At 54.0% G+C, this 57671-nt stretch carries 40 protein-coding genes (1 of these 40 running past the window's edge); 23 read left to right on the top strand and 17 right to left on the bottom strand.

All coding sequences use genetic code 11. The features are described from left to right. Positions 1-195 carry the beginning of a hypothetical protein gene (locus HUTA_RS15875; RefSeq protein WP_015789444.1) on the bottom strand. The gene continues 516 nt to the left of window position 1, outside the view, so 195 of the gene's 711 nt are visible here — the first part of the coding sequence; it begins with the start codon at positions 193-195; the stop codon falls past the left edge of the window. A gap of 185 nt (positions 196-380) precedes the next feature. Between HUTA_RS15875 and HUTA_RS08300 the strand changes: the two genes are divergently transcribed. Together HUTA_RS08300 and HUTA_RS08305 are read left to right on the top strand one after the other, a co-directional pair. Then, positions 381-986: a DUF6884 domain-containing protein gene (locus HUTA_RS08300; protein ID WP_015789445.1), complete on the top strand. Its 606-nt coding sequence runs from the start codon at positions 381-383 to the stop codon at positions 984-986. Positions 987-1233: 247 nt separating this feature from the next. After that, complete coding sequence (locus HUTA_RS08305; RefSeq protein WP_015789446.1) at positions 1234-2391, top strand: hypothetical protein; 1158 nt, start codon at positions 1234-1236, stop codon at positions 2389-2391. A 42-nt stretch (positions 2392-2433) separates the two neighbouring features. Here HUTA_RS08305 and HUTA_RS15075 read toward each other — a convergent pair whose 3' ends face one another. After that, the gene (locus HUTA_RS15075; protein ID WP_015789447.1) at positions 2434-3036 is read right to left on the bottom strand and encodes a hypothetical protein; all 603 of its coding nucleotides are present in this window, start codon (positions 3034-3036) and stop codon (positions 2434-2436) included. A gap of 374 nt (positions 3037-3410) precedes the next feature. On the opposite strand from HUTA_RS15075, the gene HUTA_RS08310 reads away from it, so the two are divergent. Next, positions 3411-3926, top strand: a complete 516-nt coding sequence (locus tag HUTA_RS08310) for a hypothetical protein (protein WP_015789448.1) — start codon at positions 3411-3413, stop codon at positions 3924-3926. A 306-nt stretch (positions 3927-4232) separates the two neighbouring features. Here HUTA_RS08310 and HUTA_RS08315 read toward each other — a convergent pair whose 3' ends face one another. Next, on the bottom strand, positions 4233-5498 hold the full coding sequence (locus HUTA_RS08315; RefSeq protein ID WP_015789449.1) for an McrC family protein: 1266 nt from the start codon (positions 5496-5498) through the stop codon (positions 4233-4235). Position 5499: 1 nt separating this feature from the next. Further along, positions 5500-8031: an McrB family protein gene (locus tag HUTA_RS08320; protein ID WP_049941253.1), complete on the bottom strand. Its 2532-nt coding sequence runs from the start codon at positions 8029-8031 to the stop codon at positions 5500-5502. Positions 8032-8348: 317 nt separating this feature from the next. Here HUTA_RS08320 and HUTA_RS08325 point away from each other — a divergent pair, with 317 nt between their 5' ends. The 6 genes from HUTA_RS08325 to HUTA_RS08360 all read left to right on the top strand — a co-directional run bounded on the left by HUTA_RS08325 (position 8349) and on the right by HUTA_RS08360 (position 25691). Beyond that, entirely contained in the window at positions 8349-11015 is a 2667-nt protein-coding gene (locus HUTA_RS08325; protein ID WP_245529086.1) for a helicase-related protein, read from the top strand. Then, a complete protein-coding gene (locus HUTA_RS08330; RefSeq protein ID WP_015789453.1) occupies positions 11012-15043 on the top strand; it encodes an Eco57I restriction-modification methylase domain-containing protein in 4032 nt (1343 codons plus the stop codon). Before HUTA_RS08325 ends, HUTA_RS08330 begins: the two co-directional genes overlap by 4 nt. Before the next feature lie 55 nt (positions 15044-15098). Continuing rightward, positions 15099-16106: a hypothetical protein gene (locus HUTA_RS08335; protein ID WP_143920347.1), complete on the top strand. Its 1008-nt coding sequence runs from the start codon at positions 15099-15101 to the stop codon at positions 16104-16106. Between the two features lie 116 nt (positions 16107-16222). Then, complete coding sequence (locus tag HUTA_RS15080; protein ID WP_015789455.1) at positions 16223-17977, top strand: ATP-dependent nuclease; 1755 nt, start codon at positions 16223-16225, stop codon at positions 17975-17977. Between the two features lie 40 nt (positions 17978-18017). Then, positions 18018-20303 carry a hypothetical protein gene (locus tag HUTA_RS15280; RefSeq protein WP_015789456.1) on the top strand — a complete coding sequence of 762 codons (2286 nt, stop codon included), beginning with the start codon at positions 18018-18020 and terminating at the stop codon, positions 20301-20303. Between the two features lie 93 nt (positions 20304-20396). After that, positions 20397-25691 (top strand): DEAD/DEAH box helicase, encoded by a 5295-nt coding sequence (locus HUTA_RS08360; protein WP_015789457.1) that lies wholly within the window; start codon positions 20397-20399, stop codon positions 25689-25691. 22 nt (positions 25692-25713) lie between these two features. Here the strand turns inward: HUTA_RS08360 and HUTA_RS08365 are convergent, their stop codons facing one another. The 4 genes from HUTA_RS08365 to HUTA_RS08380 form a co-directional block, all read right to left on the bottom strand. Then, the gene (locus HUTA_RS08365) at positions 25714-26844 is read right to left on the bottom strand and encodes an AlbA family DNA-binding domain-containing protein (RefSeq protein WP_079891692.1); all 1131 of its coding nucleotides are present in this window, start codon (positions 26842-26844) and stop codon (positions 25714-25716) included. Beyond that, positions 26837-28273 (bottom strand): Eco57I restriction-modification methylase domain-containing protein, encoded by a 1437-nt coding sequence (locus tag HUTA_RS15085; protein ID WP_015789459.1) that lies wholly within the window; start codon positions 28271-28273, stop codon positions 26837-26839. Before HUTA_RS15085 ends, HUTA_RS08365 begins: the two co-directional genes overlap by 8 nt. Positions 28274-28939: 666 nt before the next feature. After that, positions 28940-31786 (bottom strand): UvrD-helicase domain-containing protein, encoded by a 2847-nt coding sequence (locus HUTA_RS08375; protein WP_015789460.1) that lies wholly within the window; start codon positions 31784-31786, stop codon positions 28940-28942. Continuing rightward, entirely contained in the window at positions 31779-34361 is a 2583-nt protein-coding gene (locus tag HUTA_RS08380) for a PD-(D/E)XK nuclease family protein (RefSeq protein WP_015789461.1), read from the bottom strand. The genes HUTA_RS08375 and HUTA_RS08380 overlap by 8 nt, the downstream gene beginning before the upstream one ends. Positions 34362-34416: 55 nt before the next feature. On the opposite strand from HUTA_RS08380, the gene HUTA_RS08385 reads away from it, so the two are divergent. Continuing rightward, positions 34417-34914: a metal-dependent hydrolase gene (locus HUTA_RS08385; RefSeq protein WP_049941261.1), complete on the top strand. Its 498-nt coding sequence runs from the start codon at positions 34417-34419 to the stop codon at positions 34912-34914. Between the two features lie 57 nt (positions 34915-34971). Here the strand turns inward: HUTA_RS08385 and HUTA_RS08390 are convergent, their stop codons facing one another. Beyond that, complete coding sequence (locus HUTA_RS08390; RefSeq protein WP_049941262.1) at positions 34972-35334, bottom strand: hypothetical protein; 363 nt, start codon at positions 35332-35334, stop codon at positions 34972-34974. An 82-nt stretch (positions 35335-35416) separates the two neighbouring features. Beyond that, positions 35417-36052, bottom strand: coding sequence for a vWA domain-containing protein (locus HUTA_RS08395; RefSeq protein ID WP_015789464.1), 636 nt, complete (start codon positions 36050-36052; stop codon positions 35417-35419). Positions 36053-36188: 136 nt separating this feature from the next. Between HUTA_RS08395 and HUTA_RS08400 the strand changes: the two genes are divergently transcribed. Beyond that, on the top strand, positions 36189-36731 hold the full coding sequence (locus HUTA_RS08400; protein WP_015789465.1) for a hypothetical protein: 543 nt from the start codon (positions 36189-36191) through the stop codon (positions 36729-36731). Between the two features lie 357 nt (positions 36732-37088). Then, positions 37089-38924, top strand: a complete 1836-nt coding sequence (locus HUTA_RS15285; RefSeq protein ID WP_015789466.1) for a hypothetical protein — start codon at positions 37089-37091, stop codon at positions 38922-38924. Between the two features lie 93 nt (positions 38925-39017). Here HUTA_RS15285 and HUTA_RS08405 read toward each other — a convergent pair whose 3' ends face one another. From HUTA_RS08405 to HUTA_RS15290, 4 genes are all read right to left on the bottom strand, one after another. Then, entirely contained in the window at positions 39018-39254 is a 237-nt protein-coding gene (locus tag HUTA_RS08405) for a hypothetical protein (protein WP_015789467.1), read from the bottom strand. A gap of 83 nt (positions 39255-39337) precedes the next feature. Then, positions 39338-40570, bottom strand: coding sequence for a HEAT repeat domain-containing protein (locus tag HUTA_RS08410; RefSeq protein ID WP_015789468.1), 1233 nt, complete (start codon positions 40568-40570; stop codon positions 39338-39340). A 63-nt stretch (positions 40571-40633) separates the two neighbouring features. Further along, complete coding sequence (locus HUTA_RS15095; protein ID WP_015789469.1) at positions 40634-41857, bottom strand: HNH endonuclease; 1224 nt, start codon at positions 41855-41857, stop codon at positions 40634-40636. Positions 41858-41863: 6 nt separating this feature from the next. Then, positions 41864-42742, bottom strand: a complete 879-nt coding sequence (locus HUTA_RS15290; RefSeq protein WP_143920349.1) for a transcription initiation factor IIB family protein — start codon at positions 42740-42742, stop codon at positions 41864-41866. A gap of 543 nt (positions 42743-43285) precedes the next feature. On the opposite strand from HUTA_RS15290, the gene HUTA_RS08415 reads away from it, so the two are divergent. The 9 genes from HUTA_RS08415 to HUTA_RS08455 all read left to right on the top strand — a co-directional run bounded on the left by HUTA_RS08415 (position 43286) and on the right by HUTA_RS08455 (position 51541). Then, positions 43286-44305 (top strand): Cdc6/Cdc18 family protein, encoded by a 1020-nt coding sequence (locus HUTA_RS08415; protein WP_015789470.1) that lies wholly within the window; start codon positions 43286-43288, stop codon positions 44303-44305. A gap of 107 nt (positions 44306-44412) precedes the next feature. Then, positions 44413-45078 (top strand): hypothetical protein, encoded by a 666-nt coding sequence (locus HUTA_RS08420; RefSeq protein WP_015789471.1) that lies wholly within the window; start codon positions 44413-44415, stop codon positions 45076-45078. Further along, positions 45075-45770, top strand: a complete 696-nt coding sequence (locus HUTA_RS08425) for a nucleotidyltransferase family protein (RefSeq protein ID WP_015789472.1) — start codon at positions 45075-45077, stop codon at positions 45768-45770. Before HUTA_RS08420 ends, HUTA_RS08425 begins: the two co-directional genes overlap by 4 nt. Positions 45771-45983: 213 nt before the next feature. Further along, positions 45984-46664 (top strand): nucleotidyltransferase domain-containing protein, encoded by a 681-nt coding sequence (locus HUTA_RS08430; RefSeq protein ID WP_015789473.1) that lies wholly within the window; start codon positions 45984-45986, stop codon positions 46662-46664. 81 nt (positions 46665-46745) lie between these two features. Continuing rightward, on the top strand, positions 46746-46988 hold the full coding sequence (locus HUTA_RS08435) for a hypothetical protein (protein ID WP_015789474.1): 243 nt from the start codon (positions 46746-46748) through the stop codon (positions 46986-46988). A gap of 266 nt (positions 46989-47254) precedes the next feature. Beyond that, a complete protein-coding gene (locus HUTA_RS08440) occupies positions 47255-50005 on the top strand; it encodes a UvrD-helicase domain-containing protein (protein ID WP_015789475.1) in 2751 nt (916 codons plus the stop codon). 70 nt (positions 50006-50075) lie between these two features. Continuing rightward, positions 50076-51002, top strand: a complete 927-nt coding sequence (locus tag HUTA_RS08445; RefSeq protein ID WP_015789476.1) for an ADP-ribosylglycohydrolase family protein — start codon at positions 50076-50078, stop codon at positions 51000-51002. A 147-nt stretch (positions 51003-51149) separates the two neighbouring features. Continuing rightward, complete coding sequence (locus tag HUTA_RS08450; protein ID WP_015789477.1) at positions 51150-51350, top strand: hypothetical protein; 201 nt, start codon at positions 51150-51152, stop codon at positions 51348-51350. Further along, positions 51347-51541, top strand: coding sequence for a hypothetical protein (locus HUTA_RS08455; RefSeq protein ID WP_015789478.1), 195 nt, complete (start codon positions 51347-51349; stop codon positions 51539-51541). The genes HUTA_RS08450 and HUTA_RS08455 overlap by 4 nt, the downstream gene beginning before the upstream one ends. A gap of 196 nt (positions 51542-51737) precedes the next feature. Here the strand turns inward: HUTA_RS08455 and HUTA_RS08460 are convergent, their stop codons facing one another. The 3 genes from HUTA_RS08460 to HUTA_RS08470 form a co-directional block, all read right to left on the bottom strand. Beyond that, positions 51738-52625 carry a hypothetical protein gene (locus HUTA_RS08460; RefSeq protein ID WP_015789479.1) on the bottom strand — a complete coding sequence of 296 codons (888 nt, stop codon included), beginning with the start codon at positions 52623-52625 and terminating at the stop codon, positions 51738-51740. Between the two features lie 156 nt (positions 52626-52781). Then, positions 52782-54035, bottom strand: a complete 1254-nt coding sequence (locus tag HUTA_RS08465; protein WP_015789480.1) for a tyrosine-type recombinase/integrase — start codon at positions 54033-54035, stop codon at positions 52782-52784. Between the two features lie 289 nt (positions 54036-54324). Then, positions 54325-54702, bottom strand: a complete 378-nt coding sequence (locus tag HUTA_RS08470; RefSeq protein ID WP_049941264.1) for a hypothetical protein — start codon at positions 54700-54702, stop codon at positions 54325-54327. A 202-nt stretch (positions 54703-54904) separates the two neighbouring features. Here HUTA_RS08470 and HUTA_RS08475 point away from each other — a divergent pair, with 202 nt between their 5' ends. Next, entirely contained in the window at positions 54905-55783 is an 879-nt protein-coding gene (locus HUTA_RS08475; protein ID WP_015789482.1) for a DUF6159 family protein, read from the top strand. Positions 55784-55955: 172 nt separating this feature from the next. Further along, positions 55956-57269, top strand: coding sequence for a DUF6498-containing protein (locus HUTA_RS08480; RefSeq protein ID WP_049941265.1), 1314 nt, complete (start codon positions 55956-55958; stop codon positions 57267-57269). Positions 57270-57671: the final 402 nt, after the last annotated feature.

Consider the following 57671-nt stretch of genomic DNA (forward strand, 5'->3'; position numbering starts at 1 on the left):
ATGCGTGCCGACCCTGGTGAGTCGTCGGTGATCGGTCTCGGCGCGCCGCTCGTCGTCGGCGAAAAAGAAGTAGACGCCGCGCTCGGGCCAGTCCATGTAGCCGGTACAGTCTTGCAGGCGCTGCATTCCGTTCACGCGGTCGTCGAGGCGATCCATTAGCTCGTAGAATCGATCGAGATCATCGCGTCTGGACATTGTAGGGGAGTTCAAAATCCAGCACCAAGGTTTTCGTGGTACACGTTGAGTGGGATCGTATTCCCCCGTCGATTCTCATCCTGTCTGCGTGTTCCGGAGACAAAGCATTCGACCCGATCGTGGACTGTTCCGAAATTGACCGGTCGTCTCACGACGATCTCGTTGCAAAGTAGCCCGACAGGACGTTGCCAGCCCGAGAACTGTACACTGGCGACGAACACGAGTATGTGACCGAGGCCGTCAACCGATTTGCGAGGATCGCCGACGTCGACTGGCGGATCGTTTCCGCCGGGTTCGGTCTCGTTCGTCCCAAGACGGCGTTGCCTGCGTACGAGTGTACCTTCCGGGACATGGATTCCGTTCGGCGACGCCTCGAAGGCCGGAGGATCGATCCGGAGCAGTTCACGAACCCCGAGAAAATTCAGCACTTGGGAACGGAGTTGGGAATCCCGGATGCGATCGAACGCGCACTCGAGACAGACCCAGACATCGTCTTCGTAGTTCTCGGGGAGGATTATCTGCATGCAGCCGGATCGGCGCTCGAATCGTTCCCGGATGACACGACGGCGTTCGCGATCGCTCCAGAAAGCACTCGCGACGCGATCGGTGACTGTCAGTGGGTGCCCTCGACAGAAACCGAACGCGAGGCACTGGGGACGATCTGGACGCGGCTGAAAGGTATTCAGCTGAAGAACGTTGCTGCTGCCGTGGATTCAGCTGACGACCTCCGAGATATTGAGCAGAGTGACAGGCTCCGAGAGATGAGTCTGCCCAGTCCGAGTCGGGAGTAGGTTTTGCGTTTCCAGCGGATCGGGCCGGAATTTGCTTCTGGGAAGCCAGGTCGTCAACCTAAATCCAGCATCACTTTTGTGGGATTGGCGTTTTGAGTTGCGTCTCTACTGACGCCATAGCCGCCACCAGATCTCGCTTCGAACTCGGATCTTCCGCACGGTGGCGTTTGTTGTGCCCTCGAGAAGGGTGCAGGGCGCGCGAGATGAGCTGGCCGACGACGAGCATCCTTCGCGAGGTGACTACGAGATGAAAGACCCAGAAACCCGTACCGTGTTCGCGGGTCTCGACGGCCGATCGGATGCACAGCTTCCAAACTGGTACGCGGAACAGAAACCCGTGGACGAGCCGGTGACGTTCACCGAAGCGATTCGTGAACTGCCCCAGGCGATCGAGACGACGGTGGCCTACCAGAATCCCTACAGTGACGAGTGGGTCGAAACCGAGCGCTTCAACGCGGTCGTCGAGCCGTCGCGGCTTCGAGAGCAGGGGCGTGGTGAGGACGATGTCGAGCCCCTGTTCCACATTCCGACGGACAGTTACGCGATCATCAATCCCGTCGACGTGTACGGCCCCCTGGAGGAGGTGCTGCGCGAGGAGACCATCGACGGGCAGGCGCTCGGCGACGTGATGTTCGGCGAGATTCGTCGGTATCGGGGTGGTGGCGAGGTCCACATGGACGTCATGTTTGACGGTCTTGAAGTGACGCTCCCGGATCGCTCCGATCCGATCACGATGGGCATGACGTCGGGGTACGACTTCTTCGGCGAACATGCGGTGTACGTGGAGGGATTCGCCCAGGACGGCTACTGTTCGAACACGATGCGCTCGCTCACCGACAAGGAGGTCGTCAAGCACGTCGGCGACGTCGGAAACTTCCGGACCTGGTGGGAGGGCATTCTCGAGCAGGTCGAACTCGTCGCGAACGACCTCTTCGAGTTCATCCGGGACGCTCAAGAGATCGATCTCGATTTCTCGGATCTCCCGTTCACCACGACGGAGTTCTACACACTCCTCGGCTTCCCGGAGTATCTCGCGGAACGGGCAGCGGGCGATGCCAAAGCCAATGCTCCAAGTCCGTTCGAGATCGACATGTGGACGCTCCACTCTGGAGCGACGTACGCACTCACTCATTTCTTCAAGGGGAAAGAAGGCGGCTCTCTCGATCAGTACGTCCGCATTGCGAACGACATTCTGTTCAATCCCGAGCGGACGGTTGAGCGTGTCCACAAGGAGTACGAGGATCAGTTGGAAACCGAGAGTGGCGGAGAGTCACAGACATCACTCGACGGTGAGCGTGCACTTGCGAGTATCGAACACGTCAGCGAGGATCTGCAGGATGATGTTGAACAATTCGAAGAGCGGGAAGAAGTACTTCGGGACCGGTTCCAGGCGGCTTCGGATTGAGAGAGGGAATCGGATAGGAAAATACCGACCTTTAGGAGGAGTTCAATTGACGCGACTTGATAGAAGGCGATACACTCGACGAATAGTTGGCCATCCAATATCGTCGTTTTCGACCAGTAATGAGGTTTGGAGAGCAATATAGAAGATAACCCCGAACAACACGAGCGCAAGTGCTGGCATTACTCCTGGATTTATCGATGCTTCGAAAGCTCCGTCAGTCACCTCAAGCGAACTCACCCAATCAAGAATATAGAATACGACGAAAATACCTCCAAAGAAAATCGTAACCGTGGCTAGTCGATTGATTTTAGTCACAGTTTCCTTTCTCGAATTCGTGTTTCCTGATGGAACGCTGGCTAAATCGTCCGGAACAGGCCACCGTGACTCAGGGTGGTTCAGCCAGTAGATCTTTGTCTGTTTCCCAGCATCCGCATACAATAACACTCCTCGGTTAACGAGGGAATTGAGCCGTTTCCGAGCTGCTTCATCGCTGAGATCGGTCATATCGGCCACAGCTGATTTGCTTAGGAACGGTTTGTTCGCCTGCACGAAGCACCGAAGTATTGCTTCATCTGGTACAGTTACCGAGGAGATATCGCGGAGGACATCCCGTTCAATGAAATCCGGAAGTTCGGATTCAGTCATGATTCGTTCGATGTCTTAGTCCATGGTCCCCTTGAAGATCGCCATGAATTATCGGATGGCAACCAGCAATTGGTGGTCGCCAACTGGCCACTTGACGGGCTGTATATTATCCGAGAGCAGGAATGACGATCTGTGTTCCAAAAACTCAGCGATCGATCCAAATCAACCCCATCCGAGTCAGGAGAAGGGGTGAAATTCGGATCCCAGTTTAGAAAATACAGTGACCGTGAGGGGCTACTGAAAGCAAAACCGACAGGATTCACTTCTCAGAGGAGATCGGTCACTCCAACCAGTCACCTTCAGATGGATCCTTATGAGGCCCTGCGTATGGCCAGTCTCGGACCAAATAATCCCGTCGATACCCAGACAGACACATGGAACTAATCGATATACATCGTCGGGTTAAAGCGAGTGATTGCAAATCATGGCAGATATATTTCCTAGGGATATCTGTCCTGGCTGCTGTCAGCCTCTACTTCGACATCGGAATGATTCACTCATTCCTCTGGAATCTCGAGTCCTATCTCTCACCGTTGGACTGGTTAGCTATTTTGGGGATTCAAGGCATTCTTATCGGATTTGTCGCAGAATTCTTTTACGAGCAAGGAGACGGGTATGCCAAGGTCCTCAGCGATCTGTTCGGGTCCAAAGACCGGACACTTCTGTTCCGAGTCGGGATAATGACCGTCATATCTGGTATCATAACGATGGTCGTTCCGACCGTGCTTAGAGCGGTAACTGAATTCCTTATTATTCAGACAACAGGGGCAGTGATCGTGCTTGGGATTTTGCTAATTCACCTGGAGATCCGTAATTGGAACGCAAAGACTGAATGGCCCGCAATCGTGGCAGGAGGATTATTTGCAATCGCACCAAGTGTGTTAATTTGATTGGATTATAACTACTATGTATGAGTGATATATGCTAATGATTGTGGCGCCAGATACGGTTTCTGTGGCGAAAGTGAATTTTGGATATGATTTATATATTGGACTACCTGCAGAAGCCAATCTAATCGCTGACAGACAAAGGCCCACTCCGCACGGACGGCCCTGGTTAGCTGTTCAATCCCGAGTCAATAGTATGACGGATCAATGAAGGGTATGTGTAGCAGAATTAAGCCAGGGACACCAGAGACCAACGAAGGCTCGATAAAGAGCAGTTTCTCTCTGGATTGATGATGTCAGAATAGATTACTAATCCACCATTCCAAAAATTGCATCCGCCGTTTCGGACTCAAAAGCTGAGACGAAATCTTCGTAGGAATTCACTTGGACAGCAGTAGGTAGTTCAGATAGCCAAAGGGGGAATCCACCAGTGACAGTCGAACGTGACTCATTGAGTCCACCACAATCGGGGTAAAATAGTATTCCCGGTACGTTGTTGGCGAGCATGTATGACGTCATCTGGTAAAAGTCGGCGTTTTTCGGCCTCTCATTCTTCCATTTCGCATCAGCAACGAGTGATACCGTATTTTCCGGGTCATATATCGTAATATCGGGCTGAAGTGTCACTGTGTGTTTTCCGCCAGTGATTAAGTTCTGTGACGTATCCTGGAATTTCACTTCCCAATCTTCGCGCTCTGACAGAACTTCTTTACAGGCACGCTCAACTGCGTTCTCGAATATCGTATTCATATTTACTAACATCGCAAACGCCGCACTCGAGCCGGCTTGGAGTTCCGACACGAATGAGTTCCTAATCACCAATTTAGTAAGTCGGAGAATGTCCTCGTAGTGGTCAGCAAGACGATTGAGTTCAATACGCTCTATGTCCTGTATCGTCACAGGCGTAAGGGAAACCTGACGGCGAAGCAACTGTTGATGTTGACGAAGCGACTGGGTTATTGAACGGTCTGAGACCGCCCCTAGCAAGACAGTGGTAGCATGTAGGATGGCTCGATTCGCCAGAATATCATGAGTCAATTCGTCGTAAGTACATTCAAACGCAGTAGGAACTGGTGGTTGTCGCTGTAGCTGGCGATGGATATCGAGTCGTCCGCGAAGATGAGACTCGGTAGCGTCGGTTCTTCGGTAGTCCGTGTAGAGTCCTCGATCTACAATTCTCCGCAATTCCGCTTCGTAGAGTGCACCAAATGCATCGAGAAAAGTGTGACCTGCTTGATACGGAGCCTGTGATTCGAACGTGGTCGCAGTCGTGTCATGAGCGTATTGGAGAAGATACAGGAGGTTTGTGCCGGCCGCTTTCGGGCGGACTTCAATAGTGGGTCCATCTCTCAACGAAACGACTCCAACGTACTGGGTCGAAGTGAGTATTGCTTCCCCATCTCGGTTGTAATGCAACTTGATACGGTCGCCCTCTTTTTCCTCTCCGCTATTCACTTCGTTTTCCAGCATCGATACGGCCATCTCTGAGAGTTCAATTGGTTCGCTGGATTCGTATTCTCCCAACTGGATGTCGGCTTCAAACTCCTCCTGGTTACGATTGAAAGAGAGGGACATATTACTCCTCATCAGGAGCTGTTTCAGGTTCGAACTCCTCTACAAATACGGCTAGCGTATCGCTGAGCTCTTGAGATGAGAAGGGCTTGATCTCTTCTCGATCCCAGTCGAAGAGCAAGTCACCTTCGCCTTGGAAAAGTGATTCTCGAATGCGCTCATATTGGCCGAAGAGATACTCTTCGAGTAAGGGGAGAATCTCAAAGCGCCAAACGTCAACGATCTCTTGCTCGTCTTCAGCACCAAATAGGAACGAGTGACCAATCTGCTTACCACGGCCAAGATCCGGTTCATTCCGGATCCGTTTGTTGAGAACGCGAATTGCGATTATCGACTGGGCAATCAGCTGGGAATCGGAGGTGTCGGTGGTGGCGTGGTGCTTCACACTCTCCCAGTCACCCAGGTCAAAGTGCGCTCGAAGCAGCTCGAGTTGGGGAGGGAATGAGAGAAATCGGAAGCGTCGTCGAAGCGCAGCATCGACCAACGCGATCGACCGGTCGGCAGTGTTCATGGTCCCGATTACATAGAGGTTTGGCGGGATCGTGAATGACTCTCCAGAATGCGCCAGGGATAATTTTGTCTCATTCTCACCACCGAGACGCTTGTCTTTCTCGAGGCCAGTGATGGTCTCGCCGAAAATCTGGGCTAAGTTTCCTCGGTTGATCTCATCGATGATGAGGACGTATCGTCTTGGCTCCTCATCATCGGCCGCTGAATGGAAATCCTGCTGGGCACGAGTTGCAACTTCGAGGAACACGCCGGACTCCTCATCATACTTTACGCTGCCGTCATCAGTAGTCTCGGCGCTCAATCCTTCAATGAAGTCCTCATACGTGAACGACGGGTGGAATGTGACTGTTTCTAACTGTCCGGTGTGGGGGTCAACCGAATCCTGTTGGTGGAGCCACCACCGGGCGAACCGCTGGGCTGTATAGGTCTTCCCCGTCCCAGGCGGCCCATAGAAAACCATTTGCCCGGTTGCCGTGAGCTGACGTGCGATATCGTCCGCTTGATCCGGCTTTTCAGCTTTTTCGAGTGGCCCTCGTCCTTCCTCGGGCGGTCTCTGAATATCAGCGACTTCGATTTCATAGTTCTCGTTGAGAATCGTCCGGGCCTTTACCTGGCTCATATTAGTCGAGAAACCGAAATCTGCCTGTAATTCCCGAAATAGGACGAAAAAGAGCGTCTCTGCTTCACTCGCTTGGTTCGTCTGACCCACTCCTAACTCCTCAGCCGCGTTCTCGAACTTCTGTTCCTGATCAGTATACAGTCGCCTGATCAGCTCGCAATGGGTTGCCTCGGTTTCGGTGAGTTCCGCATTAGGTTGGACGCTCGAAAGCGACTCGGTAAATGCTTCCAAAATTGTTCGCGTCAAAATGTTCCGGAACCACTCTCTACCCGTATCACTAAACGGAAGCCGCGTCCGGACATCCACTACTGCTTCGCTGACCGAATCATAGCTATCAGACGCTGACGGTATGGGGACGGACCAGTGCGCCTGGCTAGCCACGCTCATAATAGCGGGCTCTTCCGCGATGAACAAGTAGAGGAGATCAAGCGGGCATTCGGTAAAATAGGCTCCGTGGGCCAGCTCGAAATTTTGGTCGTAGAACAAACCACTGTGTGTTTCCAGAATGTCGGTTAATCGCTCTCGGTAATCGTCATTCTGAAGGAGGTCGTTATCTATGTCGGCCGGGTCGGCAAATTCTCGGTAGTCTCCGAGTGGGAGATAGTATCCGTCTCCTCGGGCTCCATCATCCCACGAGTCGTCTGGCGGCCCCTCGAAATCTGTTTGAAGGGTCGAGGTAACGGTCGAAATTCCTCGAATTTGGCGTTTGTCTTTCAGAACATGAAATACGAGATCGCCTACTTCGGGCTCCCGGAGGGTTCCATAGATATCCCTCCCATCTCTCGATTCGCTCCTCGAGAAGACAGCAGTGCCGAGCGAATATTCACCATCCTGCTGCTTGTAAGGTTTGTCCTCGACAGATGTGACTTCGATGTAGAGCGCAGGATCCTCACGGGCCGACCGGATCATCTGATCGACTCCGCCATATTCGTCAACTACGTTCGCGACACTGGAATCGTCGGGAATGATCGTCCGCGTCAATGCATCTTGATCGATATTGAGGTGGTCGTGAAGCCGATAGCTCTCGATTTCGATCGGAACCGGAATGTGCAATAGGAGAATATCGTCACTGAACTCCTCTCGGGGCTGGATATCTCCAGTCTCTCGATCAGTTACGTACGAGGCAAACCGTTCGGCCATCTTCGGGTCGGAAATGATGTCCCGAACTTCTGCTGCCCAAGAATATCGGTTGCTCCCGCGGTAGAAGAGTACGTGATCCCCCGGACGAATATCTGATACGTCAACGTGGTCGGCTTCGGGGACAGGCCACGCATGGACAGTTTGATCGAATTCTCCAGGAAAGTGTGGGTCGAGATGAGTGTCTTCGATCCCACGGTGGACGAGATCGTCGAATACTGCCTGCTCGGTTGGGCTAGTCGCCGAAGCGAGAACGATTCCTGGTTTCATTTAGCATAAAAGGCATAGGCCAGTCACATAAACCCACTCGTCGTCTCGTCCTGCGTAAATGAACAGAAGGTGCCGTGGGGAAGGTATAAGGGGCATTCTTGTCTTTACTGAGTAACTCTAGATCAATGAGTGCCGAGCCCAGCCAATTACTGCCAGGCACCGTCATTCGTAACAGAAATCGACTCTGGCGGGTCGACGCAGTCGACGGGAAGAAAATCACTGCGACCGCGCTCGACGGGCCGACGACGACTCATCGTTTCTACGCACCAATCGAGAACATTACGGAGGGGAGTCTGCCGGAACCGGACGCGGAGAACATGGGCAACCCACAGTTTCAGGACCTCCTGATTCAGGCAAACCGGTTGTCGATGCTCCACGGAACGGCGCCGCTCATGAGCCTCCAACGGTCGCGCGTGATCCCCACTGAGTACCAACTAACTCCAGTGGTCATGGGTCTCGATATGCCCGCTGTCCGATTACTCCTCGCTGATGACGTCGGGCTCGGGAAAACTATAGAGGCAGGGCTAATCACGAGCGAACTTCTGGCCAGAAATAGGGCGGAGCGTATTCTGATCGTTACACCCGCCAACTTGCGTGATCAGTGGCGAGAGGCGTTCGAACACTTCTTCCACATCGACGCTCAGATCACTGATCGGCGAAATCGAAGGGCAATGGAGAAAGAGGTGCCGCCGGGAACCAGCGTGTGGGAATACTACTCCAAACATATCGTCTCGATTGACTACGCGAAGCAGGCGCACATTCATAACCAAATACGAAGCCAAGATTGGGATATGGTCATTATCGATGAAGCCCACCAGGCCGCTCGGCCGCACACTGCGTCGGCTGGGCAAGCTCCTTCGAAGCTGCGATGGGAGTTTGCGAAAGCGATTACTGAGGACGCCACGCACGCGCTTCTTCTCACTGCGACGCCGCATAACGGATACACGGATAGTTTCGCCAGCCTGCTTCGGATGGTCAATTCCGATATCGTTGCTGGTGACGCCCATAATCCATCCATCAACCAAGAGCTCGCTAAACGACACGTCGTACAACGTCGTCGGAAAGACGTCGAAGAATGGTTCGGTGACGACAATGAGAACCCGTTCCCAGAGCGTGACCAGGCAACAGTAGACGTAACGCCGACTGAATACGAGAAAACAGCATATGATGCAGTCAGAGACTATGGCGACACCCTCGTCGAGGCTGCAAAAGAGGCTGAGAACAGGAACGTAGCCCAGTGGACTGTCGTCCATTTCCTCAAGCGTGCGCTTTCCAGTCCTGAGGCCCTACGACGTTCGCTCGAGAACAGGCAGGACAAACTCGATGAACGCCTGGAGGAACTCGACGACGACGGTGTCAGTGAGGGTGAGAACGCCGGCGTTTCGGAAGAACTAGCGAAGGCCAATGCCCTGGACAGTGACCCAGGGGAAGACTATTCGGAAGCGGAACTCGGGGAACGCGTCGAGCGAGTCGTCTCTGGAGATCGGGCCGCGATCGAAATGGAGCTCGACGCACTCGAGGAGACGTTGGCGGCCGCAGACAAGGTCACACCAACAAGGGACAGCAAACTCCAGAAACTGCTCGATCAAACGCTGCCTGCCAGGTTCAACAGCGGTGGGACGATCATCTTCACCAAATACATCGATACGCTGGAATACCTCGAAGAGGGGATCGAGGAGTTCCTAGAGGAGAACCATCCGGATGTCGAACTCTACACCCTGCATGGCAAGCTGAACACGGCCGAACGGGACGAGCGATTTGAGCAGTTTGCGGACGCCGACCGAGGCGTCCTGGTCTCAACAGACGTGATCAGCGAGGGGATGAACCTCCAGTATGCCGCGAACCAGGTAATCCACTACGAACTTCCGTGGAACCCCAATCGGCTCGAGCAGCGGAACGGACGGGTCGACCGGTATGGCCAGAAACGAGACAAGGTCTTCATCCGGACGATGGTCGTCGACGATCCGATGGATCGGACTGTTCTCACCAAACTCATCAAAAAGGCCCAGGAGATTCGGTCTCAGTATGGCTTTTCACCGCCGTATCTCGGCGATGACGAAGGAATCATGCAACTCCTCGATGCCGATGATCTCCAGACGGTGATGCCCCAACAGACGCTTGGCGATTTCAGTGACGGAAAATCCACTGATGAGCAAGAGAGTGCTTTCGATCAAGAGGTCCTCGAACGAATCGAGGACGAGTCATTCTACGACCACAGCGAAGTAGATCTCAAGGAGGTCCAAGAGCGCCAGAAGGAAACCCAAGAGCTCCTCGGCGGCCCGGACGCTCTGGAGAACTTCGTCAAGAGTGGGCTCGATCTGTTCGGTTGTGTCTTTGAACCGAAGGTCGACGGGACCTACGAAATCCGCGTCACTTCAGATGAGCTCCGAGGCCAGGATATCCAGGAGGCATACGAGCGGGTGACATTCAACCCCAAACGCGCCGCCGAAGACGCGGACATCGAGATGCTGGACATTGCGCACCCGCTCGTCCAGCGGTTGATCGAGTCTGTCAAGGAGGTCGCCTTGACGAGCGATGATCGGTATGGTCGGACGGCGATGCGTGGTACCGAGGTCGTCGACGAGACCGTCGCGCTGTATACCTGGAAGGTACGGTACTTCGCTCACACCGGTGACAATCCAACGGTCATGGAGGAACTGCTACAAACCGCGCTTCCACTCTATGGTGACGGCGCCTTGTCTGCGGACGAGCTCAATCGACTGCGGGAGGCGGAGGCAACGGCAGCGAATCGAACTGAACAGGAGTGGAAGCGCGACCTCGAGAACGCCATCGATCACGAGGACAAAGAGCACGTGATAACGCGTCGGGCAGATGATAGACGCGAACAGATAGAGGAGGAACGCAGTCGGATGCGAGAGAAACTGGAGGACGCCGGATACGGCAAATCGATGGGTGGCATCGATAACCTCTCCGTCGCGAGCAAAGATCTGCTGACTGTCGGCCTATACTACCCATACCAATGAGTTCGGATACGTCGGATTCGATTCAGCGTCGCCTGGAAGAGACCACGTTCATCGAGCCCAACGGTGGGCTCCTCACCGAGCAGTTGATCCAGAAACTTCGTAACGAGAAGTGCTCGGAGGATGCTGTTCAGCCCAAGACGTTCCAGTATCCCGGCGATCCACCATCGACGACGTCTGCACTCGAGGGTCACATTTCGGAGGCCTGGGACGACCTCGAAGAGCGCTGGGACGAGGTCACGCGAGATAACGAGCTGTATGGGATGGACGTTTCCGATGCACGGCGTCGATGGATTCTGAAACTGTTCGAGGAGCTCGGCTTCGACCCGGAGTACCAGCAGGCAAATCTCTCAGCGGGTGAACTCGAAGCGAATCTCTCCCACTTTGGGTGGCCTCGGAGGGATTCCGTGACTGCAAATTCCGAAACTCCCGACACCATTCCGCCTGTCCTGCATACGATCAAACCCGACAAGGATCGCCCGCTCGATGATGGAGATCACCAAGGGGCTGTCGGTCGGCAGCAGAGTCCCCACGACGAGCTTCAGCGATATCTCAACGCGACTGAGGATGTCCAATGGAGTATCGTCACGGATGGCCTGAAGCTACGCGTGCTGCGTGATTACTATCACACCTACACCCGAGGGTACGTCGAGTTTGACCTCGAGAACATCTTCACCAATCGGAACTACGACGACTTCCGAGCTCTCTATCGGATCTGTCACGCCTCAAGATTCATTCCAAGAGGAAGCGGGAACGAAGCAGAAACTCCCATCGAATCGCTGTATCAGGTTGCGCTCGCTACTGGCGTCAAAGTCGGCGAGGATTTGCAGTCGAACGTCGTGGAGGCTCTGGAAACGCTTGGGAACGGTTTTCTGAATCAGGAAATTCGCGAGGCCCTCGAGGAAGGTGGTCAGGAGGCGGCGCAAGCGTATTATCAGGACCTCCTGCGAATCGTCTACCGGCTTCTGTTCCTCTTGTTTGCGGAGCAACGGGGAATGATGGCGGATCGGGGAGATCTATATACGAAGGAATACAGCATTAGTGCGCTTCGTGAGCGGGCAGAGCGGAAACAGTCCCAAGATCACCAAACTGACCTTTGGGAAGGGTTGAAAGTCACCTTCCACTTGGTTGGTCAAGGGGTTACAGAAGAAGACCTGAACGTGTCTGGGTATAATGGGGGACTCTTCGATGACGAGAAACTGGAATTCGTACAGGACGCGACGTGCGATAACGATGCAATCCTCAGCGCGATTCACAACCTCACCCACGTAGAGCAACAGGGCTACCAGCAACGCATTTCGTATGCGGATTTGGGTGTTGACGAGATCGGTGCGGTATACGAAAGTCTGCTGGAATTCACACCGCAACTAGCTGAAACCGCTCTGGAGCTTGATGATCGCTCGATTTCTCGGGGTCAATTCTATCTCGACGATCGAGGGATGGAGCGAAAGGAGACGGGGAGTTACTATACCAAACCAGAGCTGGTCGATGAGCTGATTGAAAGTGCTCTGAAGCCGGTCGTCAATGACCGGCTGGAAGACGCTGATACAAAGGAAGAGAAAGAAGAGGCGTTGCTGGATATCGATGTCTGCGATCCGGCTGTAGGGAGCGGCGCGTTCCTCATTGCCGCCAATAATTTCCTCGGGAAGCGCTTGGCAGAGATTCGGAGCGACTCTGCATATCCCGATGAAGAAACTGTCCGACAGGCACGGAGATCGGTCGTGCAGCACTGTCTATATGGAGTGGATCTGAACCCGATGGCAGTTGAGCTTGCTAAGGTCAGTCTATGGATCAACTCTGCTGTTGAGGATCAACCGTTGAGCTTCTTAGACCACCGAATCAAACAGGGAAATTCTCTCCTCGGAACCACTCCTGAACTGATCGCCGAGGGGCTCCCGGTCGATGCTTACGAAACTTCTGGAGGTCGTGAGTGGCACGAAGGGAACGAAGTTCGCAAAATGGTTCGGAGTGAAAATCGGGACCTGTCTAAAGATTCTCAGCTTCAAACGGGTTTGAATTGGAGCTGGGACGATCACGACGAACACGTTGAACTAGCCAACGAAATCGAGGGAATAGACGAAGAAGACATCACGGACATTGAAGAGAAAGCGGAATTGTTTGACGAGCTGGAGTCGTCGGAGAGCCTTCGACGAGATCGATTAGCCCATGACGTCTGGACTGCGGCATTTTATTGGCCCTTGGATGGGTCTGCCGACGAGTATCCTTCCCCCAGGAGTATTGAACGGGTTCGTCGGAATCCGCCGGAGAATCTCGAGAGGTCGTTTGACGAGCTGGATGGCTTCGAGTCGATGTGCAAGCGGGCTGTGGAAATAGCTGAGCGCCAATCGTTTTTCCATTGGAAATTGGAATTCCCTGCTGTCTATTCGTCAAATGGTGGATTCGACTGTATAATAGGGAATCCGCCCTGGGAAAAAATGGACTTCGAGGAACAGGAATTCTTCGCTGTCCGCAAACCCGAAATTGCCAATGCACCGACTTCGGCGAAACGGAGTGAGATGATTGAGAATCTTCAGGATACAGATCCTGAATTATATGAAGAATATCAGCAAGCTGCCGAAGCGGCAGAGGATACGATGAACTTCATGCGGGAAAGTGGTCGGTATCCACTCACTGGGCGCGGTATTATGAATACTTACGCTCTATTTGCTGAACTGGCTCTAAGTAACATACAACCCGATAGTCTCACGGGAATGGTAGTACCCACGGGCATCGCTACTGATGCGAACACTCAATATTTCTTCAGAGAAATTGTTGAAGAACGACGACTGAAGTCCCTCTTTGATTTCGAAAACAAAAAGGGTCTCTTTCCAGGTGTTGACAGCAGGTACAAATTCTCTTTATTAACACTATCTGGCTCGGATCGAAAGCAATCGTCTTTTGAACTGGCATTTTATCTAATAGAACCTGATCAGCTTCAGGATTCAGAGAGGAGGTTTAAGTTGAGTCGGGAAGACATAGAACTCATCAATCCCAATACGAAAAACTGCCCCACATTCGAAAGTAAGGCTGATGCGGAACTCACTTTAGAACTCTATAACTCTGTCGGCGTCTTTAAGAACACTGCTGAGGAACGTAACCCCTGGTCTATAGAGATTAGCCGAATGTTCAATACGTCTGATGATTCTAACCTCTTCAAAACGGAAACCGAGCTGGAGCAGAACAGTTGGAATCTTACTGGAAATAAGTTCGAAAAGGGCTCAGACCTATATATTCCGCTGTATGAGGCAAAACTAGTCAATCAGTTTAATCACCGGTATTCTACTTTTGAGGGGGTTCCTCAGGCAGAAGCGGATAAGGGGAATGCAGTCCGGCTGGGTGCAGAAGAACTTGATAAACCAAATCGATTGGCACTACCCCGGTATTGGCTCTCAGAATCTGAATATCAGGACAAGAATGGGGATGACTGGCACCTAGCAGTTCGAGACATTACGAACGCAACGAATGAACGCACAGTGATCGCCTCGATTATCCCTGGCGTTGCGACCGGCGAAACTTTGAAACAAATATCTGGACAATCTGCGGAGGAGAGTCTACTGTTGCTAGCGTGTCTGAATTCATTCACGCTTGATTTTGCGGCTCGACAGAAGGTCGGAGGAACTCACCTGAGTCACTTCATCCTACGACAGCTCCCAATCCCCTCACCAAACAGGTTTGAGCGCGTGAAACTAGATGGAGAGCCTATTCGAGATGCTATCCTAGAACGGTCAATTCGGTTGATGTACACTGCTCATGATCTGGATCCATTTGCGGAAGAAGTAGGGGAGGGCAGAGGGCCCTTTACCTTCACAGGCGACACGCAACCGAGGAAAGAGCTCAGGATGGAGCTAGAAGCCCTCATTTGTCACGTCTATGATTTAAGCAGTGACGACTTTGAACAACTGTTTGACTCGTTTGAGCAGATTCGAGACCGTGAGATGGAGGAGCACGGGCGGTACCAGACCAGAGAGACAATCAAACAGAAATATGAGGAATTCGCACCGCGGATTTCCATGAACCAAGACGATTCATAATGGAAGGGCAAACAAAATGATTGGGCTGTATTTGATTCCTGTTGGCGATGATTGGATGGACGAGTTCCGAAGGACCGTTGAAAACGGTCTTGATATCGATGAGTCAGCACCCTCTGCTCTCCAGGATTATGAGCGAGTGAGAATATGGGGAACGGAATCGAGTCAGGCTACGCAAGGCGGGGGAGGCATTAAACGAACCGCGTTTCGAAACATGGAGTCTGATGACATTCTTCTCTTCTACTCCGAGGGCGAATTCTTTGCATCTGCCCGGGTAGAGCAGAAATTTGAGAATCCCGATATCGGAGAGTGGGCTTGGAACTCACCGGAAAGCGATTGGACCTACACGCTCCAGGATTTCGACTCGATCAGTGTTCCCAAAGAAGAGGTTTGGGATCTCCTTGGCTATAGCCAAAACTATCGACTCCAAGGACTTACTCAGGTCTCTGAAGACGCGATTGATACGCTCCTTACAAAGTATAATTCTGTCGAGGAAGCGTATCAAGACTTGATCGATGGGTCCCAAACCGATCGTGGTGACGAAGAAGTTATTGAGGAAGGCACCTCTAGCAGCCGTGACCATCTCGAAATCCAATGGAAACTAATCCAGCTCGGGCGTGATCACGGGTATGAGGTCTATGTCGCCAAGAACGACCGGAATAGAGAATTCGAGGGAGAGGTTCTCGGGAATGATTGTGTCAATTCGCTCTCCCTCACTGGCTTTAGCGAAGCGGCGCAGAATATCATCGAGTATGTAGATGTGATATGGCTCGAGGACAACCATATCGTATCGATGTTCGAGGTGGAGAGCACGACGAGTATCTATAGCGGCATCTTAAGAATGACTGACTTCGTCGCAAAAGTACCCAATCTCGCTGTCGATATGTATATCGTCGCTTCACAAGAGGACGAAGATTTGGTTCGGAAGCAAATTCAACGACCAACTTTCCAACAGGTGTTAACGCCCGCAGACTACTCGGACGTACGGTTTGTCTCGTTTGAAAAGGTCCGGGAGAAGTACGATCTTGTTCAAAATGCTGGTCCGCTACAAAGAGTATTCCCCTAAACTTACTACGTAAACCTGGGACATCATCCTTACAATGCCAGGATTCCGCGATTGGAATGTAGTGTGAATCAGGAGCAGTTTTATTGTTCCACCCTGACTTTCTTTGGACATCATCAATGCAGGTCACCGAAATTGACATCGAGAATTTTCGTAGTATTCCCGAAACATCTATTGGGCTTGGAGACTTCAATTTATTGATTGGTAAAAATAACGCAGGGAAATCAAATATCGTTAAGGCAATCTATCGGTATCGGGATTTAGTGGCTGGGAATGTGGATATATCTGATTTTTATGAATCAGCTGTAACTCGGGGAAAGCAACCTGAGCCAATCAAGTTTAGCATATCATATCAGATTGAAGAGGGGACTAGAGAGAATCTAATTGAGAGTTTGTCGGAAAACCATGAGGTGTCTGCATCGGTCTATGATACTCTCATGGACAGTGAGTCATTTCAAAAGTACAATCATGAAATATCGATTCGCGAAACTGGCGTCTCACACAATACAATTAACACTTGTCTAAATGGTTCTAAAGTGGAATTGGGGACGCTTGATGTGTCTGACGAGTCTGTTGAATTGCTCGACTTAGATGAATTGATGGACAAGAACCGATCTCGACACCAACTATCTGACAAACCATCAAACCAAATAAATGATGTTATTCCATCTTCGATTCAGGGAGGTATTCTTGGAGAATTTTCTGAGTGGAAGATAATCGCACCATTCCGTAGAACCGAGGAGAGGGGAGTATTTGGGGCGGATCCTGATTTAGATCCCACTGGCGAAAATCTCACAACCTTTCTGCAATCGATTCGAGAAGACGGTACTGGTAGATATAGTAAGATATGCAAACAATATGAAGATATAATGGAGGGCGTAGATGAGGTTCGTATTGAAACACGCGAGGACGGGGATGGTAATGCAGTGCCAACAATTCGGATTGATGAACAGCAATCTGATGATATCGGATTAGATGAGTTATCCTCTGGTGCCAAAGAGATTTTAATATTGGTTACACAAATAATCGTATCTCGATCCGATAACAGTCCCCTCTATATTGAAGAACCGGAACTTCATCTCCATCCCGCTGCTGAACGAGAAATATATTCTATGATCACTCGAGTGGCACAAGATTACAATACACAAGTCATCGTCACCACCCATTCTGATGTCTTTGTAGATGAAGTAAACGTAGAGGATATTTTCTCTGTCAAGCGCGGTGATTACACTTATATCGATACCGTCAACCAAGGTGAGTTAGGCGAAATTCTTACTGACATTGGTTATCCAACAAGCGAGTTTCTTCAAGCAGATCGTATCGTCTTTGTGGAAGGCCGAAGTGATCGTGTTGTACTTAGCAATTGGGCTAAGAAGCTCGATTTGTCGTTTTCGATAAATGGGGTTGAACCTGTCAAGTTTGGAGGAGATGAAATATTTGAAGACGGGAATCCATATACTAACGAGATTCCAGATCTCTTGGGTCAAATGGGAATACCTTATAAGTACGTATTCGATTCGGATGGGGAAGATCCAGACAAGAAGGAATCAGAAATCGCGAGTGAACTGGGCCTCTCGGCCGCAAAAATTTGTGTGATTGACGGCTACTGTATCGAGTCATACTTGGCGAAACCGCCGAGAGCCTTGGCGGAGACGTTGGTTGTAGAACAGGAAGAGATAGAAGAAGACCTACCGGATGACCCCTATGGAGTAAATATGAAATCGAAGTTTGATTCCTTATTTAAAAAACACTTAGGGACTGGGTATAGTGAGGAAAAGCATGGGGCCGCAGTTGCTAAGAAGATGCAGCCAAACGAAATCTCTGAAGAGATGAAAGCGATGATCGAAGATATCGTAACAATGGAGCGAAGATAATGAATGTGGTTTGCGTGAGTTTACATGGGGTGATTAAATAATGAGTCAAAAGCATGCCGATAGTCTTCTAAAGGCAGGGACGGAGTCGGAAGTTCATCAAATCCTCAACGGCAAATATTTTGAAGAAAGTAATTGGGTGCCCCTCGGTGATCAGGAGAATAACTACGGGATTGTCGAAAACCAGGCAGCATCTCCGTTAGCAGCTCTCACGGAGATCATTGTGAATTCTATTGACGCAATATTACTTAAAAATTATAATCATAGATACGGAGATGAAGATCTTGAGGATACAAAGTTTGAAACTATGCAGCAGGCGGCAGAAAAGCTCATTGAGCCGTCCAAGGAGGACCTGGTCTTAGCGGCCGAAGGAGAAAAAGGAGGGCCACTGAGTCTGGTTGTTGAAGACACAGGAGAAGGAAAACTGAATGGAAGATTTGAAGAAACCTTTCTTGGGCTTCTTTCGCCGGGAAAGCTGAAACAGGAATATGAGTTTTTGCAAGGTCAATATGGAATGGGTAGTTCTGGTGTTTTACCATTTTGTGGGCAAAAGGGATATAAATTGATTCTATCAGCTTCTCATGAGGATCCGGGTCAATGGGCCTGGAGCATCATTCGAAAGAATGAACAAAAAACCCGATATGAATATTTCACAGTTGACGGAGATATTCCGACTTTTGGAGGCAAAGTGAATGGCAGGAAGTATGGGTCAGTGGTTAAACTTTATAATTATCAAGTCAATCAGCAAAGCCAAATATCTTCAGACAGGAATATCCGTCGCTTTTTGGAAAGGTATCTACTCAAATCGCCAATTTCGATTAATTTGGAGGAACGTCGAGACTATTCCTCCTTCCAAATGGAAGATGAAACAGATGGGATGCTTCCCCATATTGAAGAGAAATATTCAGAACTTCTCAAAAGCAATCATCGAATACAATATTCTTTTGATAATTCTGCAATTGGAACTAGAGAAATTCAAGTAATTCTTTTTAAGCAAGATAAGAATTTGGATGAAAAACAGCAGGAGAAAAAACGACTCTTTATAGGCGGCCGAAAGCATCGTCGTCAAGCAATATTCTTCGTTGTAAATGGGCAAACCCACGGTGATCAAGGAAAGAGTTTCTTGAAAAACAGATGTGGACGGCCACGAACAGCCGACGACACTCTCGTATTCGTTGACTTCTCAGACATTTCTGGGACTGATCTTGTTAATTTATTCAAGCCAGCCCGAGATAGATTGACAGATAAGGAAATTGCCCGTGATCTAATATCAGGCCTACAAGAAGCGATCGAAGAGGATGATGTCTTGTCGAATGAAGAGAGACTCCGCCGGGAAGAGGTTATTGAAGAACAAGACGAAAGTCTTGAGGAATACTTCAATACTGTAGTAGATGATAATCCCATCTTACACTCATATTTCACAGATGAGGGGAGTGCATCTTTGGATGATGAAGAAAGTTCTGAGGAAACGAATGTCTCTGTAAATCTTGATGATCTGGAATTTGATCCACCACATATCCCGGACAAACTATCTCCAATTGAAATATTCCGATCACATGGTTCTTATGACCTTTGGAATTCAGAGGCAGGTATCTTTGAGTTAGAAGTGCCCATTAATGGAACCCGTCGTCTGAGATTTTATTTAAATGCGCCAGATAATTACTTTTACCGAGACCAATCAAGGGGATCGCTTTCAATAACTCCATCTGAAGCAGTTAAGTCCTGGCAACTTAGCACCGGTATCCTTTCGCTCACCGTCGAACCACTAAAGGGATCGAGGGAAGGTACTGAAACACCGATAACTGTCGAAGTTACACGTCCGACTAAACAACCCTTGACCTCGACGGTTCGGATACAGTGTGTTGAACCGAAAACTGAAGAGAAGGAGCCTAATGACGAGGAAATCGAATTCCGGTTACCCAGTGTCACGGAAGTAGAGGAGGATAGTTGGGAAGATCACAATTTCGATGAAAATGAAGTAGTAAGGATTGATGATTACAGTGATGAGCAAGGAGATATTGCTGTTTTTGTAAATATGGACTGTGTACAATTGCAAAGCTTCATTGATCGCCACTCTTTGGAGAGTTCTGAAAAGGCAGAAATAAGAATGGCATTTAAACAAGGTGTTGCACTGTACAGTATATCTCAGTACATTGAATTTTTAGAGACGCTCCGGGAACAAGAAGAAATAGATGAAATAGATGATGATACGGCCCCATCGGAGATATTCACTGAAGAAAACGACATAACGCAAATTGTATCCCGGTCAATGAGGGGAATCGCTTGGACATTGCCTGATCAGTATTATAAAGCCAAAGAGATTGGATAGCTTATAACTGTTCCTATGGTGAAAACTAGCAGCGCTAGTCCCATTTGAATTCTACTCAATCAGTATTTTTAATCAGTGGTCTCATGAAAGAGTATGGCCACCCGTCTCAATCCTTTCGACGCACTCGACGAAGTCCAAACCTCGTATCGGGATTACGTCGAGACGTTCCAGAACGTCGACGACGATACGATTGAAGCCTGGATCGACGAGCGGATCAACACTGGCAAGGTTCTCTGGAAGGAGCCGTTCGTCCAGCTGAACGAGCGATTCCAGACGGGTCGATCCCTACACGAATTCGTCGATGAAGGATCGCTCCACTCCGGCGTCCTCGATGTCTTCGATGACGAGAGCGGTGAACCGATCGAACCGTACAAGCACCAGTCAGAAGCGATCGAATCGATTCGCGAGGGGAACACGATCGTCTCAACTGGCACGGGGTCGGGGAAGAGCTTCGCGTTCGGCATCCCGATCGTCAGCCACTGCCTCGAGGCTATCGACCGAGGCGAGGAGGGGATCAAGGCCGTCATCGTCTATCCGATGAACGCCCTGGCGAACTCGCAGTACGAGGAGTTCGCCGAACGACTCGATGGGTCTGGTCTCAAGCTCGGTCTCTACACGGGGGACACACCCACGGATCCCGACAGCGAGGCGGAGTTCCTCAATCAATTCGGTCGTGACGAGCCGTACGACTGTGAGGTCGTCTCCCGGGAGGAACTCCGCGAGGATCCGCCGGACATCCTGATGACCAACTACGTGATGCTGGACTACATTCTGACTCGTCATCAGGATAAGGAACTCTTCCCGCCTGAGCACGACGGTGCCCTCGAGTTCCTTGTCCTCGACGAGATCCACACCTACACCGGCCATCAGGGGGCCGACGTCGCGGCCCTCATCCGGCGACTGCGTGAGCACACTGGCGCGGGCGAAGGGCTGACCTGCATCGGGACCTCAGCGACCGTCCAGAGCGAGGAGGGCCTGGACGCCGACGAGGAGATTGCCGAGTTCTCCGAACGGATCTTCGGATCGCCCGTCGATCCGGACCGAGTCATTGGCGAGTCTCACTATACTCTCGAGCTGACCGGGGATGCGAATCTCCCCGAACGCGTCGAAGTAACTCAGGCGGACATCCAGCGGTTCGATGGATCTGCGGATGAGGCGACCAAACTTGCAGAACGGATCACCGAGCGATCGCTCCGAAAGGAAGAAACGAAATCCGCCAAAGCCATTGGAGAGGTTCTCCTCGATCACCCCACCGTTGCCTTCCTCGACGAACAGCTTAGCACCCAGAGTCAACAGATCCAACCGTCCGGGGAAGCCGCCGAACAAGCGGAAGAATCGCTCGTTGAGGAATACCGCGAGAACTTCCGGCCTGCTGCGACAGCTGATGAAGCTCGTCGAGAACTCCAAGCTGCCTTACTTGCGGGCACCGTCGGAACGACGGAGGTCCAAGGCGACCAACAACCGATCTTCGTGCCGAAACTCCACTCGTTCTTTAGCCAGGGCTCTGGGTTGGTCGCGTGTCTCACCGAGGAAACGCTCGAGGACGAAGAGCCCCATTTAAGCGACGCTGGAGACCTTCAGTGTCGTCATTGTGCTCGGGAATACGACCGGGATATCAAGGCCTTCCCGCTGTCCTTCTGCCGCGCCTGTGGCCAGGAATACTACACTGTAGTCCGTGACGACCATGGCCACCTGGCGCCACGTGAGGTGAGCGATCTCAGTGTCGAAGACGACGAGACAGCAGGATACGTCATGCGAGGGGAGTGGGACCGGGAAGAGACACCGCTCCCGGCCGATTGGTTCGATGACGACGATGTCCTCAGGGACACCTGGGTCGATGCAGTTCCTGAACCAGCTACCTACTGTCCCCAACATAATCGCCTGACTGACGGCCACCTCGAGAGCGGACAGCTCGATTGTGGTTGTTTCGCCACGCAAGGAATTCAGGTAATGTGGACGGAGGCGGAGTTCCTCTTCTGTGGCAACTGCGGGGTAAGTCACACGCGAATGGGTCGTGCGATGGAGCTCTCGAAGATGTTCAAGTTCGGGACAGTCGGTCGATCGACCGCGACTGACGTCCTCATCGGCTCGACGATGCAGGAATTGCCCGACCCTCAACAGAAGACGATCGCCTTCAGCGACAATCGACAGGACACCGCATTGCAGGCTGCCCACCTCAATAATCTCTATCAGCGGGTGAAGTTCCGCCGTGCGCTCTACGGTGCGTTGCAGGAAAACGGTCGTGTGAGCCTCGCTGATATCGGAAACCGTACCTTCGACGTCTTAGATAGCAATGATGCACTACCTGATGGCCTCCAAACTACCCGGTTCGGCGTTCCTGACGACGAGAAGGGGAGATATAGCCGATATCTGGAGTTCCATACGCTGCTCGAACTCAGGAAAAGCCAGCAACGTGGTCAGCAGAGCCTCGAAGACGTCGGTCTCATCGATGTTGAGTATGAGCACCTCGAGGATCTCGCGGAAATCGACGAAGCCTGGGAAGACGTGCCGGAATTAGCTGACGCCGACCCGGCTGTCAGACACGAATATTGTAAGGCATTCCTCGACTTGTTCCGGCGAACTGCGGCGCTCAATCACAACATTTTCACCAACTTCGGTGATTTCCGGAGGGACGTCATCAACAATCTCGATGACGATGCGCAGTTTCACAAGCAGCAATTCTTCAGGTTCCCTGAAGGATTCAGTGACTCAGCAGACACAAGTGGCACTGAACAAATTCACCGGTTTACCCACTGGCGATCTCGCCACGTCAAGTGGACGACTAGGGCACTAGATGTCGATTCGGATCGAGCTGTCGAGGTCATTAAAGGAGTTCGAGATCTCCTAAGCAATCCCGATGAGCTTCCCCTTCTGGTGGAAGCGCCCATCTATCGCGGGCGCAAAGCCTACATGCTCAACTCCGGGCTCGTTAAGTTGGTTCCGCACGATCCGAGTGATGTTTCGGTTTGTCCGAAGTGTAAGACCGTCGTTACTCGAGATCGTCTCGAGATGTGCCTCAACAGTAGCTGTGGAAACGTAACGCCCGAGCAGACCGACCTCCGCGATTCGTACTTTCACGAGCTGTATACCCTCTCCTTCGACGAAGCGGTGGACATCTTCGCAGCCGAACACAGTGGCCAGATCGAAGGAGAGCTTCGGAAGGAATTAGAGACCCAGTTCCGCGAGGACGGGAACCTGAACACGATTGTATGCACTCCGACTATGGAGCTGGGGATCGATATCGGAGATCTTTCGAACGTCTTTATGCGTAACGTGCCGCCGAATCCCAGCAATTACGCCCAACGCTCGGGTCGAGCAGGTCGTCAGGACCAACCGTCGCTTGTGACCACATTCTGTGGAAGTGGCTTCGGTCGTGCTTCGCATGATCAGTATTTCTACCAACGTCCGGAGCGGATCATCGCTGGTGAAATCTCACCACCGACGTTTCTCCTCAACAACCGAGATCTCCTGAAAGCACATATCAACGCCCTCGTGCTCGAAGTCATCGACTTCAAGCTACAGGGAAAGATCAAACAGATCTTGGATATCAAAGCAACCGAAAACAGTTACGAGCTATATGGGAGTTATCGTGACGACTTGGAATCTGCGGTAGAATCGAACCGTGACGAAATCATCCAGGCCGTCAAACAAGCCTTCAGCAGAGAGCGTCAACACACGGAGTACACTGACTGGTTCACCGACGAATTTATCGAGGAACGTGTCGATGAGTTCGTTGGCAATTTTGACGAAGCCTTCGATCCGTGGCGAATTGAATACAGTCGGCTGACCAGAGAACTTCGTCGGTTGAACAAGAAACTCGGTGCCGAAGGCGGGGAATACCTTGAACGGCAGGAGCGGGACGCGATCGAACGTCGCCTGGAAAACATGCGGGATGGAGGGAAGCGATTCTACTCCTACCAGTATCTTCGCTCACAGGGTTTCCTACCGAATTATGGCTTCCCTCGATCGAACTGCACACTTGGATTCACGACGCTCGAAGACGATATTCAGCGGGACGAGGCACAGGCGATCCGCGAATTCGCTCCCGGAAATCACGTGTACTACCGCGGGGAACGACATGGCGTCAAGTACGCCAGGCCGAAGACTCGCGATGCCGAACCGGTTACGCGCCATAAGATCGTTTGTCCTGCTTGTGAGACGATTCTGATGGGTGATGATGCACAAGAGGCGGCTGGCTGCCCGGCCTGTGGAGAGACGTTCGACGGAGTTCACACGAACCCGAACGCAATGGAACTCCCGGACCAGCGGGCCCGCCCGGAGGAAAACATCACCAGTGATGACGAGGAGAGACAGAGGGAAGGCTATGACATCGAACAATACTATGAACGCCGGAATGCGACCGAGTACGAACTTGCGGGCGATGGGGTTTCAGCCCATGTGACTTATGAATCGAATGCGCGGATAGTCACGGTCAATTCCGGAATCCGGGGCAGAGACGACGACGAGCTTCAGGGCTTTGCCCTGTGTACGGAGTGTAACCGATGGCTCACGAGTTATAATCAGATCGAAGGCCACGTTGACGACGGCTGCTATGCGAATGCAGACGAGGACGCAGTTCGCGAGGGTATCGAACTCTACACAGAGGGCGGACATGATACCGTGACCGTGACGACGCCCTTACCCGGCCAGGTGGATGAAAACCGGTCGGAATCCTTCTTCCACACACTTAAAGAAGCTCTTTATCAGGGAATTCTCGTCGAATTCGATCTTGATGAACAAGAGCTTTCGACCTTCATTAAGCCAGCGCCAGGCGATCATGGCGACCTTACTATCGTAATTCACGAGACAAGTGAAGGCGGTGCTGGTGCGCTACACGATCTAACTGATCCAACGAAGAATCGCTTTGCTCGGGCAATTCGAGAGGCACTTGATGTACTTCACGCCAATGATCCCGATGGATGCGAGCGGGCCTGTTACGAGTGCTTGATGTCCTACTATAATCAGCGTGAACATCCACTGTTCGATAGAGAGTTAGTCATGCCATGGCTTCGAGGAGCACAGTCGTTGACCCTGAATCCGATTGATCGCACTTATGACGAGGAGAGATACCAGGATCTCAGGAGTACTTGTGAATCTAGCTTAGAACTCGATGTCCTCGAACGTGTCCGAGACGAAGGCTATCCCCTTCCTGATGAGGCACAAAAGACGATATATGACGGGGAAGAACCAGTAGTTGAAGCCGACTTTTTCTATGAGTCTGCAGGACGACCACAACCCATTGCAGTATTCGTCGATGGCCCGGACCATCAGAAAGAACACGTCCGAGCAGGCGACGAGGAAAAGCGCCAGAGGTTGCTACAGATGAATTATCGATATTTTAGCGTCTCATCACCAAGCGAAGTCCCCGATCTCTGGGAGCAGATATAGCGGGCAATACCGCCCACACGGTCTAAATCCCGTCATGCCGTCCAACTTCTCGTGGGAACCCATCCAGAATTTCTCGCCCCGTCAGTCTGTCAGTCGTAGTTCCGGTTCGTACGAAGAACGTCCCGTCAACGTCAACCGGAACTTCAATTGCTCGGTCCACGTTGATGATAAGGATATCTGTTCCATCGACGCGAGCTTTCTCAATGTCTCGGATGACGTTTGAGAGATCGTTGCTCAGAACATTCGCTACCGTTTCTTCCACCTGATCGATAGAATCAAGACCAACTGGGGTTCCGGAATCATCAACACCGATCAGAATGGTCCCACCTTCATTATTTGCGAGCGCGGCTACTTCTTGAGCGACTTTATCACGGTGATTCGGCAGCTGTTCTTTGAATTCGAGAACTTCGCTTTCTTGCCGTGAAAGGACTGTTTTCACGCTGTCTGGGGAGACTCGGAATTCCCCCTGGAATCGTTGCTCAAGCGCTGCGGAAAGTAGATCCGAAAATGAGGAGTAGTGTAACTGGTCTTCCTCCGAGAGGAGACCAGTTTCCAATTCAGCCTCTTGCGGTGCTTCCTCATCGTACCGGATCGGGATGATTGCGAGCGAATCTAAACTCTGTGCAATTGACCCATCAGCAAACTCGAACTCCCGATATCCATTGATTATCTCTTCAGGGTCCCGAGACAGATCCCCAACGTTCAATACAATAATACTCCCAGTCGCCGCAAGTGGAGCGGTATCATAGACTCCAAGATAGAAGGAGTGAATCTCTTTACCACGATTTATCCAATTTTTGCCCACCGAAGAAACGAGCGATTCAACGTTCAGGGCAAACCAGACATCATCAACGCTTCCCGCATTTAGTTCAGCTGCGCCCGATATCTGTCGTTGTGGAGGCTCTGTTGGAGTACCAATCACGTAATCAACATCGTGATAGAAACTGTGTCCGGACGGGGAATAATTTCGTTCAGCGACTAACTCACCTTCCCGAGCTGCTTCAAGCAGGATGTCACTCCTTGATAATATGTCCCTTCCCACTGCCTCGCAGATCACGTCGGTTTGCTTGCGTCCTTGGCCGGAGTAATCTCCTTGCTGGAATAACTTCAGGACCTGTCCCGGGAGTTCACAAAAGTGGTCTGAATCAGTCATCGTCCGTTTGCTCAGTTGCGTTCACCTTTGAACTGTCGGTCAAGCTGTCTGAACTAGATGATGTGAGTTCAGTTTGATGGTTACTGGAAAGGCGCTTTGGGACTGGAAGATCTTCAAGTACCTTGGATTGGAGTCGAAGGTAGCCATTGCGAGCATGATCACAGGTAGCTCGCAGCCATCGTTCGACTTTATCCGTATTTAGATATGACTGTAATTCTACTATATCAACGCTATCCTTCGGAATGAGATAATACACGGAATGGCGCGGAACAATGTCTCCTCGCTCATCTAACCAGAATCGGGGACTATCAGTGATATCTCGAAAGAGAATTTTCTCCTGCAGCATCTGATCCATCGGTGGGTTTTCATGCCATGCATACCACTCTCGCCTCCCCTTCTGAAAGCACGATCTTTCTTCTAGTCTTGACCGGTGCACGTCATTGAGCCATTCGCCAAATGTATCAAGATCCGATTCATCGATGAGGTTACCTGAGTCATCATACGGACAAAGGAATTCTGCAGTTGGATCAACGCTTCTGGAAATCGACTGTTGCTCGAGTTCTTTTCCCGAAATAGTCGGTACACTCCACTGGTCAAACTCAGAAGGTGCTTCCCCCTGTGAAAATACAAATACAGAATCTGCTCCTGTCGCCATTCCGGGGCTAATTCGCTCCGTAATATCGCCCAATGAAACACCAGTCAAATCAAGGTCTGGATCAATATCTCGAACCAGCTGTGACCACCGGGACCCATCAAATGGAAGGGAAACCTCACGTGTATTTCCCTGTCGAGGTACTACTTTCGTCCCATTGGAAGGCGTGTTACTAACAATGGATATTGTTGGGTATGTCGTGTGGCTCGGAAACGAGTCCTCACTCACGTGCTCTAATCGCTGTAAATGATATGAAGAAAATTGCTGCCGCAGAACGTTAGCTGTCTCCGTGTATTCGAATTTTTCTGGGGTGATAAATGCCAGCCTCCCTCCGTCATTGAGCAAATTGAGAGCTCGCTCGAAAAACAAAATATATAGATCAAACCGGCCTGCCGCAGTTTTGAAACAGTTGCGGTAGTTATCTTTCTTTGATTCGTCGATTTCTGTGATGGGAACATAAGGCGGATTTCCGATAATATAATCGAATTCCCCAATATCGCGCTCACTATCCAAGAAATCAAATACTTCAAATTGAACAGGTGCATTCTCAAACTGACTACGAGCCTTCTCAAGTCGGCCTTTGTGGGTATCACAAGCAATCCCCTCTGGAATAGGATGCCCGTGGTCAAGACAGTAATCGCGGACCGCTTCAATAAATGGCCCTTCTCCTACGCCAGGGAAAAGAATTCTATCTCCTTTGGTAGGGGGGGACGTATCGAAAAGAAGTTCTACCATTCGCTCAGCAATCTGATCTGGCGTTTTAACGAACCCCTTCATTTGTTCTTCAATTTGATGGCACACACTTAAAGGTATATATCCCTCGAGACAATATTGGAACCCCTTTTGATAGGAATTTTAGTTTTGTGTAATAATTTTAATGACCGCATGATGGATTTGATTAATATTTGAAACAAGCCAGCGACCCTTGTCTTTTTGATGGAGCCCCAATCAATCTTTTTCAAGAGGGAATTTGACTTGACCCCCATTATTTTCACAAAGTAGTTCAGACCCTCATTCGATGAGTGCGTTCGATGTAGGTGACCATGTCCGTCTCGATATACCGGATCAAAATGATCCTGACTTTGAACGCTTACACGGCCAAACCGGGGAAATTACTGAGATATTAAAAGACGACGCTGGTAAGACAACTGGCGACGGGCGTGACTCGACACTTTACCGAGTTCAATTGGACAATGGAAGAATAGTTGACGTTCGGTGGCGTGATATCAGAAGACCCTGATAGGTAGAGATTTTCGCAATCAGCTTTGGGAGTGATCAACGCTGCAGACCTTTCCATAGATTTACTATATCGGAGAGGTGGAGAGTACCAGCGTGATCAACGTGTCCCTACCACTCGACGCTTGAAGACGGCGGATCCGATAGAACAACAATATATCCGAAAGTGAGCTAATGTATCTGTGATTTTTCGCCATATTCCATGGTTCAATACTCTTCATTAGACGAAACCAGGCCCGAGAGTTCCCCCATCGGTCGGGGGTCAATCTCCAGCCGATCGCCTTCAGCAGTATAGAAAATCGCCGGCGACACTTCTCTATCAGGATACATATGTCGTACAACGTGATAGTAGACGCTGAGTTGCTTCCGATATTCGTCTACGGCATCCCGTGTGAGATCGGTCTTGTAGTCGACGATCTCGACACGATCCTCAGTCACGTGCAGCAAGTCGATCACGCCAGAGATCGTCACCTGTTGTTCTCCAACCGCTACCGGCAGGTACGCGTCCTCTTCGACGAGGAGCGTTCCGTCCAGTCCGTCAATGAAGTCTCGCACCCGCCGTTCATCATCACTCGCAGGCTCGACAGCCTCGCCGGCAGCGTACCGCTCGGCGAACTCGTGAACTCGATTCCCGAACTCGATCCCACGGCCCTCCTCACGATCCTCGAACACGCGATCGTCCATCAAGGCGTGGGGCGACTGGCCAGCCGGCACGTCGGGCTCCGGGATCGACACCTGCAATCGCGTCTGTTCGGTACGGTCGATCCCGGACTCCTTGAGTTCCGGCTCGACGGACTCTGGCTCCAGCGGCAGGTTCTCGAACAGCGGACTCGGCTCCACGCCCGCCGAGAACAGCAGGTGATCCTGTGCTCGCGTCATCGCGACGTAGAGCAGACGGCGTTCCTCGTCGTAGTCACGACCTAGACACGCCGACAGCACTCGATACCGCCAGTTGTCGTAGAGGTGGGGCCGACCGTGTGCCGTTGAAGACAGTTTCGTCTGGCGCAGGCCGATCGGATCCTCGAAACGAATCCGATCGTCGCCGCCGCCCGATGGCGGGAAGCTGTACCGATTGATATTCGCGACGATCACGATCGGATGTTCGAGTCCCTTGGCCGCGTGGATCGTCTGAACGGTGATGGAGTCCCCGCCTGGGTTGTCGTCGATCTCGTGGGTGGCCTCGGCGTCCAGACTCCGCTCGATGAAACGGATCATCCCGCCGAGATTGCGTGTCGTCCCGTCCGAGACGTCCTGCAGGAGGGCGACGAGCGAACTCGCGGAGGCGTCCGCAAAGCCGTACCGCTCGAAGATCTGCCGGACGATCGCACCGATCGACTCCATCGCCGCGAGTCCCTCCTGAAACGAGACCATCGCGTCGGGATACGCTCGCTCGTCGAGAATCTGCTCGACCTCTGCGAGCGTGTAGCCCGCCCGTTCGAGGACGACCGCCCAGCCACGTCGCGAGTCCTCGTCGGCGAGAATCCGGAGCCACGCGAGCAGCAGGATCGCCTGATCGGTCTCGAAGAGCTTCACGCCGCCCTCGTAGGCGACCGGGACGCCGAACTCGTCGGCCGTGGTCTGTAACTCCCGCCCGAAGCGTCGCGTTCGGGTGAGGACCGCGATGTCGTCGTAGCTCGGCGTACGAAGGTCGCCGTTCTCGTCGTCGACGGCGTAGTCGTCGTTGCCGACGATCGTCTCGATCCGGTCGAGGATCGCCTCGCGTTCGCTCGCGCTCGTGAACGCCGCGATCGTCGAGTGCCCGCGCGCACTGTCGGCCTCGAGCCCGTCGATGTCGTCGACGGTTCGCTCGATCGACTCGCTCCCTGTCGCGGGCACCGTCAGCGCGTGCCGTGAGAGGTCCAGGATCAACTGCGTCGAGCGGTAGTTCCGCCGGAGGGGGATCGTGGTCACCTCCTCGACGGGAAAACCGACGCGTTCGTACTCGCCGTTGAGTTCGCGTTTGTACGTCCGGAGTCGTCGTTCGAAGGATCGAATGTTCTCGACGGCGGCGTACTGAAAGCCGTAGATCGACTGTTTCCAGTCGCCGACGACACAGAGGTTGTCGGTCCCGGCGAGCAAGAGTGCGAGCTTGAACTGGATCTCGCTGGTATCCTGGAACTCGTCGACCATCACCTGCTCGAAGGCGATCGACTCCCGGAGCGCGTGATCCTCACAGAGGAGGACGAAAGCGAACAGCTGGAGGAAGCTGAAGTTGAGGTAGTTTCGCCGGAGCGCGAACTGGATGTACTCGACGTACACGTCGTGGACGAAGTCCTTCAGCGCCTCGCGGTCCTCCACGAACGCTTCTTCGGCCCACTTCGCGTCGATCGAGGGATAGCCGTCTCGCAGCTCGCCCTCGCCGGGGGCGTCCGGCAGGAAGCAGCGATCGCGCTCGAAGCCGCTCAGGGAGTCCCGTAGATCAGACTGCGTGGCGCCGTTGGCCCCCTCGTTCGGTGCGTTCGCTTCGGCGAACAACTCCTCGAAGGCCTCAAAATCCCCGTCCAGAGCGGCCTCGCCGTCACGATACCACCCGTCCACGGTGGGAAAGACGCCCTTCGCGGCGAGTTCTCTGATCAACTCGAGTACCGATGTCGGGTCGTTGAGCACGCGGAACACGGCCTCGTGTTCGGGATGGGCGTCGACGAACTGCGAGAGGAAGGTCCGGAAGCGATCGGCCTCGATGACCTCGTTTTCGAGCAGCTTCGTCGAGCCGGTAATCTGGTCGTCGATCCCGAGGTACGACGGCGCGTCTGCCCCGTATTCGAGGAGCAGGTCGTGACAGAAGCTGTGAAACGTGCTGATCGGCGCGTCCCGGAGCGCGGACATCGAGTAGTCACACCGCGCGACGACGCGCTCTTTCATCTCGGTGGCGGCGTTGTTTGTGAAGGTGACCAGCAGCACGTCGTCGGGCTCGTAACCCTCACTCAGTAGGTTCGCATACCGGCGCGTGATGGCGAACGTCTTGCCCGTCCCCGCCCCGGCGTCGACGACGTGAATCCCCTCGGTCGCCTCGATCAGCTCGCGCTGCCGGGCATTCGGCGTCGGCTCAGTCATCGCGACCCTCCTCGGTCAGTAGGAGGTCGCGATGTGTCACGCGATCCAGATTGGGGTCGCCGACTGGGAACGACGACTTGCGGTAGTCGTTGATAAGGGCGATCTGTTCGTCGAGGAACGGCTCGAATGCCTCGACGTCGTCCCGGAAATAGTTCTCGCCACGCAGGTCGAGCAGCGTTTTGAGTGCGCTCTCGATCCCCGACGTGACGTACTTGTACTCGCCGACGCGGTCGCGAGCATACCTGACGAACGCGTCCGCAAACTCTGTATCGAGGAGTGCGTCCTTCTCGTCGATGTCGGGAAACGCGTGCCCGTCGAGGAACTGGGCATACGCATCATATCCCAACTTTTCGAGAGTCTTCCGTCGGTTATTGCTTTCCGCAACGCCCACACAGAGTGCGTCGAAGGCCGTCTGCGTGCCCGCCCACTCGTCGAACGTCTCAGGATAGTACGTCACGCGGACGAGCGCGTCCTCGATGTCTGCGGTCCCGGTAATGGCGTCGTCGACCAGATCCAGGAAGTGATAGAACACGAAATCGATTGGCTCGTCGCGACGAACCCGACGGTGATGGGCGAGATAGAGGAGCGCCTGGAAGTCCGGCTTGTCGTGAATCTCCTCGATCGACGAGCGATCCACGACCTGTGACGCGGATTTCGCCGACCCGCTTTTGTAATCGAGAAGTTGCGTCGGGGAGTGAATGAGATCGACCTTGCCTTTCCCGCCGAGTTCCGGATTTTCGAACCACTGCTCGGTGATCGGTGAATCGATCGGGTGATCGAAATAGTCGGCGACGAGATTCCCAAAGGGCAACACCTCGTACTCGCTGTAGTCACGCTCGACTGGCGGGTTCTCGTCGATGAATCGTCCGATTAGTTCGAGCCCCACGTCGAATTCCGTTTCGAGGACGTCACGATCAACCTGATCGACGAACGGCCGGAGTTCGTCGAGAAAGAGATCGACGAGCTCCGCTCGATCCGCGTCGGCAATCACGTCGGGATGATTGACGTAGAACTCGGCGAAGTCGTGATAGCAATTGCCCTTCCGGAAGTAGTCCCGATCGGGTTGCTCGACGAGCTGGTCGAAGAAGTAATCGCGCGGGCAGTTGACGAACGTGGACAGACTCGACTGGCTGATCGTCTCGATCGGCTCGGGCGCTGCGCTGACCGGGTCGTGCTCGAAACCGGTCGAGCCATCTCCTCGCCGATACGTGTGCGGGATCGTCCCGAAATCGTCGAACGTCTCGATGTCGTCGTCCAGAAGGTCGTGGAAGTACAGACACGGCCGGACTGGTTCGCCGGCGCTGGTCTCCTGAACGAGATAATACTGTTCGCGACCGTTCTGGAGGAGGAGCTGGAACTGTCGGAGGTGCTCACGGTCTTTCCGTTCGGTGTCGATCCACGGCCGATCGATGACCTGGTGGGTCCAGTCTGCATCCAGTCCGAGATAGAAGACGGCGGGCCGGTCGACGTAGGTCGAGGTGTTCGCGTCGGCGAGCAGGACGCCGCTGTCCTCGCGATCGATCGGCACGTCGAATGCACTGAGGTAGAATTCGAGGTCGTCGAGTCGGCCGTCCGTGACCGGTTCGTCCACCAATCCAAGCACACCGAGTTCGTCGCGAACGGCGTCCAGCGTCTGATTCGACAACTCCTCGAACTCCCGAATCGCTTCGCCGAACGTCCACTCGGGGACGTTCGCACAGAACGCCTGTATCGGTTCGGCCGCCGGACTGCCGAGTTCAGCCAGGAGTTTGTCCTCGTCGTCGACGGGGAAATCGATTCCGAGCCCGCGAGCGATCGGTCGCACGTCCCCGACGCGGGCTCTCGAATCGGCGTGCGCTAACCTGAGCAGTTCGAGGAACGTTCGCAGTCCCTCGTTGTCGGCGAACCCGGGGCCACCGTAGAAGGGAATGTCCCGCGCTTCGAGGGCCGATTCGATCAGCGCGGGGAAGGGCCCGCCGCGGTCCATGACGATCGCCACGTCGTCGGCGTTGTCGCTCGTCACGTTGTCCACGATCGCCTCGACGATCGCCGTCCGGGACGCGAAGCTGTGGAACGCCGGCAGGTCGAAGGCCTCGCTCGTGAGCGGGTCGATCGTGTCGTACTCGGCGGGCAGGATCGACCGGTCCAGCGCGCTGAACTGGGATTCGCCGATGACGGCGACGTCGCGGTCCTCGTCGATCCGGTAGGTGTCGAGATCGCGGTGTGCACTCGCGACGGACGCGATGACCTCGAGTACCTCCCGCGTCGCCGTTGTGTCGTAGCGATCGTATTCGAGGATAGCTTGGCGATCACCTGTCTCCTCCCAACAACCGAGGATCAACTCGACCAGATGGGCGGCCTGCTTCCAGGGCAGTGCCGTCTTGTCTATCACTTCGACAAAGAGCTGTCGTTGGTCCTGCGGTCGGAACTCGTCGGCCGCGAGCATCTGTGGTGTGGCCGCGAACCGGCCAAGTCGTGGGTGGTCCAGCCGTCGATTGAGCGCAAGACTGAGCGGCGCGTCGACCGTCAACACGAGATCGTAGCCCGCTACCGCCTCGAAGAGATCGTCGATAGAACGAGCCCGTTGAACTGGCATACTCTGAGTCCTGCCTGACGTAACAAAAAAGGGGTGTCCCGTGCCACTACCACACGTGCATCGAGAGGGCCATGTCGGGGCTGCCTTGCTCGCCTACGCGCCGGTCGGGTTCATCGTCTTCGTCGTGGGCTTCGAGGGGGCCGCAATGGCCGGAGCAGTCGGGGCCGGTCTCCTCGCCATGGTTCCGGATTACGACCAGCACGTCCCCGGTATTACCCATCGGGGGCTCACCCACACAGTCTGGTTCGCAGCCCTTGTCGGGCTCGGGCTTGGTCTCGCTGGCGTCGCAATCGGATCAAACGACGGTACCCTCACAGCCATTGGGCTCGGCGTGTTCGGATTACTGGTCGGGACGGTCACGATCCTCTCACACATCGCCGCAGACGCTCTCACGCCGATGGGTGTCGAACCATACGCCCCGGTCCGTGACGACCACTACTCCTACGATGTCGCCCGAGCGGCGAACCCGATCGCGAATTATGGATTACTGGCTTTGGGTATCGCTGCATCAGGAGTCGCATTAGTGGTAGGGAACGCCCTTACGAATATGTGAGAGTCTGGTTCTGATCCAATTGGATCATAAGGTCTCCGAAGCAAGGATTAGTTTCAGCTACTCGGGCCGAGAGTCCGTTACACCCGGATCTTGCCAGTCTTCAGCGTCGTGTTCATCCCATGGGAGGAGATAGACCCCTTTCTCTGCTCGGTCTTGGCAGTCCAGATCATCCATCAGATTGTTCCAGCGGGCTTCTATCGTGTCGCCAGCTTGATCTTCGAGAGTCTCGTCAAGCCTGTCGATCAGCAGCTCCTTGTGGCGGGCCCAGCGCTCACCCCCATGTTCACCGAAGACGTCTTCGTACCCTTCGCCCCGAAGAAGACGAACCAGCGTCGTCAGCCGTAACGCACGGTCGTCACAAATATCGAACTTCTCCTTGAGTGTATCGCACATTCGGCCGGCGCAGTCTGATGCGCCCATATCAGGATCGTCTCAATTTGGCCGTATATATTCTCCCCCCAGATTCTTCTCCTACGCGAAACAGCGCCACAGACAGGTCTCCCTACGTTTCATCGTCGATATCTCGTTGCCGTTGGCGGTCTTCATCAGTGAAGCCGTTACTCTCGCCGGTCTGCCGTGCTCGACTGATACTCTCGGAAGCAGACTCGTAGGCTTCCTTCGCCCCTTCGCCACTATGTGACATGCTGAGAGAGCTATCAGCATCCATTCCGACTTTCTCAGCTGTTAGTGCCGCGTCCTGATTCGCACCGATGAACAAGAATTCCCAGCCCTCCTCTTGGCGGGTCTCGACTCGGTCCCGAACCGCGTCTTGTGGTGTCTCGGAAGCGTTTTCCTTGCCGTCCGTGAGTGTGACCACGATAACGTTGTCCGGTTGGTTCGCCGGGGCCATCGCTTCGATACGATCGGCAGTCTCATCGATCGCACGAGTGATGGCATCGTGGAGCGCAGTTCGACCGCCAGGTATGTAATTCTCCTCTGTCAGTTTATCCGCCTCATCAATCGCCCGATCATGGTAGACCAGTTCGACGGTGTCGTTGAAATCGTATAGCGTGACAGTTGCTTCGCCGTCTTCGTCTCGCTGGTCTTTGAGAAATCTGTTGAAGCCGCCTCTTGTATCGTCTGCTATCTTTTCCATGGAGCCAGACGAGTCCAAGACGAACGTGATGTGAGTCAGCATACAAATGATTGTAGATTGTTAGATGGGATAGTCGTTTGGGTAAAATATGAAAACGAGTCGTGAGTAAGCCGATTCAGGAAGTTCTACTGGGACAAATGCAACCCCATTGCTACTACTCAGACGAGAGATGATCAACATGAGAATCGAAACACCCGAACGTGGTCAAGATCTTCACCACCCGAGTGAGGGTTTCGAGAATACTGTCTTCGCGTTCGATCGCGACTACACAGTAGATGTCAACCCGCCACGGGAACCAGACAGGGAAGCGGTCCCGCTGGAGTGGGTCGGATATCTGGCTCATCATACTAATCACATCGTCTACGCCATCGGGAATCAGCTACTCAAACGAGAGGCCGGGATTCCTGGTATCGCAGAGATCGTCGAATCGTATTCTGAAGTGGAAGGGGCCGATAGCGAGTCGGACAAGTTTAGTGCTCGGCCGAGTCGTCGGGAACGCGTCCGAATGTTGGCGGATCTCTACCCAGCAGCGAACGAATATATTGTCGTCGATGACGTGGATCTATCCGCCCTTCCTGGGTGGACTCATTATCCGTCCTGGGAGTTCGTTCCAGCAGCTCAAGAGAAAACCATCGTGGACGACCTGCCACCGACACAGGACGCCCTCGAGAATGTTGAGGTGGAACCTGCGACAGACGGAACCGCCTCCCACTTTTCATGATCTTCAATCAATGTGGATTCGTCGTAATGCGATGGTAGATCGTCATCCGGGACACCGACCAGACCTCTGCAGAATGTCTGCTCAACCGCACACACGGTTAAGTTATTACAAGACTATTGTCAGCACTTTATTAGGATGCAGGTAAGTTCAGTTGCGCAGGTATGAATTGCAACTTCTCCTGAAAGTGTGAACTGAACTTCGGTGGAAATTTCATTCTCAAACTAAAACGAAAAGTTGAGAAATGAGAGGGAGTCCACACAGATATACCAGGGAGCAAAATCTCGTAGCACCTCTCAGAACCCTCATGCTCAGCTACCCAGGGACAATGCCACAAACCATTTCTAACCAGGATTATTAATGAGTTCTTGCACATTTTCCACAGGAGATCTGCAAGCACCAGACCACTCAAATAGTAATGTATCCTTCCCGAAAGAGTGGTCCTGTCCGCATGAGGCTGTAGAGGGGCGGGAAAAATGCATATTTCATCTAACATCGAAGGAACGGGAAAGGGACGACATCTCAGACGAATATGTAGCTAACCAAGCTCGGAAACTTGCTACAGAGAGAACTGAGAAAGCAACGCTAATTGGAGCGAATCTCCCCGAGTTAGACTTAAGTGACACGATTGTTTCGAGTGAATCAGGTGGATTGTTAGATCTTCGGTTTTCATCGATTTCTGGTGAACTCAACTTCAACGACACACTCGTCGAAATACCCGTCTCAGCAGTAGGTGCAGAACTCACGGGCGGAATAGAGCTTCGAAACACGACCTTTGAAAAAGAAGTCTCCTTCTATGGTTCACGCATCAAAAGTACAATTGAAGGGATGGCTGTGCAGTTTCAGGGGAGAGCAATCTTTGCTCGCATTTTGGCGTCATATTCTGTGAGATTGCGTGACAGTACCATTTTCGAGAAAACAGCAACTTTTTCCCAACTTGAAATTAAAGGAAAACAAGGCTCTTTAGATCTTCGACGTGTACTGGCTAAGGGCCCGTTCTATGGACGTCAGATTGACGTTCCAAGATTTGATTGCAGCGAAACAGTGTTTGAAGGATTTTTTGGACTACTCGGGGCACATATTCGAGGGGACGCGAATTTCAGGGATTGTCATTTCAAGTCACTAACTACTTTTGGAGATGGTGATCGAAAACAGATTCCGGATAATACAGAAATAGAGGGGAGTGCGGACTTTACTTCGGTGCTTGCCGATCAGACACTCAGCTTTGAAAAAGTCAAATTCAAAGGGGAACTTGACTTCACTGGTAGTTTCTTTGCTCGTATAGTGCGGCTTGAGTTAGTGACATTATATGACGGTGTCAAGTTGAACCAATCTAAGTTCAAGGGGGGCCTCGAATTCAAACCACAGTATACGACCTCTGAGGGAGACTATTTCACCGTTACCGCAGCGGAAACGTCAATATCTTCAGGGATACTTGCCCAACCGGGACAGGCACAATCAGTCCCGATCCGTTTCGAATTTGTCGATGCAAACCTGGGAGACGTCTCCTTCTATGAGACAGAATTAGAGGGGGAACCGTTTTTGCTTGGAAATTATACCTACAAACCGTCCTCACTTGATCATGTGAAGTTTGTGCGAACTCGGTTTACCGGATTTGACTTCACATCATATCGGACGGCATTTGAAGGGAACTGGACATTGCATCGGTTTACAAATGCAAATGAAAATCGCCATCAATCAGATCTCGATCCTGTCGATTTAGAATTGACATATATGTATGGCAAGCAAGGTGCGAACAACATTGGTGATAACCTGGCTGCTGCAAAATTCTTCCAGAAAGAGATGGAATATCGCACGAAGAGATACCATCCAGCCACGAAAAATATATATGGAAATAGTTGGTTGAAGCACGCCGGACTTCGATTATGGGGACTAACAAACTTTTCAGAAAGTCCTACTCGAGTCTTTTCTTTGGGAGTGCTTCTAACCGTCGGCTTTGCAGCGTTGTATGGGATTCTATCATTTCTAGGGATTGCCAACGCACCGTATTCAAACGCGCCGCTTGGCACCGGATATCTAATTTTCAGTGCCGAATCTTTGATTACCTTGGTTCATGCCCCAGGGGCAATTGTCAAAGCATGGGAGATCCGTCTACTTTCCGTCTTTGAAGGGTTTCTTGGGGCCTTCCTGATAGCGCTCTTTGTATTTTCCCTAACTAGGGCGGTCCACCGATAGAATGCTTCCATCCCCTAGGGATTCCTAATGCAGGAGCGTGCACGATTGTTCGCAGATAAAAAGTGACACAGCTCAGAAACACCAGATTGAGTCTCAATCCATTTGTCGAAATCTGTCGATATCGACTTCCTCATCTGGGACTATCGTGGCGTTGACGTAGTGGCTGTTCAGCGATCCAGCCAAGCGCCGTTCATCAATCTCATCAAGGTCGACGATAGGGACCATTGTTTTCCCATCTTCGTTTCCGTAGTACTTCCCGTCGATAACGACACCCTGCTCAACCAGCTTGTGCGATTCCCCCTGTTCTTGCGCGCTAATGATGACCGCCATTGCTCTCACACCCCATATACGTACACGATACGGAACTGAATGACCTTCAAACTTCAAGGGTCGAAATGTTTTCTACCCACGCTTCACCCAACTGTTGATTTATCGATATCAAAAGCCCGTAGTTCGATACCAGCTATTGGAAGCCTGTGGCCATCATTTTGACTGGTCACAAATGGGGCAGTCCCTGAAAGCCGGAATGTGACGGTCCATTCGCCATCAGTGCCGACAACACAGAAATTCTCAGCTCCAGAGTCGACGGTGATGATATCGAACGTGCGAGTATCCGCACCGAAGTCGACAGTCATTTTGTCACCCTCAACAGCGTACATAAGCGAGATCTGTATCGGATGGACTCGGCCCAAGCCGGTCACCAGAGAGTGAAGTGAATCAGACGTTCGGCGGTCGTCCATCGTCCACCTGATTGAGGAGTTCTGCTGCACTAGAGTAAACGAGTACCCCTCATAGGGGTTCTTCGCAGTCACAGTACGAGTATCGCTGGTGCCAACGTCAATCACTTTCCCGCGGAGATGTCCTGTCCGGACGGGTGCCTTCGTCCTGATCGATATCCAGTCGCCCACCTGGAGAGAGGTAAAGTCAGCACCCCATCGAGTGACTGTGTGACGAGGGAACGTAGCTTCTCGCAGAGCATGCTGTGTGTCGATGGCAACGTCCGCGTCAGGATCTTCATGGGTTCGAAGCGTTTCGATAGCGGCTTCCGATCCGATTGCACCGAGTGCTATCGTCGCAGCTGTCCGCACCTCCGGTTCGTCGTCAGTGAGAAGAAGACATACAGTGTCAACATGACTCGAATCCAAGCCACCCACTCGTTCGAGATGAGCAAGCGCACGACAGCAATGCTTTCTAACAGACGGGTGAGGGTCCCGAAGCAGGTCAGACAACATTTCTTCCCAAATGAATATTTTACTAGACCGGCCGAATGCGACGAGTTCGGTCGTCCACGCAGCACTATGACGGACCCAGCGGTTGTCATCAAGGAGTAGCTGCTTGAGAGTGCGAAGGTCGCCATGGTCGAACCGCTCCGGGTCGGCCGCTGTCCCTTCGCTGATTGCTCGAGTGAGATCAATCCGAATCTGGTCGTCAGCATTGCTTTCCCGGAGGAATGCGAAGATATTACCCACGATCGGCTGAACGGCTTCGCGATTTTCCTTCGACACTTCACACAGTGCTTTCGCAATCGTCCGTCGTGTCTCACTGTCACTCCCTTTCAAGACTTTGACGAGGCGGTCGGTATCCTCGTAATCGAGTGACGATGGATGCTCCCAACAACGCTCGAGAAGATCAGTTGATACCGACATCACAACCCCCCATTATATTGCTATAGATTTGGCCGCCACTATCCATTTTTGGGATTAAATTATTCAGCGGGTGACTTCGGAGATCCGTTGACTATGGTAGCTTAATTTCTCAGGGTCCAAATCGTGTTCCCCATCGACAGTCAGAGTACTACCGTGAACAGTATCATCATATTCATGATGTATCTCATAAGTCCCGGGATCAATCTCTATCAAACCGTAATCAAAGTCTGCATGATGATTCGGACATAGAACCAAGATATTACTTGGCGTGTCTGGTCCGTTATGCGGCTCACCCAGCGGCTTGATATGATGTCCCTCTGCGTAGCGTTTATCTGGACCCTGATACCGGGGACTATCGCAGACCTGACACTCGTAATCGTATGCTCCTTTTAATTCTTTGACGAGTGTCGTGTTGCGGACTGTCCGACTAATAGTCGTTTCGACTGAATCCGGGGTAATCACGTCGTCTACGAACTCTTCAGAGTCAATATTCGAAGAATTAGCGGCATCTAGTATAGCCTGCGAATCGCTAACCTGCTCATCCTCGTCTGTCAATATTGAGTCAAATATTTGCATTTCGTCGATCAACAATTCATCCGAAGAATGAGAACAAGCCCGTTTGATATGCTTTTCAACGGTCGCTTCTGATCTTTCGATCTCCGATGCAACTTTTTCGAGTGTCATTTCGGGATCCTGAGCCCATAGTTCTCGAACGTTCTGGCAATCCTCTTTGGTTAGATTACCTCCCCGTTCCTCAGTTGATCGAGAGCTCGTAGTAATATCGTGAGAACAGTTTCCGTTGACGTGTTGAACAACGGCCTCATAGCTCCACCGAACATCCCGTGCAACATCCATAATGCTTCGTTCTTCGTCGTCGAAGAACCGCTCGCGGAGCACGGCACAGTCAGTTTCCGAAATCGGCTCCCGATCACTGATTTCGCTCCGAGCCACCGTGGGCGCATCGTTATTATGTGAGCACTCACCGGTGAGATGACGAGCAATTGGCCGCCATCGTGTCTCGAACCGTTGCTCTAAGGTCTCCGTATCGAAACCATCTGCGAATAGGTTTCGGATCTCCTGGCACTGATCAGCATCTAATTGATGACTGACCGGCGGGTCGATTGGTTCAATTGCGATATCGTGACTACAGTCTCCGTATAGGTGGTGGCGGAGTTCCTGTTTCTCGATATCTAGCTCCTCCACCAATGGATCAAACCCGGTTTGCTGAGAGTATTCACGTCGGATTGTCGCACAACGCTCCGGCGAGACCACAGATTCTTCCATCATGTTTGTTCACCTCAGAACCTCTCGATATTCATTGATTGTATGGTTGGTCACAGAGATTATATCTGTCAGGTCATCACGTGTCAGGTCAGGATGGTTATCATCCACTCGTTGGTTCGCTTCCAACACAGCGGCACAGACTCCAGCCTCCGTACTACTGTTTTCGTCGACCAATTCGGAATGTCCTTCAAGAACCGATTTTGCTTCTGCCACGACTGCAGGTGAAAGGTCGAACTCAGATTTGAGCACGGCAATTCCGTGTTCGGCATCTTCGAATCGGTGGTTCTCTATTGTGTATTCTGTCTCGTGGTATATGTGTCTAAGTATTTTTGTGTACTCGGTTCGGATCGTCACTTCGCTCGGGCCCACAACGTCAGACACCTTGCTCTGTGTGAGTTCATAAGAACAATCGTTTAGATATTGACCCGCAAAAATTGTACTCGCTGCAATTGTTGTCGGAGCGAGGTTCTCTAATCGACCAGATAAGGAATCCACAATATCAAGAAGGATATCCATCTCCTCATCAATCGGAAGCTCTTCAGCTGTCCTTTTGAGCGTAATCTCAGGCCGCGGTGGTGGCAACGGAACGCCAGCTTCGTTTAGAATTCGCGTTGACACCGTTTGTAATCGCTTATCTTTGATTCGAGCTTCACCCGCGACATCTCGGAACGTTGCTCCGCAGTCCTGATGTAATCGCACCGTGGCGTACACACATGTGGCACTGAGATCATCAAGTCGACTGTATGTGATATCCTCTTCAATTATTTGATGATATATGCGAAGAGCTTGTTTGACAACGGATTCGGAAAGACTGAGACTATCGCCCATTCGTTCTATTTCACTCGCAACATATCGAACGCCAGCGGTCTGGAAATCACTTTGACTCATTGAATCATGGTTTGCAGAGATGTCGTAAGTAGCTTATCGTGCTAAAATCAGCCGCTGTGGGGGTTGTGTATGCACTTACCAAGACACTATTGACCCGGAAAATATACGTAACGGAGTCCTCACTCTCCTCAATATAGTTTTACAGTGCTGTGATCGACGAGTTCAACCTTCGGTAGTTTCCATCGATATTGATCGGAATGTCCGTTCATCACATACTCGACTCTATCTAGATCTTCAAAAGGTACTGACTGCGATTGCAGTAATAGGAATATGACACTTATCCTGGGAGTTACCATCCCATCCTCACTACTGGCCAACGGCCAAGATCAGACTAATTCCATGTAATTGAGCCTTGTTAAAATATTTGATATCTGATCTTATAGCGATCGAGAACAAATTTGGCGTTTCTGACGATACATTTCGGGATGAGTTCGCGACCTGACCAAGCCAGGACCTCATTCGAACCAGTAGCATGGTACTCTTTCTGGAAATTCCGGAATTGCCCCTCCGCCATTTAATATGTCGGCTGATTAACGAACGAATATGCTCAGAGACGCCCGCTTCCTCCGGGAGGAGTTCGTTCCCCGAGAGGTGGTCCACCGCGATCCGGAGATCAACCACTTATCAAGTGTCCTCCAGCCACTCGCAGACGGTCGCCCCGCCGACACGGCGTTCATCAGTGGCCCCTCGGGGTCAGGCAAGACGTGCATTTCGAAGTACACCGTCGAACAGCTGAAAGAAGAAAATCTCGATGTCGAATCCATCTACGTCAACTGCTGGAACGACCACTCGCGTTTCCAGGTACTCTTCCGAATCCTCGACGAAGTCACGAGTACCGTCGATATCCATCGCCAGTCAACGCCGCGTGACGTACTGTTCGACCGTCTTCGCGATCACGACGGCCCACCCTGTGTCGTCATCCTCGACGAGGTCGACCAGCTCGCGGACCGGAAGGTCCTCTACGAACTGCTTGGCTTGCAGTCGTTCTCGCTGGTCCTGATCGTGAACGACGTCGAGGAACTCCTCGCCGAGGTGGACGAACGCCTGGCGAGCCGCCTTCGCAGTGCCGAGCGTATCCGCTTTCACGCGTACACGACCGACGAACTCGTCGACATCCTCCGCGAGCGGGCCGACCGGGCGCTCACGCACGACGCGATTTCACAGGAGCAACTCGAGGCGATCGCCGACGAGGCTGGCGGGGACGCCCGCGTCGCGATCGCGACGCTCAAACTTGCCGCGCGACAGGCCGATCGAGACGGTGCCGAGCAGATCACGACCGACCACGTGAAGCAGGCTGTCCCCGACGCCCGCGAGGAACTCCGCCAGAAGAATCTGGACGCGCTATCGGAGCATCAGCAGGTGATCTACGAGATCATCGAGGAGCACGAGTCGATCGCCCCCGGCGATCTGTATCCGGAGTACCGGTCTCGCGTCGACAATCCGAAATCCGATCGAACCGTTCGGAGCTATCTCAAGAAGATGGTGCGGTACAACCTGGTCGCGGCCGAAGGATCGACGCAGGACCGCCGCTATCGGAGTCTGGCACCGCCGAGTCCGTCGTGATTGCTATAACCAGCAGGCGAAGCCTGGATCCGAGCATGACGGCCAATCACGGCCCGACGATAAGATACTTTACTCTTGCACATCTATGTGCAACCATAAGAAGACAGATGTATACTGCATGCGGCGAAAAGGAGCTGAAGACGTTGCTCGCGATCGATCCGGGCGATACGATCGTCGGCGTCGCACGGAAGATCGACGAGAACCGCGAGACGATCCGCCGGACCGTCGATCGTCTGGAAGCCGAGGGCTACGTTGAATACGACGACGGACTCACTGTCCTCGACGACGGGGTCCGAGACGCTGGACTGCAACTGCTCGCGGCCTCGGCAGGCGTCTCACCACCGTCAATTTCCGAGGCCTACGTCCTCCCGCAGTTCGCCAATATGGACTTCGCGTTCACCGGGATCGACGCGGTGTACGTCTGGACGCGTGGCGGTTACCAGGTCGCGCGCGAACCAGACGATTATCCCCTCTTCATCGCCGTCGAGGAATCCGACTTCGAAGGCTGGGAGCGATTTTTCGACCAGTTCGATATCCCCGTCTCCCGCGAGCGACAACCGCGCGAGAATATCGACGGCCCACTCCAGGTCGTCGTCGAATCTCGTGACTCGATCGACGCGGAATCGGTCGACGGCCGTCCGGTCATCACGCTGGACGAGACGGTCGAATTCGCCCGGGAATACTACGCCACGTTCCAGTCGGCCTTATCCATGCTCGATCGCATGTACGACGAGGTCGACAGCGACGCGGACTACCGGATGGAGCCAGCATGAGCCAGGAAGAACGCAGCGAGGCCCTGATCGAGGTGCTTGAGGACCTCCAGGAGTCGGACATCGACTTCGTGCTCGTCGGCGGGTATGCCGTCAGCCAGTTCGAAACGCGCTTCTCGACTGATCTGGATCTCGTCATCGCTCCCGACGAATACGACGATGTCGTCGCGTTTCTCGAAGCCCATCACTTCGAGCGCCAGGACGCCCTCGAAGTCCCGCCCGAGGAGACCATCTACGATCGAGAAATCGAACTGTTCGAGCGCTCCGAGGACCTCGTCCATCCCGTCGGCGTCGACGTGCTGGTGAACGGCCTTGGCTGTCGGCAGACCGACGCGGAGTGGTCGCTCGCGTATCTCCGCGATCACAGCACCGAGCGAGCGATCTCCGGTGGGTCGAAATCGACGACGGCGCGCACGGCAGATGGCGAGATTCTGGTCGCCGCGAAACTACACAGCGCACGCCCGACGGATCTCGCAGACGTACTGGCTGCCGTTCCGGAAATCGACCTCGATATCGTCGAAACGCACATCCACCGTGGCGACCCGGGCGCCTTGCAGGCGCAACTCGAAGACGCACGGGAGTTCATCGCGGAGGGCGGTCTCGACCACCGGTTCAAGAGTCTATTCGGCCAGTCTGCGGCGTCGAGTGACGATATCGACGCGTTACTCGAATTTCTCGAAGGACAAATCTCCTGATAACCCATCATAGAAACGTTCCCTACCCGATATCGAGTGTAAGAGTGTGAGAAATATAGAAAGGATGTCTTGATATTCCGATATCTAGCCGATTTCTATTATGACCCGCGTGGCCGATAAAGAGGATGTATCTCCCATAGAAAAGCTCTATAACGGCCTGCTCAGCGTTCTCATATTATAATACCCGTCGCATCGCCGTAGTTAATCTTCCAAATGAACTGGAGCAAGACTCTTACCACTGTTTGTGAAAATATGGATAAAATGGTGAAACTGGAAAGGGAACTTGAGAAAGTGGAGAAATACCTCCGGGAAGAGTCCATTTCAGCGTTTGCGACTGGATCCCGTATTCAGGGTACAGGCAACAAAATGAGTGACTTGGATATTGTAGTCATTGATGACGTTAACGTAGAGGTCGTTGGGAAGGAACTTTCGGAGGAGATAGATGCTGGATGGCCAGTTGATGTCGTCCATTACAGTCTGGAAGATATTTTACACCGTATTGACCAATATGACCCATATATAGTTACAATGGTACAGTCAATGGAACCGCTGACGCTCGATGAGAAGATCGAAGCCGATCTCCGCAAAGCGGTTACGACAGCAGACCCAGACTCAGAGTTTATCGAAAATATTGCTGAAGTTAATATCTATAGAGCGGCAGAGAGCACTGCTCAGGCAATAATCTATGAAGCATATATAAAAACTGCTGAGAAGGGCTACCGTCACGTTCCTCCCCAAGAACTACCAGACTTGGTATCAGAACTCGAAATAATGCCAGGTTCGTCTCTCGACAGAGTTCTTGAATTAAAACGGCAGGTCGAGCATCCTGAAGGCGATACCCGTGAAGCGTTTAATGAACTCGTGAGTATATACAAAGAAACACAAATAATATAGCATACTCTGGGGATTACCAGATAAGAGCGGCGTTAAATTTATACTTTTGAATCACATACCCAATGATGGGTGAATCGGCCCATGAGCATTGACCCAGTAAACGAACCCGCCCCCGGTTTCACTCAAGGCCAGATTCGGGACGCTGACCGGTTGCTCTCCGATGGTACGCTGTACAAGGAGAATCCGAACGAACACATCCAGTTCACGGCTAACACCGACGATTTCGAAGAACACATCACGGTACCAAAAGACAACCCGCAGGCCGCCCACGCGTCGGCGTACCAGGATGGGGACAAGATCGGTCAGGAGCCGTTGGACGAATAGCTGGACTTATCCTGGCGTATTTTTAAAAGAATGATTTGAAACGAGGGTGGAGTATTTGTGCTTTGTATCATACACTGGTAGCCGAATATATAAAATGGTAAATATCCCGATAGTCCACACGGCCATCTACTGAGCGCCTGTTTCACTCCCACTCATAGAACACAAAATATTGTAAACAGTCCTATGACAGACCTCTCCTGATGCAGAGCAAGGCCGGTCGCCGACGTGCCGGATGTTTATTTAGGATCGTCGAGAGAAATTGCCCTATGGGAACCGTCGGGACAAACGAAATCGAATCGGTCGATGAGCCGTCACTGCCGGTTCGTCTGTTCCGTCGGTATGCCCCCGATCCCCTCGTTCGATTGTGGCTCGGCGATCCGGACGAACGACGCCGCAAATTCGAATCAGCACTTGCGACTCTCGAAGACGAACTCGCTTCTCTGAACGAGGAACAAACGGCGCTTCTCGACGGTGAACACTACTTGACGACGCGGGAACGACGCGGGTTCTCCGAAAGCCTTCAGCGTGCGATCGACGAGTACGACGAACTTCGATCGACGACGTGGCCGTTCCCCTATTCGAGCAACGACCGCGATCGGTTGGACTCGATCAGATCGGAGCTACAGGGAATCACTGCACGTCTCGACGGATACAACGAGGAGTTCGTGGAGCGACAGCTGGAGCAGTACGAGAACCTCTTCACGGATATCGACGAGGCAGACCACGACCTGAATCGCGACCAGCGAAAAGCGGTCGTCCGGAACGATGAGTACAATCAGGTCATCGCCGGTGCGGGGACCGGCAAGACACTCGTCCTCACGCACCGGATCGCCTACCAGATCGAACGCGGTGTCGATCCGGATCGGATTGCCGCCGTCACACTCACCCGAAACGCCAGAGACGAGATTCAGAAGCGCCTCGACGAGCGCTTCGGCATTACCGAGGTCACCGTGGAAACCTTCCACAGTTTCGCAAATGGGATCGCACGCCAGGCCACGGACGGGCATCGCTCGACGATCGACGATCGCGACCGTCGAAACTTCGTCGAGGAACGGATCCGCGACAAACTCGATGGGGACGATGCCGCGTTCGCCCGGCACTATCGCCAGTTTCTGACCCACTACTCGACCGAGACGCCGGTCCCCAACGATCACGAATCGCGAGCCGAGTACGTCCGGGCCCGGTCCGAACGGTCCTACGAGACGCTCGCCGGCGAAACGGTCGCATCGCAGGCCGAGAAGGCCATCGCGGACTTCCTGTTCACGCACGGCGTCGAGTATCAGTACGAGGCGATCGCCGAATGGGCCGAGACGGGCGAGGACAGGGACGTTTACAGTCCGGATTTCTCTCTGCCCGAATACGACATTACCATCGAACACTGGGGGATCGACGAGAACGGTGCCGTCGCGCCGTGGTTTGCCTGGACCAGCGAGGAGTACCGCGAGAAACTCGCGTGGGCACGCCAGCAGTTCGCGTCGAGTGGCCACACCCTGGTCGAAACCTACGATTTCGAATACTGGGCCGGCACTCTGGAGAAGGCCCTCACCCATCGCCTCGCGAGACATGGCGTCCGACTGGATCCGATGAGCTTCGACGACCTCGTCGATCACGCTCTCGACGACCACGAGCGAGAGCAACACCTCATCGGACTCTTCGCGAAGTTCATCGACAACGCCGGGACCTTCGATACCGATCCCGACGAGATCCGAGCCGATCTGTCGCGGCACGATCCCCGCGAGTATCACTTCGGTGTCTGTGGGTCCATCCTCCTCGAGGAGTACGAAGACTGGAAGCGACGGAACGGTCTCGTGGACTTCGACGACATGATCTACGACGCCGTCGCGGCCGTTCGCGAGGACCCGGACCGCTTCCAGTCGCAGTTCGAGCACGTCCTCGTCGACGAGTTCCAGGACGTCGCGATCAGTCAGATCAGACTGCTCGACGCGCTGACCGACGGTCCCGACGCACCGCACCTCTTCTGCGTCGGCGATGACTGGCAGAGCATCTACGCGTTCCGTGGCGCTGTCGTCGAGTATTTCGTGGACTTCGAGGAGTACTTCGGGCCGGCAGCGATCACCGAACTCCGCGAGACCTATCGCTGCCCGGCAACCGTCCTGGAGGCGAGCACGGACCTGATCGCGAACAATCCCACGCAGATCGAGAAAAGTCCCGTGGCCTGCAGTGGCCGGGAGACGACACCACGGCTCCACGTGCTCGACGGGTACGACGAGTGGCAGTATGCGGACCGGGTCGGCGAGTACGCGGCGACTCTCGTCGAGCAGTACCTGAACGAGGACAGTGATCCAGAGGACGTAATGATCCTCTCGCGATACGATAGTGGGGCGCCGTTCGTCGATCAGGTCAAAGAGGCGCTCGAAGCGCGGAGCATTCCCTACGACGGCAAAGCAGACGGCGACCGATATCGGCCCGACGGTGCACCGGCTGGGAGCGGCGCTGGCGTGTCGGTCTTCTCCGCCCACCAGGCGAAAGGGCGCGAGGCACCGCACGTCATCCTCCTCCACGTTGCTCGGGGCGAGGACGGATTTGCACCCGACGTCCGCAACAACGAACTGCTGAACCCCGTCCGTGATGTCTCGGCGAACACCGACGCCGAGGAGCGCCGCCTCTTCTACGTCGCCCTGACACGCTCGGAAGCGACGCTCGATCTGCTGACGAAGGCGGGCGAGGAGTCCGGGTTTCTCGACGAAATCGATGCGTACCTCGCGCGGAGTGAGAGCGTCGTCGATCCCGGTGAGGTCGGCGACCGAGTGCGCATCACTGCGACGGTGGCCACGCTGTGGGACGACCCGCACGAAAGTCAGGCACAGGCGGGCTTGCTCGAAGACGAGAGTGGCAGAATTAAGTTCGTCTCGTGGGAGCGAACTGACCCGCCAGTCGTGGCGGAGGGAGCGACGTACGTCTTCGACGAGGTCGAAGTCAGCGAGTACAACGGTGATCGAGAGATCCACTTCACGGAGGCAACGACGATCCACGAACGAGAGCCAGGGAATCAATGATACGGCGACGGCGGGATCGGAGTTGCCGAGTGGGAGTGGGTTTAACGGACTGGTGATCGTGGGTTCGCGCATGGTTTCGACCGACGCTGCCGAAGGCGTTCTCCTCGGGTTGGCCTGCGGTGACGCACTCGGACGACCGCTCGAATTCACACCTTGCGACGAGATCGCTCGACAGCACGGCACTGTCACGGAGATGCTCGCAGACGGCACGCACGGCAAGCCAGCGGGGACCGTCACCGACGATACCGAACTGGCCCTTCGGATCGCACGGAGTCTCGTCGAGAACGAACGCTTCGACGGCCAGGATATCGCCGACCGGTTTCTGGAGTGGTTCGAAGACGACCCGTTCGACATCGGGTTGATGACCGCCGACGCGCTCCGGGAGTACAGCCACGGGACGGACTGGCGGTCGGCCGGCCAGGAGGTCTGGCAACACCGCGCCGAAGGATCGAACGCCGGGAACGGGAGCGTCATGCGGTGTGCGCCCCACGCGATTGCCTTCGCCGACGACCCCGACACGCTCGCCAGGGTGAGCAAGCAATCCTCGGCGATCACCCATCACGACCCGCGATGTCAGTACGGCTGTGCCATATTGAACGAGACGATCGCCGGCTATCTCCGCGGCGAGGACGATCCGTTCGGTGACGCGCTCGCTCGTGTCGATGGAGAGGCGCCGGACGAACTGGTCGAGACGCTTCGGTTGGTCCCGGATTTGATCGACGACACCGACCTCGAAACCAGCGGCTACGTCGTCCACACGCTGCAGACGGCGCTATACGACGCGTTGACAGCGGACTCGGCCGAAGCGGCGATCGTGTCGGCCGTGAATCGCGGTGGCGATACGGACACGATTGGTGCCGTGGCTGGTGCTGTCGCCGGCGCTCGATTCGGGGCGGAGTCACTCCCCGATCGCTGGCTCGATCCGCTCGACTATCGCGAGGACCTGTCCTTGCTCGCACGGTTGCTCGCGACGACAGAAATCAGCGCGTCGGTCTGATCCATCTTCTCCATCAGGTATCCTAAGCATAGGCGACGGGTGCCATTCCGTCGGCTGTCTCGCGAAAATCCCTAATCAGCGAACTCGTGAAATTCCGGAAGTAGCGCGCCTTTGCTTACGTTTCTGGCAGTCCCTCGTTGATTTGCAATGTCCCGAAACGACCCTGTGTTCGGGGACGGCTTCGATCGACCAGTCTGTCCGAACGGCCACACCGCGTGGACGCGGTCGAACGGCCACTACTGGTGTCACGACTGTAGTCGTCTCCACGGCGCAAACCCCGAGTTCGACTCCCTGCGAGACCCGGAGACCGGCGACAGGATCGACCCAATCGAGGTGAACGCCTCGTGACCGGTGATGTGCCGGAATCGACCCGGAAGTACGCCCGGGAGAACCGCGAACAGCTCGAGTACATCCTTCGGCACGGTAGCAGCATCGAGATCCGGGCCTACGCGGCCGCACTGCTCATTCGTGGGCTGTCCGATCCGGAACTCGATCAGGTCGTCGAGGAACTGGAGACAGGTCGCGAAGTACTGACTTGATGTGAGTTGTCGCGCTCTGATCTTCGACCCTCATTCATCGTTCTCAAGGCCCAGCACTAGGTTTATACTACTCGATGGACTCTATTCCAGTATGAGCCTCGAAGAGACAGTCGACTACCTCGCCGAGGAACTCGACCTCGAGCGGAGTGAACACGTTCGCGAGGTCGGTCAGTCAGTCGCAGAGCTTCGCGACTGATTAGAACATTTCTCTGAAGTCTCGTTCGACGAGGCCGTCCTCGAGATACGTGATGAACTCTTGTTTCGTTGGCCCCTGACGGTCGAGCAGGTCATCACGCTCTGCACGCTGTAGGACTGCCTGAGCGAACTCCGTACAGTGCGATTCGTGCAGCCCAGCGTACTTCGAGAGTGCTTCTCGCCAGTGCATATCCAGTTCGAATTCGGCCAAACGGATTTGGATGCCATCTTTCCGTTCGACGAGGTCGACATCAAGCTCTGCGAGCGTTTTGAATCGGACGTTGTTTCGACGGACGGTGATGAGTCGCTTCGAATCGACAATGTAGGGGTCAACCCACTCTCGCCAGGCGCTGTCGTCGACGTGAGTTCGTGGCATCGCGAAGTCCGGTTCCACACTTTCAATACAGAATTGAAGCATCGCGATCCCGGTACGATGATTCGCATTTGGGAGGGAATGCCGGAGAATCAAGTTCGACATCACTTCCCCAGCAACCTTTGGAAGTGGTCCACCCCAGGACACGTGATCGAGTGCCTGTTGGATCTTTTGCGGCTCGAACTCCTTGTAGAGCCGAAACTCATCCGCTTCTCGAACATCTACAGCGGCTTCCAGCAGCTCCACTAACCGGAACGTTACGACTTTTCCAGCACGGGGGAGGGTACGAATTCGTTCGGTCAGCCAGTTTCTATCGAAGTCGATCTCGTGTGCTGATTCGACCTCTTTATCCCCCTCATAGAGCACATACACTGGTGTTTCGAACGGATACCCGATCAGCTTGGTCGACTCGTCGGATTGCTCTCGCCGGGAACGAATCTCCGCCGGTGACGCCGAGCTAAATGTAAGAGAGAAATTTTCGGCCTGTGGGTGATGATAATAGACGAGCCGATCCATCTCACTGTGTATTCATGTTGCGCGGCTAAAGTAGTCCTGTTTTATTCTGAATTCACAGACCCGATTTTGCGACTGGCCGCTTCTGGCACCTCTGGAACCACCACGCCCGATCTTACCCACTCGTGCAGCGTACGAGTGCCGGGTGCAATCCGAATGTCAACTGTCGCTCAGCGCTTCACGGAATCGTTCGGCGTCTTCGAGGAGATCAGGCCGGTTCTCGAAGACCGTCATCGCCTCTTGGGCTTTCTCGATGTCGTCGAGGAGGTCGGGATCCTCCTTGATGAGGGTCAGAATGGAGTCCCGGAGGTCCTGCTCTTCGGCCTTGATCTCCTCGACGGCGTCGTGGGAGGTCGCCTGGCCGCACCAGACACAGAAGTCCTTCTCGCGGGGAGTCTCCTTCCCGCAACGTGGACAGTCCATCGGCGCGATGGGATCGGGCTCGTCGTCCTCGTCGATTTCGGCGCCGTGGATCTTCGCGAGTTCGCGGTCGGCGTCCTCGCCGAAGACGCTGACGTAGCGCGCCGCCACGTCGCTGCCGCGGACCCACCCGTGGTGATCCTCGATGTGGGCCTGGTTCATGCCCTGCGAGGCGAGATAACTCGCGGAACTCTTCCGGAAGTTGGTGAACGTGACGGGCTTGTTCACGTCCGCGTCCTCGGCGGCGCCCTCGAGGATCTTCGTGAACATCCGGTAGGAGAACTCCTCGGCACGGTTCAGCTTGCACCACAGCGGCGCGTTCGGATCGTCCCGCGCGGGATGATCAGCGAGCCACCGCTGGAGATAGGGAACGGACGGAATCAGCGTGACCGTCCGCTGACCGGTCTTGCCCTGGAAGGTAAGCTGGTAGCCGTGGCGGTGGTCGGCGACGTCGCCGATGGTGAGACTGCGGATCTCGCCGCTGCGCGCACCGGAGTCCCACGCGACGGCGATCAACGCGGCGTCCCGACTGTGGTTCGTCGCCTCGATCATCGGGAGAACGTCTTCCTCCCAGTGGAGCATGTCGCCGGGGTTCGGCGCGGGGTCGTAGTTGTTCGAGGTGCCGGACGGTACCCACTCGATGCTCTCGGGCGGTTCGTCGCCGTTCTCGTCGGTCGTTCGCCGTCCGAAGACGCTGAGTGCGACACGGTAGTCCCGGTTCGTCTCCTCGTTGTCGTAGGTGCGGTTGATCCAGCGAACGAGTTCTTCGGTCGCCTCGCGGTCGTCCAGCGCGTCGGCCACCCCGCCGACGTGTTCGGCCATCCGCGTGCAGTGCCGGAGGAGCTTGAGGTGCCGGTGGTCGCTGTACTCGGTCTGGAGCAAGAAGAGCTGGTCACTGAACTCGAGCAGTGCCGCCCTGTCGTCCTCGCTGATCTCTTCGGAATCCTGGATACGCTCCCGGAGCGTGTCGATCTGATCGCCCGGATCGGTCATACCAGTACATGGGGCTCCCACCCCTTTAAATTACGGCATGTGAACTACCGGTTCAAATCCGGCCCTTGGCTCTCACCCTTTTCCTGAGATCCAAAGACGACATGCAGATGGGTAATCGCATGTCGGATTGCGAATTTATACGCTGTATGGCGGGGTCGAATACACTCCATGCTGAAATTTCTTGATCTTTCACGCACCTCAAATCCGCTCACAATAATCCTCCCCCGAATTTACCTAAATCAGAACCAAATGTCTCTGTTGCTGATCCAGAACCGTGGACGATCCTTCTTTATCGTTTCCCACGTTCCGCAGTCCATTGCGCGCTTGCCTCGACAGCGTTTTGCACCGTCAGTCGTGCGATTTCCGGTCGAGCATTGTTTTCTCCGCCGGCGGGGAAGAAGTTGAACGTCGCCGGATCACCACTGTCACCGAGGCGTGCCGCGAGCGTGATGACCTCGCCTGCGTCGGCATCGACGAACTTTCGTCGAACCTGGGTCTCGCCGGCGGGCACTGACGTTTCGATCGCCGCGTCGTATTCGTCCTCGACGATCGTAATTGAGACGGTCAGCGACTGATCGCTGTTGTTCTCGATGACGACTGTCCCGCCCGGGTACCTTGAGTCGGTCTCACTGGAGGGGAGGACTCCGAGACAGCCCGAGACTGACACTATACTAATCGTACCTCCCACTGCAGCGAGAAACTGCCGTCTGTTACGCATCATCTCCAGTCCACTCCTTCACATGTGTTTTCAGTAGCAACATCTCGGGCTGGGTTCCCGTTTGGCAGCGGGGGATATACGGGTTGTTCGGCGTTTCGGAGTCGGAAACTGTGGCAAGCTCTTTTATCGGTCGTGACCCGGAAACGCGGGTATGGGAGTGATCAAACGTCTCATGATCGGGTTCGGCATGGCACGCCGGAGCGTCCGCGTGCTCCGAACCCATCCGAAACTGCTGGTATTTCCACTGATCGGCGGGCTCTCGGGCCTCGCGTTCCTCGCGACGCTGTTCGGGAGTCTCGTTTTCACCGGCCCGTTCTTCGAAGTGCCCGGCCCGGCGATCTTCGTCGCGCTGTTCGTCGCGTACCTCGTCGAGACGTTTATCGCGTCGTTCTTCACGGCGGCACTGGTCGTCGCGACCCGAACGGCGTTCCGCGGCGATGAGCCGTCGATCCGCGCCGCGTTGGCGGCCGCCTGGCAGCGGAAATTACCACTGCTTGTCTGGTCGGTCGTCGCCGCCATCGTCGGCGTGATCCTCCGCGCGATCGAGAGCGAGGACAACCTCGTTGCCCACCTACTCGCCGCGGTCTTCGCGGTCGCCTGGAGCGTGATGACGTACTTCGTCGTCCCGGTGATCGTCTTTCGGGACCCCTCGATCACGGAGCTGTTCAAAGAGAGCGCGCGGACGTTCAAGGACACCTGGGGCGAGTCCATCGGCGCGATGGGTGCGATCGACGTCGTGACCGTCCTGCTGGCCCTGGGTGGCGTCGTCCTCGGTGCGATCACCTACGTCGCGACGGCCGGCCTGGGGACCGTCCAGCTGGTGGCGACGCTGTCGGTCGGGGGGACTGCTGTCGTGATCGGACTGCTCGTCGGCAAGGCACTCAGCGGCATCGCCAAGACTGCCCTCTACGTCTACGCGACCGAGCATACCGCGCCCAAGCACTTCGAGGACATGGACTTCGGCGAACTCGGCGGGGCACGCTCGTCCTCGACGGCTGGGACGTTCGGAGGCGGTTCCGGACGAATCTGATTACAACGCAGTTCTCCTGTCATTTGCCAGGATTACCGACAAATGCGACCGGGTAAACCAGATTTGCTGAGTCAGCAATTCGGAAATACGGACTCACTGTCGGGACATGTACGTACTGACGTGACCGACAAACCGAAGAGGATCGCCATCTGCACCCCAGAACGTGTGCGTCTTGCCCTCCACCACGGATCCGTTGCCCGCCCCCGCCTGGCTTCGTGATCTCCCCGTCGTCGTGGGGAACCTCGTCCCGATTGTCGGCGTCATCTTTTTCGGGTGGTCGCCGACGGCGCTGTTGCTCGTCTACCAGGCCGAACTAGCCGCGATTTGCGTCTGGACCGTGATCAAGATCCCCTTTGCCCATAAGCGACCCAACAACGCCATCGACGATCGCTTCAGGCTGCTCGGGCCACTCCAGGAGAAACGCGGCGCGGTCGGGTCGCTGGGTCCCTTCCCGCCAGTGTATCCGCGGAACGTCCCGACGCTCGTCTTTGCTGTCGTGATCACGCCCGTCGTCGTGGGATTGGCCTTTGTCGCCTTCGCCCTGACGCGACCGACGGTCACTGAGGCCGACGCGGCCGCGTTCCTCCTCGGTGGAGCCGCGGTCTTTCTCACCCGCGGGATCGACACCTACCGCGAGTACTTTCGTGGGAACGACTATTTGACGCACTCCCCGCGATCCTTGCTGCTCGTTCCTTTCAAGTACCTCTTCGTCGTCGGCCTCCTGTTCATGGCCTTTCTCGGCCTCGAATCGACCGTCGAGACGACTGCGATCCTCGATCCCGCGCGGTCGGTGCTCGCCCTCGCGGTCGGGAAACTCGCTTACGACGTCCGGGCGAGTCGACTGGAACGTGATGACGACCGCCGGGGCCTCTTCTCACGGCTTTACGGAAGCAAACGCACCGAGATCGAACCTGAACCTGTCGAGACACCGGACGTGGAGCCACGTCTCCGGACGTCGATGGGTCGGACGGCGACGGTCGTCGACGCCCTGCTTCACGGACTTGCCTATCTGGCTGGCTCGATCGGGTTCGTCACCGCTTTGATCGTCGGCTTTGGCGTGCTCGCATCGAGCGTCGGGTTTGTCCTCGTCGGTCTCGGCCTGGGCGGATTCTTCGTGGCGTTGCGAGCGACCACCCGGTACTTCCGGTACGGAACGCTTGAATACCACTGCTACGACGATGTTCTCGTGGCATACGACCGACTCCTCGAGGAATCCCAGGCCAAAGTGGAGAATTACGCAGTCACCGATATCACGCTCTCGAACGGACTAATCGATCGCCTGCTCGGAACTGAGTCGCTCGAATTCAATGTGTATTCGACGGACGACACGACGATGGAGCTGTTCGTTCCGAGTCCCGAAACGGTCGATACCGACGACGACGCCAACGAGAGCGTCCCGATGACTGTTCCGCACCTCCAGGAGCCGCGTTCGATCACGGACACACTCGGTCTCTCGTGGCACCTCGACGACAGCGCGGGTGAGTAACGGTTACGTGACGTTGTGGGCATTGTTCGGATCGTCGCTGAACGTGGCTCAAATGCCCCTTTGACCGTATGTCAGGTATATGAACGCGGACCGAATACTGTGAAACGCGGAGGTATCACGATGCCGCTCCTGAAATGTTCCAACTGCCCTCAACGATTCGACTCGATCACAGAGATGCGCGAGCATGCCTGTCATCACCGTCAGGAGAAGAGCACGTGAATCACATCACAGCCAGTCGTTAGCGGAATGAGGGGCCACGTGACACTGGACGCAATGTATTGGCGTGTTCGAGATCTTCGACTGGCTTGCATCGTCGGGTGAGACGAAACTCCGGCGTTTCACACCTGGAAACACTGCACACTGCTTGAGTATCCGTCGCCCCATCGTTCTTTATGCCCGCCC

Origin of the sequence: Halorhabdus utahensis DSM 12940 (assembly GCF_000023945.1) — an archaeon.
GTDB lineage: Archaea > Halobacteriota > Halobacteria > Halobacteriales > Haloarculaceae > Halorhabdus > Halorhabdus utahensis.

Excerpts from the sequence above, each read along its gene's own strand:
- HUTA_RS08305 (WP_015789446.1), top strand. The coding sequence starts at position 1,234 with ATGAAAGACCCAGAAACCCGTACCGTGTTCGCGGGTCTCGACGGCCGA.
- HUTA_RS15075 (WP_015789447.1), bottom strand. The coding sequence starts at position 3,036 with ATGACTGAATCCGAACTTCCGGATTTCATTGAACGGGATGTCCTCCGC.
- HUTA_RS08310 (WP_015789448.1), top strand. The coding sequence starts at position 3,411 with ATGGAACTAATCGATATACATCGTCGGGTTAAAGCGAGTGATTGCAAA.
- HUTA_RS08315 (WP_015789449.1), bottom strand. The coding sequence starts at position 5,498 with ATGTCCCTCTCTTTCAATCGTAACCAGGAGGAGTTTGAAGCCGACATC.
- HUTA_RS08320 (WP_049941253.1), bottom strand. The coding sequence starts at position 8,031 with ATGAAACCAGGAATCGTTCTCGCTTCGGCGACTAGCCCAACCGAGCAG.
- HUTA_RS08325 (WP_245529086.1), top strand. The coding sequence starts at position 8,349 with ATGGGCAACCCACAGTTTCAGGACCTCCTGATTCAGGCAAACCGGTTG.
- HUTA_RS08330 (WP_015789453.1), top strand. The coding sequence starts at position 11,012 with ATGAGTTCGGATACGTCGGATTCGATTCAGCGTCGCCTGGAAGAGACC.
- HUTA_RS08335 (WP_143920347.1), top strand. The coding sequence starts at position 15,099 with ATGGACGAGTTCCGAAGGACCGTTGAAAACGGTCTTGATATCGATGAG.
- HUTA_RS15080 (WP_015789455.1), top strand. The coding sequence starts at position 16,223 with ATGCAGGTCACCGAAATTGACATCGAGAATTTTCGTAGTATTCCCGAA.
- HUTA_RS15280 (WP_015789456.1), top strand. The coding sequence starts at position 18,018 with ATGAGTCAAAAGCATGCCGATAGTCTTCTAAAGGCAGGGACGGAGTCG.
- HUTA_RS08360 (WP_015789457.1), top strand. The coding sequence starts at position 20,397 with ATGGCCACCCGTCTCAATCCTTTCGACGCACTCGACGAAGTCCAAACC.
- HUTA_RS08365 (WP_079891692.1), bottom strand. The coding sequence starts at position 26,844 with ATGACTGATTCAGACCACTTTTGTGAACTCCCGGGACAGGTCCTGAAG.
- HUTA_RS15085 (WP_015789459.1), bottom strand. The coding sequence starts at position 28,273 with ATGAAGGGGTTCGTTAAAACGCCAGATCAGATTGCTGAGCGAATGGTA.
- HUTA_RS08375 (WP_015789460.1), bottom strand. The coding sequence starts at position 31,786 with ATGACTGAGCCGACGCCGAATGCCCGGCAGCGCGAGCTGATCGAGGCG.
- HUTA_RS08380 (WP_015789461.1), bottom strand. The coding sequence starts at position 34,361 with ATGCCAGTTCAACGGGCTCGTTCTATCGACGATCTCTTCGAGGCGGTA.
- HUTA_RS08390 (WP_049941262.1), bottom strand. The coding sequence starts at position 35,334 with ATGGGCGCATCAGACTGCGCCGGCCGAATGTGCGATACACTCAAGGAG.
- HUTA_RS08395 (WP_015789464.1), bottom strand. The coding sequence starts at position 36,052 with ATGCTGACTCACATCACGTTCGTCTTGGACTCGTCTGGCTCCATGGAA.
- HUTA_RS08400 (WP_015789465.1), top strand. The coding sequence starts at position 36,189 with ATGAGAATCGAAACACCCGAACGTGGTCAAGATCTTCACCACCCGAGT.
- HUTA_RS15285 (WP_015789466.1), top strand. The coding sequence starts at position 37,089 with ATGAGTTCTTGCACATTTTCCACAGGAGATCTGCAAGCACCAGACCAC.
- HUTA_RS08405 (WP_015789467.1), bottom strand. The coding sequence starts at position 39,254 with ATGGCGGTCATCATTAGCGCGCAAGAACAGGGGGAATCGCACAAGCTG.
- HUTA_RS08410 (WP_015789468.1), bottom strand. The coding sequence starts at position 40,570 with ATGTCGGTATCAACTGATCTTCTCGAGCGTTGTTGGGAGCATCCATCG.
- HUTA_RS15095 (WP_015789469.1), bottom strand. The coding sequence starts at position 41,857 with ATGATGGAAGAATCTGTGGTCTCGCCGGAGCGTTGTGCGACAATCCGA.
- HUTA_RS15290 (WP_143920349.1), bottom strand. The coding sequence starts at position 42,742 with ATGAGTCAAAGTGATTTCCAGACCGCTGGCGTTCGATATGTTGCGAGT.
- HUTA_RS08415 (WP_015789470.1), top strand. The coding sequence starts at position 43,286 with ATGCTCAGAGACGCCCGCTTCCTCCGGGAGGAGTTCGTTCCCCGAGAG.
- HUTA_RS08420 (WP_015789471.1), top strand. The coding sequence starts at position 44,413 with ATGTATACTGCATGCGGCGAAAAGGAGCTGAAGACGTTGCTCGCGATC.
- HUTA_RS08425 (WP_015789472.1), top strand. The coding sequence starts at position 45,075 with ATGAGCCAGGAAGAACGCAGCGAGGCCCTGATCGAGGTGCTTGAGGAC.
- HUTA_RS08430 (WP_015789473.1), top strand. The coding sequence starts at position 45,984 with ATGAACTGGAGCAAGACTCTTACCACTGTTTGTGAAAATATGGATAAA.
- HUTA_RS08435 (WP_015789474.1), top strand. The coding sequence starts at position 46,746 with ATGAGCATTGACCCAGTAAACGAACCCGCCCCCGGTTTCACTCAAGGC.
- HUTA_RS08440 (WP_015789475.1), top strand. The coding sequence starts at position 47,255 with ATGGGAACCGTCGGGACAAACGAAATCGAATCGGTCGATGAGCCGTCA.
- HUTA_RS08445 (WP_015789476.1), top strand. The coding sequence starts at position 50,076 with ATGGTTTCGACCGACGCTGCCGAAGGCGTTCTCCTCGGGTTGGCCTGC.
- HUTA_RS08450 (WP_015789477.1), top strand. The coding sequence starts at position 51,150 with ATGTCCCGAAACGACCCTGTGTTCGGGGACGGCTTCGATCGACCAGTC.
- HUTA_RS08460 (WP_015789479.1), bottom strand. The coding sequence starts at position 52,625 with ATGGATCGGCTCGTCTATTATCATCACCCACAGGCCGAAAATTTCTCT.
- HUTA_RS08465 (WP_015789480.1), bottom strand. The coding sequence starts at position 54,035 with ATGACCGATCCGGGCGATCAGATCGACACGCTCCGGGAGCGTATCCAG.
- HUTA_RS08475 (WP_015789482.1), top strand. The coding sequence starts at position 54,905 with ATGGGAGTGATCAAACGTCTCATGATCGGGTTCGGCATGGCACGCCGG.